Raw genomic sequence first — 57,671 nt, 5'->3', positions numbered from 1 at the left:
GCGCCGCCACGGGCGACAACGACGCCAGCGTCGTTTCGAACAATCCGGCGGCAATGGTCAACCTCGACAAGACCACCGTGCAGGCTGACGTCACCGCGATCGACATCTCCTTCCAGTTCGAAGGCGGCGGTACTTCCGGCGCGGGCACCCCGCTGACCGGCGGCGACGGCGGCAACGCCGGCAGCGTCCAGGCCGTGCCGAACCTGTCGGCCGTGTTTCCGCTCCAAGGCGCCCTCGAAGGCCTCACCGTCGGTGCCGCGATCGGCGCGCCGTTCGGCCTGAAGACCGAATACGACCGCGACTGGGTCGGCCGCTACAACGCCGTCGAGTCCGACCTCAAGCTCGTCGACCTCACCCTGTCCGCCGCCGTGCAGCTGCACGAACGCCTGTCGGTGGGCGTCGGCCTGATCTATGAACGCGGCGACGTCACCCTGTCGAACGCGATCGACTTCGGCACCTTCATGGCCGCCACGCCCACCGGCGGCGTACCGCAGGGCGCCGACGGCTTCGCCACGGTATCGGGCGATGGCACCGGCATCGGCTGGCTCGCCGGCGTCCAGTGGCAGCCGACCGACTCGCTGCGGCTCGGTTTCTCGCACCGCTCGGAAATCGACCTCGACCTCGAGGGCGACGCCCGGTTCGACGCGCCGGCCAACTTCCGCGGCGCGCAGCCGCTGTACCGCGCGCTTGCCACCAACCCCGCACTGCCACTGACGCCGGCCCAGCGCCAGCGCCTGGCCGTACTCGGCAATGGCTTCGTCGACAGCGACATCAGCGCGCCGCTGACCACGCCCAGCGTGAGCACGCTCAGCGCGACTTATTCGGTCACCGACACCGTCCGCGTGATGGCGGATGCGCAGTGGACCGACTGGAGCTCGCTGCGCAGCATCAACATCGACTACGCCAACCCCTTCCAGCCGAACACGGTGGAAGACTTCTCGTGGAACGACACCGAGATGTACGCCATCGGCGCGGAGTGGGACCTGAGCGATCGCTTCACCCTGCGTGGTGGCGTGACCCGCGACGAAACCCCGACCCACATCGAGACGCGCACGCCGCGCCTGCCTGACAACGACCGCATGCTGTACTCGATCGGCTTCACCTGGAACATCAGCGATGCTTTCAGCGTCGATGCCGCCTACCAGCGCATCGAGATCGACACTTCCGAAGTCGACATCGTTTCGTCCAGCAGCTCGCACCTGGTCGGTGAGTTCGACGGTTATGCGAACCTGGTTGGCGTTTCCGCGCAGTACAGGTTCTAAGCGAAGCCTGCTTCGCAGCGAAACGAAAAAGCCCCGCGATTGCGGGGCTTTTTCTTTGTGGAGCGGCGCGGTTTTTTTCTACGGCATCAATCGCCGAGCGTCAGCAGCGACGCATTGCCGCCGGCCGCCGTCGTGTTCACGGTGATCGTCTTCTCGGTGGTGAAGCGCGGCAGGTAGTGCGGGCCGCCGGCCTTCGGACCGGTGCCGGACATGTTCTGCCCGCCGAACGGCTGCACGCCGACCACCGCGCCGATCTGGTTGCGGTTGACGTAGCAGTTGCCGACCTTGATGCGCGAAGCGATCTTCTCGATCGTTTCGTCGATGCGCGAATGCACGCCGAGGGTGAGCCCGTAGCCGGTGCCGTTGATCGCATCGATCACTGCGTCGAGCTGGTCGGCCTTCCAGCGGATCACGTGCAACACCGGCCCGAAGATCTCCTTGTGCAGCACGTCGATCGAGGCAATTTCGTACGCGCGCGGGGCGAAGAAGCTGCCATGCGCCGCATCGGGACCGGGTTCGACTTCGGCGATCTTCTTCGCTTCGACATCCATACGCGCGGCGTGGTCGCGCAGCATCTTCAACGCGTCCTCGTCGATCACCGGGCCGACGTCGGTCGAGAGCAGGCCGGGGTTGCCGACCTTCAGCTCGGCCATCGCGCCGGCGAGCATGTGCGTGACCTTGCCGGCGATGTCGTCCTGAACGAACAGCACGCGGGCGGCCGAGCAACGCTGGCCGGCGGAAGTGAAGGCAGAGGAGATCGCATCCTTCACCACCTGCTCGGGTAGCGAGGAGGAATCGGCGATCAGCGCGTTCTGGCCGCCGGTTTCGGCGATCAGCACGCCGATCGCGGCGTCTCTTGCTGCCAACGAGCGATTGATCGCGCGCGCGGTGTCGGTCGAGCCGGTGAAGGCGACGCCGGCCACGCGCGGATCCTTTGTGAGCGCCGCGCCGACGGTGGCGCCGTCGCCCGGCAGGAACTGCAGCACGGCTTCGGGCACGCCGGCTTCGTGCAGCAGCTTCACCGCGTAGTAGCCGATCAGATTGGTCTGCTCGGCCGGCTTGGCGATCACGCTGTTGCCGGCGGCGAGCGCGGCCGACACCTGGCCGAGGAAGATCGCCAGCGGGAAATTCCATGGCGAGATGCACACGAACAAGCCGCGGCCCGAAAGCTGCAGCGTGTTGGATTCGCCGGTCGGGCCGGGCAGTGCTTCCGGCTTGAACAGGGCGCGCGCCTGCGCCGCGTAGTAGCGCAGGAAGTCGACCGCTTCGCGCACTTCGGCGACGCCATCGGGAATCGTCTTGCCGGCTTCCTTCGCGCACAACGCGATGTACTGGGGCATGCGCGCTTCGAGCAGGTTGGCAGCGTGTTCGAGGATCGCGGCGCGCGATGCGGCAGGCGTGGTGTTCCAGGCATCCTGCGCGGCCACGGCACTCTTCAGCGCGAGTTCGACGGTCGCTGCGTCGGCAGCCTGCCACTGGCCGACGGTTTCGCGGCGGTCGGCAGGATTGGTCACCGCGATGTTCGGGCCGGCGATGGTCGCGCCGGGCACCAGCGGCGCGGCGTGCCAGTTGTCCTTGGCCGCGGCATTGACCTGTTCGGCGAGCGTGCGCAGTTGGTCGTCGTTGGCGAGGTTCACGCCCATGGAGTTGCTCCTGTCTATGCCGTAGCTGCGGTACAGGTCGACCGGCTGCGGGATGCGCGAATGCGCGATGGATTCGAATGCGGAAACGGTTTCGACCGGATCGCGGATGAGGTCATCGATGGCGATGTCCTCGTCGGTGATGCGGTTGACGAAGCTGGAGTTGGCGCCGTTCTCGAGCAGGCGGCGCACCAGGTACGGCAGCAGGTCCTCGTGCGAGCCGACCGGTGCATACACGCGGCACGGCACGTTGAGGCGCGAGGCCGGGATCACCTCGGCATACAGGTCGTCGCCCATGCCATGCAGCTTCTGGAATTCGAAATTGCGTTCACGGCCCATCGCCTTCGCGCGTTGCCAGATCGTCGCGATCGTGTGGGCGTTGTGAGTGGCGAACATCGGGTAGATCGCGTCGGTCGCTTCGAGCATGCGCCGCGCGTTGGCGAGATAGCTGACGTCGGTGTTGGGCTTGCGCGTGAACACCGGGTAGCCGAGCTGGCCGTCGACCTGCGCGCGCTTGACCTCGCTGTCCCAGTACGCACCCTTCACCAGTCGCACCGGAATGCGGCGGCCGTGGCGGCGGGCGAGGTCGGCGATGAAGTCGATCACTTCCGGCGCGCGCTTCTGGTACGCCTGGATGGCGAGGCCGTAGCCCTCCCAGCCGTCGAGCGACTTGTCCGCGTATGCGGCAGCAATCACGTCGAGCGAGAGTTCGAGCCGGTCGGCTTCTTCCGCATCGATGGTGAAGCCGATGCCGTATGACTTCGCCAATTGCGCCAGTTCGAGCACGCGGGGCGTCAGTTCGGCGAATACGCGTTCGCGCTTGGCATGTTCGTAGCGAGGATGCAGCGCCGACAGCTTCACCGAGATCGATGGCACGCCGAAGACTTCGCGCGCGGTGAACTGGCCGCTCCGGCCAATCGCATGGATTGCATCGCGGTACGCCTGCAGATAGCGCAGCGCATCCTTCGTGGTGAGCGCGCCCTCGCCGAGCATGTCGAACGAATAGCGGTAGTTCGCGTTGTCGCCCTTTTGCGAACGCGCGAGCGCTTCACCGATCGTGCGGCCCATGACGAACTGGTGGCCCATGATCTTCATCGCCTGGCGCACGGCGAGGCGGATCACGGGTTCGCCGACGCGGCCGAGCAGGCGCTTGAAGGCGCCGTGCACGTCGCGCTTGGTTTCGTCATTGAGATCGACGAGGTGGCCGGTGAGCATCAGGCCCCAGGTCGAAGCGTTGACCAGTACCGAATCGGACTGGCCCATGTGCTTCTTCCAGTCCGCATCGCCGAGCTTGTCGCGGATCAGCTTGTCGGCCGTTTCCTGGTCCGGGATGCGCAGCAGCGCCTCGGCCACGCACATCAGCAGCACGCCTTCCTCGCTGCCCAGGTCGTACTGGCGCATGAAGGCTTCGATCGCGCCCTGGTCCTTGGCGCGTGCACGAACGCGGCGGACGAGGTCGGCGGCGGTAGCCTGCGCCTGCAGCCGCTCGGTTTCGGGCAGGCGCGCCAGTTCGAGCAGATGGCGCACGTGGGCGGCTTCGTCGCGCACCCAACCGGCGGTGATCGCGGCGCGAGGGCCCAGCGGCGGGGGCGGAAGTTCGGCGCTGATCAGCCCGTCGGCGACGGGCGCATCCGTGCTCGCCGGCACGGTGTTGGCGATTGGTGGGTTCATGGGTCCGCGGAAGCGGTGGGGAAGCCGCATAGTCTAGAGCTTCGGTGCCACTCCGCGCCCGGTGCGAGGGCCGTGGAGAGCACAGGATCGCGGGCGCTTTTGTGCCGGATTTGCCGCTTTTTCCGACTGAACCCATCAGTCGCTGCAGCAATTGCGGGTTGCCCGGGCGCGCCCCTGTCGCTACCATTTCACGGTTATTCCGTAGCGTCCGCGAAGCCGTTGCCCTATTCGGGCGGTCTCCGGCGTGATGGGTTCCGTCCGGTTTGATCACGTGTGCCTGGCCAGTGTGCCCGACCAGGTGATCCTCCAGCCCGAACCTGCCAGCCACCCCGTTCCACGCGGCCCCACCCGGGGCCGGGCTGCCTCGCAGTCCGAAGCAGCGCGGCCGGGCAGCCAGCGGAGCGACACAGGAATCAACTGATCCAACTGATCTTTTCGGGGCTCGAACTGATGAAAGCCGGTCGTAGCAAGCTTGGGACCGCGGGACAGTGGGCAATGGGCGTGGCCGCGATGGCCGCTCCGCTGCTCGCCTTCGCGCAGGCCAGCGACACGTGGACCAATGCACCGCACCGCTGGCAGCTCAACATGGGCGAAGGCGTCACTGCGCAATCGATGAACGCCTACTCGGCCCACATGCTGGCGCTGTGGATCTGCGTCGCCATCGGCATCCTGGTGTTTGGCGCCATGGCCGTGGCCATGTTCAAGTTCCGCCACTCCAAGGGTGCGGTGCCGGACAAGGACTTCACCCACAGCACCAAGCTGGAAGTGGTCTGGACCGTGGTCCCGATCGTGCTGCTGGTGCTGATGGCGTTCCCCGCCACCAGCAAGCTGATCAAGATGTACGACACCCGCGAGTCGCAGATGACCGTCAAGGTCACCGGCTACCAGTGGATGTGGAAGTACGAGTACCTGGGCGAAGGCGTGAGCCTCACCAGCCGCCTCGACCGCAAGAGCGACGAGATCCGCCAGAGCGGCGTCGACGCGCGCACCGCCAACAAGGCGAACTACCTGCTCGACGTGGACAACGCATTGGTGCTGCCGGTGGACACCAAGGTCCGCTTCGTCATCACCGCCGATGACGTGATCCACGCCTGGTGGGTGCCGGCGCTGGGCTGGAAGCAGGACGCGATCCCGGGCATCGTCAACGAGGCCTGGACCAGCGTGAACAAGCCGGGCGTGTACCGCGGCCAGTGCGCCGAGCTGTGCGGCAAGGACCACGGCTTCATGCCGATCGTCGTGCGCGTGCTGCCCAAGGCCGAATACACCGCGTGGCTGAACGAGCAGAAGGCGAAGAACGCTCCGGCCACGCCGGCTGCGCCCGCCGCTCCCGCTGAAACGACGCCGGTCGAACCGGCCCCCGCCGAAGCCGCGCCCGCCGCCGCTTCTGCCGCCACCGGCGCCGCTGCAGCGGTCGCCGGCTGATCCGAACGAGTTACCGGGACACGACCATGTCGACGCATTACGAAGCCACGCACGCGCCCGTGCACCACGACGATCACGCCCACGATCACAAGCAGGGCTTCATCGAGCGCTGGTTCTTCTCGACCAACCACAAGGACATCGGAACGCTGTACCTGGTGTTCTCGTTCGTGATGTTCATCATCGGCGCGGCGATGTCCGTCGTGATCCGTGCCGAACTGATGAAGCCGGGCCTGCAGTTCGTCGAGCCGATGTTCTTCAACCAGATGACCACGGTGCATGCGCTGGTCATGATCTTCGGCGGAATCATGCCGGCCTTCGTCGGCCTGGCCAACTGGATGATTCCGCTGCAGATCGGCGCGCCCGATATGGCGCTGCCGCGCATGAACAACTGGTCCTTCTGGATCATGCCCTTCGCCTTCACCCTGCTGCTGATGACGCTGTTCATGCCGGGCGGCGCGCCTGCCGGCGGCTGGACGCTGTATCCGCCGCTGTCGCTGCAGGGCGGCAATAACGTTGCCTTCGCGATCTTCGCCATCCACATGATGGGCATCAGCTCGATCATGGGCGCGATCAACATCATCGCCACCATCCTCAACATGCGCGCCCCGGGCGTCGACCTGCTGAAGATGCCAATCTTCGCCTGGACCTGGCTGATCACCGCGTTCCTGCTGATCGCGGTGATGCCGGTGCTCGCCGGCGCGGTGACGATGCTGCTGACCGACAAGTACGCCGGCACCTCGTTCTTCAACGCGGCCGGCGGCGGCGACCCGGTGATGTTCCAGCACATCTTCTGGTTCTTCGGGCACCCCGAGGTCTACATCATGATCCTGCCGGCCTTCGGCGTGGTCTCGGAAATCATCCCGACCTTCAGCCGCAAGCCGCTGTTCGGTTACCAGGCGATGGTGTACGCGACCGCCTCGATCGCCTTCCTCTCGTTCATCGTGTGGGCGCACCACATGTTCACCGTCGGCATGCCGCTCGGTGGCGAGATCTACTTCATGTTCGCGACGATGCTGATCGCGGTGCCGACCGGCGTGAAGGTGTTCAACTGGGTGACCACGATGTGGCGCGGCTCGATCTCGTTCGAAGCGCCGATGCTGTGGGCGATCTCGTTCGTGATCCTGTTCACCATCGGCGGCTTCTCGGGCCTGATGCTCGCGATCGTGCCGGCGGATTTCCAGTACCACGACACCTACTTCGTCGTCGCGCACTTCCACTACGTGCTCGTCACCGGCGCGCTGTTCGGCATCATCGGCGCGGTGTACTACTGGTGGCCGAAGTGGTCGGGCCGCATGTACAACATGGCCATGGCCAAGTTCCACTTCTGGTGGACGATGGTGTTCGTCAACCTGCTGTTCTTCCCGCAGCACTTCCTGGGCCTGGCCGGTATGCCGCGCCGTATCCCGGACTACAACGTGGTGTTCGCGGACTGGAACCTGGTGAGCTCGATCGGCGCGTTCGGCATGTTCGTGACGCCCTTCATGATGGCCTTCATCCTGTGGCGTTCGCTGAAGAGCGGCGTCAAGGCCGAAGCGCGCGCGTGGCCGTCGGCCCGTGGCCTGGAGTGGACCGTGCCGAGCCCGGCGCCGCACCACACCTTCACCGTGCCGCCGGTGATCCGCGACGGCGACCTCGCCCACGGCGATATCACGCACTGAGTGACGCGACGTGCCGGGCAAGCCCGGCACCTACGGATCCCATGAACCCGAACAATCCGCTACCGCCGAATGAAGTCGATGCGCGCCGCAAGCGCGCGCGTCGCATGGCGTTGTGGATCGCGGTGATCGCGGTCGTCGTCTATGCGGGTTTCATCGCGATGGTGGGGCTGTCGAAGTGAACGCCGATCGCGACAACACGCCTGTCAACGGCAGCACACCGGCCAATAACGGCGCTTCACGCAGTGCGACGCGCGGGCTCACCAAGATGGTGCTGGTCGCGATCGCCGCGTTCGGTTTCAGCTTCAGCCTGATTCCGCTGTACCGCATAGCCTGCGAAAAGGTGCTGGGCATCCGTCTGGAACGCACCGCGGCTGAGGGCGTAACGAATGCGAAGCCGTCCAGCGAACGCGTGGTCACCGTGCAGTTCGACGGCGGCGTCAATTCCAAACTGCCGTGGCAGTTCGCGCCGAACCAGCTGACCATGACGGTGCGCCCGGGCGAGCAGTACGAAGCGACCTACAAGGCGACCAACACCAGCACGCGCCCGATCGTGGGCAGCGCGGTGCCGTCGGTGGCGCCGGCGCGCGCGTCGGGCTACTTCAGCAAGACCGAATGCTTCTGCTTCACCGCACAGACGCTGCAGGCGGGCGAGACGCGCGACATGCCCGTGCGCTTCATCGTCGATCCGAACCTGCCGTCCGACGTGCAGACGATCACGCTCTCCTACACGTTCTTCAAGAACGACGTGCTGACGTCGAAGCTTGCCGGCAGCACCGGCGCTTCGCACGCGGCGCCCTGAGTTCTCAACCAGCTTTCCTCGCATAGCACCTGACTGGAACACCTGCCATGGCACAAGCACACGCAGACGCCCACCATTACTTCGTGCCGCACAGCAGCCGCTGGCCGTTCCTCGGCTCGATCGCGCTGTTCACCACCATGGTCGGCCTCGCCAGCTGGTTCAATGAAGTCAGCTGGGGCAAGCCGGTGTTCTTCTTCGGCATCGCCCTGATGTGCGGCGTGCTGTTCGGCTGGTTCGGCGACGTGATCCGCGAGTCGATCAAGGGCAACTACAACAAGCAGGTCGACACCTCGTTCCGCATGGGCATGGTGTGGTTCATCTTCTCCGAAGTGATGTTCTTCGCGGCGTTCTTCGGCGCGCTGTTCTACGCCCGCCAGTACGCGTTGCCGTGGCTCTCGGGCGAAGGCGATGGCGTGATGACCAACGCGCTGCTGTGGAACGGCTACACCGCGGGCTGGCCGACCAACGGCCCGGCCGGCGTCGGCGGTCACTTCCAGACCGTGCCGGCCTGGGGCCTGCCGCTGCTCAACACGCTGATCCTGCTGTCTTCGGGCGTGACCGTCACCATCGCGCACCACGCGCTGAAAGCGGGCGCGCGCAAGACGCTGCTGTTGTTCCTCGGCCTGACCGTGCTGCTCGGCGCGCTGTTCCTGTACTTCCAGGGCACCGAGTACATCGAGGCCTACAAGCACTTCAACCTGACCCTGGGTTCGGGCATCTACGGTTCGACGTTCTTCATGCTCACCGGCTTCCACGGCGCGCACGTGACGCTCGGCACGATCATGCTGGCGATCATCTGATTCCGCTGCGCCAAGGGCCACTTCAACAAGGAACACCACTTCGCGTTCGAAGCGGTGGCCTGGTACTGGCACTTCGTCGACGTGGTGTGGCTGGGCCTGTTCCTGTTCGTCTACGTGCTGTAAGCCGACACGCGAAGGCCCGGGCTGAGGCTGGAAAGCCGCGGTCCCGGGCCTTTTGTTTTTCTGCGGGAATGTTTGCTACAGGCGTCGACGCGACGATGGCGCGCGAGGCGTCATGAAGCTCGAAGCGGCTTACGGATTGCGGCCGACGCCGTGGAATTCGATCCAGCCCATCTTGGCGGCGATGACGACGCCGATGATCAGCGCGATGGACAGCGCGACGCGGCGGGTCAGCGCATTCACCGTGCGCTTGCTCTCGCCCTTGTCGACCATCATGTAGTACAGGCCGGCACCGAGGTTCCAGAGAATGAGGATCAGGACGGCGATGATCAGCAGGGTCTTCACGGCGATGCTCCGGAGCGGACGATGCGCGCCCGTGGCGGCATTATCGCAGCCTGCGCGAGGCCGGGCGTGAGCCGCCGGCGCAACCTGATAGTCGGCTGGGCGCTGGCCGTGCTGGCGATCGCGTTGTTCGTGCGGCTGGGGCTGTGGCAATCGCAGCGCGCGGTCGAGAAGCAGGCGATGCTCGATGCGTCCGCGCAGGTGCTGGCGCGGCGCACGCCGGTGTCGCTTGCGCAGGCGGCGAACCGCGAACGCATCCACAACTACGACTGGGGAGTGGGTGCAGGCCGTTTCGCAGACAAGGGACCGCTATGGCTCGATAACCAGCAACGTGACGGCCGCGCGGGCGTGCATGCGTATCGCGTATTCCTGCCCGAAGGCGCGATCCAGCCCATCCTGATCGATCTGGGATGGCTGCCGCTGCCGCCCACGCGCGTGATGCCGGCCATCGCCTTGCCAAAGGGCCGCATCGAAGTGCGTGGCCTGCTGGTGCCGCCGCCGTCGTCCGGCCTCGCGCTCGGCACCGGCATCGCGCGCCAGCGCGACGGCTGGGTGCTGACGCGCATCGACATGGATGTCGTGTCGCGCACGCTCGATCTGCAACCGCCGCTCGCGCCGCGCGTGCTGCGCCTGGATCCGGCGCTTCCGCTCGGTTACGAACGCGACCTGCAGCTGCTCGCCAACACGCTTCAGCCCGAGCGCCATCGCGGCTACGCGCTGCAATGGTTCGCACTGGCCATCGCCGTGCTTGTCACGGCGCTCATCCTGACGTTCCGCAAGGCCCGCCATGAACCACGCTGATCCTTCCGCCGCTCCGAACCGCAAGCGCAATCGCATGATGTTGCTGGCGATCTTCGCTCTGTTCTTCGGCAGCCTTTTTTTCGCAGGTGTGCTGCGGTTTTCCGGCTGGCGCCCGGCCGGCATGAAGAACAAGGGCGAACTGCTGCAGCCACCCGCCGACCTGCGCGCCGTCACTCCGAAGCTGCTCGACGGCACCGCCTATGCATGGGCACCGATCAACCGCGTATGGCGCGTCACCATCGCGCCGCCGGCCGACTGTGGCGCCGAATGCACGAAGGCGGTCGAAGACATCTACAAGGTATGGGAACTGCTGGGCCGCGAAGCCACCCGCGTCGACGTGCTCTGGTTGTGTCCGTCCATGGCCGCGTGCGAGCTGCCAACCAATGCGCCGAAGCTCGCGACCCTGCGCCTGCTTCAAGCCGACGCGGGCCTGCGCGCGAAGCTGCCGCGCGTCGACCTCGTCACCTTCGATGGCCACCGCGGCGTGCCGGTGTACGTGATCGATCCGAACGGCTTCGTGATTCTGCGCTACGCTGCCGGCTCCGATCCGGGCGACCTGCGCTCCGACCTGGCCAAGCTGCTGAAGCTGAAGTAGGGCAAGACCGCGCATGAGTGCACAGACCAAACCCGCCGGTTCTCTCCGGCCTGCGGTACACAGACATTTCCATCGCCTCGCCTGGCTCGCCGTTGCCCTCGCGCTCGGCGTGATCGTGTTCGGCGCGTTCGTGCGCCTGTCGAACGCGGGCCTGAGCTGCCCCGACTGGCCGACGTGCTACGGCCGCGCCACGTGGCCGGGTGCCGCGCAGGAAGTCAGCGAACACGCCGCGAGCGCGATCCGTCCCTTCGAAACCCACAAGGCCTGGCGCGAGCAGGTGCACCGCATGATCGCCGGCGTGCTTGGCGTGCTCGTGCTGACGCTCGCGCTGGTGGCCGCGCGCCGTCGCGCGCGTGGCGTGTGGCAGGTAATCGGTGCTGCGCTATTGGTGGCGATCGCGATTCCGCTGTACATGAAGGGCGAACACACTGCAGCTTCCGCTTTGGCGATTGCGGGCGAAGCCGTGTTGCTGGTCGCGGCGTGGCGCTGGAGCAACAGCGACCTGAGCCGCGTGGCCGTGCTGACGCTCGCGGTGATCATCTTCCAGGCGCTGCTCGGCATGTGGACGGTGACGTGGCTGCTGAAGCCGATCGTGGTGATGGGCCATCTGCTTGGCGGGCTGACCACGTTTTCGCTGCTGGTCTGGATGGCATGGCGCGCGACCGACATTCCGATCCGCCTCGCCGATGCGGTGGTAATGCGCCGCTGGTTGATCATCGGCATCGTCGTGCTCGGCTTGCAGATCGCGCTCGGTGGCTGGACCAGTGCGAACTACGCCGCGCTCGCCTGCGGCAACGACTTTCCGCAATGCGTCGGGCAGTGGTGGCCGCCGCACGACTTCCGTGAGGGCTTCGTGCTCTGGCGCGGTGTAGGCGTCGATTACGAAGGCGGCATCCTCGACGGCCAGTCGCGCATCGCGATCCAGATGGCGCACCGGATGATGGCGGCCGTGGTCTTCGTCTACATGCTCTGGCTGGCGCTGAAGCTGCTGCGCACGCCGGGCATGCGCGGGTGGGGCGGGCTGCTTGCGGCCTTGGTGGTGACGCAGGTCGCACTCGGCATCGCCAACGTCAAGCTTGGCCTGCCGCTGACGGTCGCGGTGCTGCACAACGCCGGCGCGGCGCTGCTGCTGTTCCTGCTGGTGTCGCTGCTTGCGCGCCTGCGCGCGCCGGAGCATTGAACCGATGAGCAATACGTCGGCGCCGGCGGTCCTCCGCCAATACTTCGACCTGACCAAGCCGCGCGTCGTCGCGCTGATCGTGTTCACCGCGCTGGTCGGCATGCTGCTCGCCATCGATGGGTGGCCCACGCTGGAGGAAGCGCGCCGTGGCCTGCTTGGCTTCCTCGGCATCTGGCTGGCGGCCTCCAGCGCGGCGGCGATCAACCAGCTGCTGGATGCGCGTATCGACGCGAAGATGGCACGCACCTCATGGCGTCCGATCGTCATGGGCCAGATCACACCGCGCCGCGCGCTGGTGTTCGCGCTGATCCTCGCCGCGCTCTCGATGGCGATCCTGTGGTGTTTCGTCAACGCGATCACCGCGCTGCTTACCTTCGCGTCGCTGATCGGCTACGCGGTGGTCTACACCGTGTTCCTCAAACGCGCTACGCCGCAGAACATCGTGATCGGCGGCATTGCCGGCGCGGCGCCGCCGCTGCTGGGCTGGGCCTCGATCACCGGCATGCAGGGCGAATGGGACTGGCCGCACGCGCTGCTGCTGGTGCTGATCATCTTCGTGTGGACGCCGCCGCATTTCTGGGCGCTGGCGATCTTCCGCCGCGAGGATTACCGCAAGGCGATGGTACCGATGCTGCCGGTCACGCACGGTGTCGAATACACGCGCTGGCAGATCCTGTTCTACACCGTGCTGCTGGTCGTGGTGACGGTGCTGCCGTTCGCGGCCGGCATGAGCGGCTGGTTCTACCTGGGCGGCGCGCTGGTACTCGGCGTCGCCTTCATCTGGCATGCGTGGAAGCTGATGGATCCGCCGGATGAACTGTATGCGATGAAGGTCTTCAGCTATTCCATCGTCTACCTGATGGCGCTGTTCGCATTCCTGCTCGTCGACCACTGGTTGCTGCCGTGGCTGCAGCCGGTGGCGCCGATTGAATTCCAGCAGGTCGGCTGACGCCGGCCGATCAAAGAGGTCCACGCATGCCCGCCCTGCGCGCTCTGACGCTGTCGTTGCTGTGCCTGCTTCCGTTCGGTGCCGCGCATGCGCTCGATCACGGCAATGCGGTCGTGACCGCCGCGCGCATGCTCGACGTGCGCAGCGGGCGCATGCTGCACGACGTCACCGTGCAGATCGAAGACGGGCGCATCAAGCAGGTCGTGCAGGGCGCCGGCAACAGCGCCGTGATGACCGATCGCCCGCATTACGACCTCGGGGACATGACACTGCTGCCGGGCCTGATCGACATGCACGTGCACCTCGACAGCGATCCCAGCTACGGCGGCTACACCGGCCTGCAGTTCGGCGACCGCTTCTGGTCGGTACTCGCAGTGCCGCACGCGCTGAAGACGCTGCAGGCGGGTTTCACCACCGTGCGCAATGTCGGCGCGGATGCCTGGAACGACGTCGGCCTGCGCCAGGCGATCGACGCCGGCAAGATCGAGGGCCCACGCGTGATCACCGCGGCGTATTCCTTCGGCGCGACTGGCGGCCATTGCGATTCCACGTTCTTCCCGCCGTCGATGGACGAAAAAAGTCCGTTCAACGCGGACAGTCCGGAAGAAGCCCGCAAGGCCGTGCGCACGTTGCGCAAGTACGGCGCGCAGGTGATCAAGATCTGTGCGACCGGCGGCGTGTTTTCGCACGGTGATGAGCCCGGCGCGCAGCAGATGACGCTTGATGAAATGAAGGCGGTGGTCGAGGAAGCGCACATGGCTGACCTGCGCGTCGCCGCGCATGCCCATGGCGCGGCAGGCATCAAGGACGCGATCCGCGCCGGCGTCGACACCATCGAACACGCGAGCCTGATCGACGACGAAGGCATCAAGCTGGCGAAGCAGCGCGGCGCATGGCTGTCGATGGACATCTACAACACCGAGTACACGCAGGCCGAAGGCAAGAAGAACGGCGTGCTCGAGGACAACCTGCGCAAGGACCGCGAGATCGGTGACGTGCAGCGCGAGAACTTCCGCAAGGCGCACGCGGCCGGGGTGAAGATGCTCTTCGGCACCGATGCCGGCATCTACCCGCACGGCGACAATGCGAAGCAGTTCCGCTGGATGGTCCAGTACGGCATGACGCCGGTCGAAGCGATCCAGTCGGCGACGGTGAGCGCCGCCGAAGCGCTGGGCCGCACGGACGTGGGTACGCTGGAAGTGGGTCGCCTCGCCGACCTTATTGCGGTACCCGGGGATCCAACCGCGGATATCACGGTGCTCGAAGCGGTGCCGTTCGTGATGAAGGGCGGCGATGTGGTGAAGGACGCGCGCGGGAAGTAGTTTCTCTCGCTCTCGCTCTCGCTCTCGCTCTTTCGCTTGTCATTCCTGCGAAGGCAGGAATCCAGCGACTTTTCTCTGCTTCTGGCTCGTCATTCCCGCGAAGGCGGGAATCCAGCGCCTTTTGTTCTTTGCGGCTAGGCAGACTGAAAGCCAGTCACTGGATTCTCGCCTTCGCGGGAATGACGAGCAAAAGCGAACGTCGAAAACGAACGTCACTGGACTCCCGCTTCAACAGCCTTCGGCTGTGGTGAAATCCGTCGAGGGAATGACGAGCAACGGCAAAAACAACGATGCCACACGCCAAGCCGACCCGACGCGTCAAGTAACCCACCCGCCACTACCGCCCAAACATCAACGTCGTCGTAGTCCCCCGTCCCTCATCCGATGCGATGCTCAACTGCCAGCCCAGGTGCTCGCACAGCCGCGAGATCAGGTCCAGGCCGATGCCATCGCTGCCGCCATCGCCGCGACTGCTGCCGCCACCCCGGGCCATGCGCGCATAAATCGCGCTGATCTCTTCCGGGGACATGCCATGGCCCGGATCGACAATCACCACGGTCGCGGGCTTCTCGAGCCGTACGGTGATCTCACCGCGATCGCTGTGTTCGATCGCATTGCGCAGCAGGTTGCCGATCGCCGCTTGCACGATCGGCAGCGGTGCGACGATCTCCACCGGCTCCGACGATGCCAGGGTGATCGCGAGCGCCTTGTCGCGGGTGAGATGGCGGTGGTCCTCGATGATGTCGGGCAGCAACGCGTCGAGGGCCACGCGTTCCCCGGACTGCGACAGGCGCGCGGGATCCTTGGCCAGCACCAGCAGCAGTGAAATGAGTCCCTCGACATCGCGTGACGTGCGGCGGATGCGCGTCAGGTGATGCCGCGCCGGCGTGGGCAGGTCGGGTTGCTGCAGGGCGAGTTCGGTCGAGCCGGCAATCACCGCAATCGGCGTGCGCAACTCATGGCTGGCGGCGTCGATGAACACGCGTTCGCGTTCGACGAAGCGGTCGTTGCGTTGCAGGTAGTCGTTGAGCGCATCGGCGATCACGTGCAGTTCGGAACTGGCCGCGCCGTGCACGTCGACATGCTGTGCGGGAAGATCCGGACGCAGGCCGCTGATCTGCTGCGCCATGCGGCTGAGCGGACGCACCATCCGGTTAGTGGCCCACGCGACAAGCAGGCCGAGCAGCACGATCAACGCGAGGGCAACGCCGACCACGCGCACCGCGGTGTGCACCTCGCGCTGTTCGAAGTCGGTGACGTCGAGGGCGAGCATCAGCGGCCGGCCGTCGGTTTCACGCACCATCACGACATAGATGCGGTCGCCGATGACGATATCGTCATGCAGGCCGGGGCCAACACCCTGCAGCGCGGGGGGGATCGTGCCGAGTCCGTCGTACAGCGACATGTTGTTGGTGTTGACCCAACGGTAACCGGGGTCGCCGTGCATGCGCTCGACGGTGTGGTCGAGTTCCGACGACAGCATCGTGCGCCACACCAGCCGCTCGGCGCGTTCGTGCACGAGAAAGCCCTGCGCGATCACCACCACGGACAGCAGCGCAACGTAACCGAGCAGCGCCAGCAGGATGCGGTTGCGCAGACTGCCGCGTCGCCGCGACTTCGATGCGGAGCCGGTCTCAGGTTTCATCGGACGCTTCCGCGGCCTCGTTGCCTTCGGGCAGTGCAAGCCGGTAACCGACGCGCGGCAGCGTGTGGATCAGCTTGGTGGCGAACGGGCCATCGACGCTGCGCCGCAGTTCGTACACGTGCGAACGCAGCATGTCGCCATCGGGCGGACTGTCGCCCCACAGGCCGCGCTCCAGGCGTTCGCGCGACACCGCGGCGGGGCTGGCCTGCATCAGCATTTCCAGCAGCTTGCGGCAGGCCGGATAGAGGTGCAGCGAGCGCCCGCCGCGCGTGACCTCGAGTGTGGCCAGGTCCAGGCGCAGGTCGCCCACTTCCAGCACGCGGCGGCCGCGGCCATGCGCGCGTGCCGCGAGTGCTTCGAGCCGCACTTCGAGTTCCGGCAGGTCGAAGGGCTTGGTGAGGTAGTCGTCGGCGCCACTGCGGAACGTGCCGACCTTGTCGTCGAGTTCGGCGCGCGCGGTGAGCATCAGCACCGGCACGTGCCGTCCCGCGGCGCGCAGGCGCGTGAGCACTTCGCGACCATCCATTCGCGGCAGCATCCAGTCGAGCACGATCGCGTCGTAGTCCTGGTTCAGTGCGAGGTGCAGGCCGGTCGGGCCGTCGGGCGCGGCGTCGAGCGCATGGCCGCGCGCTTCGAAGTATTCGAACAGGTTCGCGACGAGGTTCCGGTTGTCCTCCACCACCAGCACGCGCATGCGTTCGCTTCCGTCTTGGGCGGCGCGTTCGCGCCGGCCGGCCAGCTTGCGACCGATGACGTCGGAACGCCGTCGGAGCGCGAATGACGATAGCACCGGTGCGCGATACGCCGGCTCCCGGGTGAACGGCGTCGAACGGTTAACGCTTAACGAATGCCGCTCCGACCGTTCTCCGACAGCAGCGCACGGACCATGCGACAGCCGGAAACCCGGCATTCCAGAAGCGCTGCATGATTCCTCCCGCCATCGATCATTCCGCCGACGGTTTCGCGCCGCCGCGGCCCGCCGTACGGCCTGTTGCGGTAGTCGAGACCCATCCGCACTTCCTTCGAAGCCACTTGCAGTGGCCGTTGTTCGTACTGGCGTGCCTGTTCTTCGTCGCCACCGTCCTGCACGGTGACCTGTGGCTGGCCGATCGCCTCTACGCGCTCGAAGGCGGACGCTGGGCGCTGCGCCATGCATGGGCCACCCAGCACCTGATCCATCTGCTCGGTCGCGACGTGAGCACCGCTGCCTGGCTGGCGGTACTGGCGGCGTGGCTGGTCGCCTGCACCCGCAGCGGATGGACATCGCTGCGCCGCCCGTTGCTCTATCTGCTGGCAGCGACCGCGCTGTCGACGCTGCTGGTGTCATGGTTGAAGACCTGGTCGAACGTCGACTGCCCGTGGGATCTCGCGCGCTATGGCGGCATGCGTGCCTACATCGGCCTGTTCGAATGGCGTCCGGCCGGCATGGGTGCGGCGCGGTGCTTTCCCGCCGGCCACGCCAGCGGCGGCTATGCATGGCTGGCAACGTACTTCTTCCTGCTTGCAGTGAAGCCGCAATGGCGCCGTTGGGGTCTTGCCGTCGGCATCGGTGCCGGCCTGTTGTTCGGCATCTCGCAGCAGCTGCGCGGCGCGCACTTTCTTTCGCACGACCTGGCCGCCATCGCCATCTGCTGGACCTGCGCCGTCGCATTGCATTGCGTGTTCTGGCCGCCTGGCGCTACCCGTTCACAGCGCAACCTTCCGGACATCGCGCCGTGAGCGCCGTCGTGCCGGGACGCCAGAGGGTGTTCGCGCGCTTGCGCTCGATTGCGCGTGCACGACCTGCTGTCAGCATCGAAACGCTTGCCGTAGCCGCGTCGATCTACTTCGCGGTCGCGAGCAACCAGACGTTCTTCCGCGCAGTGGCGGCGACGGGCGCGCTGCACGGCACGCAAGGTGCGCTGACCTTCGCCAGCCTGGCCGTGGCGATCATCGCGCTGCACACGATGCTGCTGTGCGTGCTGCTCAATCGCTGGACTGCAAAGCCGCTGCTGATCGTGTTGCTGCTGACCAGCGCCGCGGCGGCCTATTTCATGTCGGCGTACACCGTGTACTTCGACGCCGACATGCTGCGCAACATCCTGCACACCGATGGCAAGGAGTCGCACGAGCTGGTTTCGCTGCACGCGCTGCCGTCAATCCTCGCGTACGGCGTGGCTCCTTCGCTGCTGGTGTGGCGGTTACGCCTGAAGTCGCGCCCATTGCTGCGCGGCGTGCTGGTGCGCCTGGCCACCATCGTGCTGGCGATTGTCGTGGCGGCCGCGGCACTGCTGGCATCGTTCCAGGGTATTTCCGCGCTGATGCGCAACCATCGCGAGCTGCGCTATCTCGTCACGCCAGGCAATTACCTGGTGTCGCTGGTGCAGGTCGCGCGCGACGCCGGGGTCGATCACAACCGCCCTCGTGCGCCGATCGGCCTGCAGGCGAAGGTGGTGGGCCGGCTCGCCGGCGACCGTCCGCGGCTGCTGGTGCTCGTCGTCGGTGAAACGGTACGCGCGCAGGACTGGGGCCTGGACGGATACGCGCGACAGACCACGCCGCAGCTGGCCGCACTGGCGCAGGCGCCGGCGGGGCCGATCAACTTCGCCCACGTCGTGGCCTGCGGTTCCAGCACCGAGATCTCGCTGCCATGTATGTTCTCGCCCTGGGGTCGTGCGCATTACGACAAGGACCGCATCGACCATTCGCAGTCGCTGCTGCACGTGCTCGAACACGCCGGCATCCGCACGTTGTGGCGCGACAACCAGACCGGCTGCAAAGGGGTGTGCGAAGGCCTCGCGTTCGAGTCCTTCGAACACGGCAGCGTGGCCGAAGCCTGCAACGCCGAAGGCTGCCTCGACGAAGCGATGCTGCACGGCCTCGCCGATCGCATCGCCGCGAATCCCGGCGACCAGGTCGTGATCCTGCACCAGCTCGGCAACCACGGCCCGGCGTATTACACGCGCTATCCGGCCGCGTTCCGCCGCTTCACGCCAACCTGCGAGACCTCCGACCTCGACCGCTGCAGCCGCGACGAAATCGTCAACGCCTACGACAACGCCGTGCTTTACACCGACGACTTCCTCGCCCGCACGATCCACTTCCTCGGCGAGCAGAACGGGCGCGACACGGCGCTCATCTATCTGAGCGACCACGGCGAATCACTCGGCGAAGATGGCCTCTACCTGCACGGCGTGCCGTACGCGATCGCGCCCGACACGCAGACCCATGTGCCGATGCTGATGTGGCTGTCGCCAGGCTTCAGCGCCGCGCGCGGCATCGACACGGCATGCCTGAAGGCCCGCAGCAACGACGAAGTCAGCCAGGACAACCTGTTCCACTCCGTGCTGGGGCTCATGCAGGTGCGCACGCCCGAATACGACGCTGCACGCGATCTGTTCGCGGGTTGCGAGCGCGGACCTGCCTGACGGGAAGACCTACGCGGGCGCAGCGCGACTGCCACCACGCGGCCATGATCAATGTGGGGCTGCGGACTGTGCCCGGCGCTGCACACTTCCTCAGTCCGCTTCGTAGCGTAGGTGCAACCGCACGCTGACCAGCGGATCGTTTTCGCTGGACCGGTCCTCGCCGCGGCGTACCTGCAGCGGTACGTAAAGTATTTCTGCGCCCCAGTACCAGTGCTGGCCGAGCGTGCGCGTTGTGCCGACCGTGATCGCCGTCAGCACGTCTTTCGCGACCAGGCGCGAACGATCGTGGACGCCGTAGGTATAGGCGTCAACTCGCACTTCGGTTTCGGTGCGGACCGCCGCGATACCGGCGTGCCACTGCCATGCGCCGCGCTGGCGGGCGAGCATCAGTTCGAGTCCGTAGTAGTTCAATTGCAGGCGATCGTCGGACGGGCGCCGGCAGCCGTACGGATTGCGTTCCACGTCTTCGATGCCGGCCAGTTCGGCGGGGCAGGTGATGTCCCCGCCGACCTGGCCGTGCTGGCCGAACACACGCGCCGACAGGGAGACCTCCCCGCGTTCGTACAAACGTCGGCCGATCGCGGCGGCGAGCAGGTCATGCGCGCGCGTGTTGTCGATTTCCAGCGGCGGCGTGTAGCCCAATTCGGCTACCCAGCCGCCGGGCAGGCCGATCGTGCCGCGCAAACGGCCGATCACCGGCGACTTGTTGAGGTCTTCCTGCTTGAAGCCGCTAAACCCGACTTGCCGCTGCTCCTCGCTCAGGCGGGGGATGTGGCCCAGTTCGACGGCTGCCATCCATTGTCCAGGCTGCAACGGTCGGGTCTCGCCGAATCCGGTCATGAAGCTGCTGGCGGTGAAGTAGTTCATCGCCCAGGCCTCGGGCCGGTCGGGACTCAATCGTTCGACGGCGCCCGTCACCGGCTGCGCCTTCGCTCCCACACTGATACAGAGGGTGCAGGCGGCCAGTAGCGCTTTCAGCACGCGGGAAGGTCCGGGCATGTCCGCGGTCTCGCCGGAGGGGCGTGGCGATGATGCTCCTGCTCCCCGAGCGATGCGAGAGCGCCGCATACGCCGGCTGACCGTTCATCGCCTGAACTGTCGTAGCGAGCGGGTTTTCGCAGAAGGTGTACCAATCGGCGCGCAAAATTACTCCGATTGTGAGGGCGGCTACGGCCTACGAAGCTCAGGACATAGGCCGACCGACCGGGAGTGGGTCATGCGAGCGAACGAGACTATGCGGGCGCGTCTGGTTGACGCCGACAGCGTTCCTTGCTGCACCGGTAGCAAGGCGTCGAAGCGCGCGGGGCATCCATTCATGGGTATTGGCTGGATGTTTGCCGTGGCCGGCCTGTCGTTTCCGGCGACGGCTTCAGCCGCAAACTTCGTGGTGGAGGCGCGTTCCACCCTTACGTTCTCGCCAAGCACCCTCACGATCGTAGCGGGCGACACGGTGACCTTCCGGAATGCCGGTGGCTTCCACAACGTGGTTTCCGACCCGGGCTCGGTGACGTCGTTCCGCTGCGCGAACGGCTGCGATGCAACGGGTGGAAACGGGAATCTCAGTTCGACTGCCTGGTCGGCGACCGTGGTGTTTCCCACAGCCGGCACCATCGGCTATTTCTGCGAAGCGCACGGTGCGGCTGGCGGAGTCGGCATGTCCGGGAGGATCACCGTCAACCCGGCGCCGGTCACCAGGCGGGTCCGGCATGACTTCAACGGCGATGGCAAGTCGGACATCCTCTGGCGGAACGGCAGCACCGGCGCGAACGTGATCTGGCGTTCGGCCAACTCGGCGACGCGGCAGACCTTGTCCTCCCTGTCCACGGCGTGGCGTGTGGTCGGTTCCGGCGACTACAACGGCGATGGCCGTGCCGACATCCTGTGGCGCAATTTCAGCACCGGCGCAAACGTGATCTGGCGTTCGGCCAACTCCACGACGCCGCAAGCCGTATCCACCCTGGCGACCGCCTGGACGGTAGCCGGCTCGGGCGACTACAACGGTGACGGGCGCGCGGACATCCTCTGGAGGAACGCCGGCACCGGCGTGAACGTGGTTTGGCGGTCGGCCAGTTCGGCGACGAGGCAGACCCTGGCCTCCCTTTCGTCAGCATGGCGAGTAGTCGGTTCCGGCGACTACAACGGCGATGGCCGCGCGGACATCCTGTGGCGCAATGCCAGCACCGGCAGCAATGTGATCTGGCGTTCGGCGAGCTCCAGCACGCCGCAGGCCGTCACGCCCCTGTCGAGCGCGTGGACCGTGGCCGGTTCCGGCGACTACAACGGCGACGGGCGTGCGGACGTCCTGTGGCGGAATGCCAGCACCGGCGTGAACGTGGTCTGGCGTTCGGCCAGCTCGGGGTCGCGGCAGACCCTGGCTTCGCTTTCATCGGCATGGCAGGTGGCGGGCTCGGGTGACTACAACGGCGACGGCCGCGCCGACATCCTGTGGCGCAATGCCAGCACCGGCGGCAACGTGATCTGGCGTTCGGCGAGCTCCACGACGCCGCAGACCGTAAGCGCGCTAAACCTGGCCTGGGCGGTGGCTGGAGCCACCGACTAGGCAGGCTGCAGTCTCAGCGCAACGGCTAGCGCCGGCTCTGCGCGTGCAGCATCAACAGTTCGCGCAACTCCTGCCGCTCGGCTTCCACCAGCGAAGACAGGCGCTTCTGCAGGCCGTCGATGCGCTGCTGGACCGCTTGCGCCTCCAGCCGTGACACCGCGTCGAGGAAGGTCTGCCGCTGCAGGTCCGCATCGTCGAGGATGCGCGAATCGGCCATCGTCACCGCGGTGGATTCGACGCCGCGCAGCATCGCCAGACGGGTGAGCGCGGCGGCTTCGTCGCGATCGGCGAAGTATTCGAGCACGGCTCCGGTGGAGATATCAGGACGTTGCTGCACAAGCTCGATCATTTCCACCAGCAGATCGACGCCGGGCTGCTCGAGCGAGGCGAAGTGCAGCGCCGAAGGCAGCGCGAGCGCGACCGAAGGTTGCTGCAGCAGCAAGGTAATCGCCGTGCGCACCAGCGACGGTTTGTTGCCCTGCGCGCCGTGCAGGCGTGCAGTCGCGCGCTGCACGGGCACGTGCGTTTCCGGCGTGCTTGCGCGCGCGCCCACTCCGGTAAGTTCGGTGAGGCGCTGCTTCATCAGGTCGCCGAAGGCGCCATCGGGAATCTGCGCGAGGAAAGGCTTGGCGCGTTCGGCCAGCCGTCCCTTGCCTTCCAGCGTCGCCAGGTTCACGTCGGTGCCCAGCGAATCGAAGAAGAACTGCGACAGCGGCGTCGCGTCATGCAGGCGCGCTTCGAAACCATCGCGGCCTTCCTTGCGCACCAGCGAATCGGGATCCTCGCCTTCGGGCAGGAACAGGAAGAACGCCTGCCGGCCATCCTTCATGCGCGGCAGCACCGATTCCACCGCCTTCCACGCGGCGCCGCGGCCGGCGCGATCGCCGTCGAAGCAGAAATAGACGTCAGGGGCGTTGCGGAACAGCAGTTCGGCGTGGTCCGGCGTCGTCGCGGTGCCAAGCGTGGCGACGGCCTGCGTCACGCCGTGCTGGAACAGCGCGACCACGTCCATGTAGCCCTCGACGACGATCAGCCGCTCGATCTTGTTGTGCGCCTGGCGCACCTGCCACAGGCCGTAGAGTTCGCGGCCCTTGTGGAACAGCGGTGTTTCGGGCGAATTGAGGTACTTCGGCCCATCATCCTTGTCGAGCACGCGCCCGCCGAATGCGATCACGCGGCCGCGCCGGTCGAAGATCGGGAACATCACCCGGTCGCGGAACTTGTCGTAGACGTGGCCGCGTTCGTTCTTCGAAAACAGGCCGGCGCGTTCGAGCAGCTTCATCCGGCGCTCGTCGGTGCCCAGCGCATCCTTCAGCGCGTTGAAGCCGTCGGGTGCGTAGCCGACCATGAACTGTTCGCGGATCGCTTCGCTGACGTCGCGGCCATCGAGGTAGGCCTGCGCCTTCGCACTCGCGCCGAGCTGCTTGCGGAAGAACTTCGCCGCGGCTTCGACCGCGCTGTAGAGATCGTTGGTTTCCGGATTGACGTTGCGCTGCAGCGTGTCGCGCGGGATCTCCATGCCGACGCGCTTGGCGAGTTCCTCGACGGCATCGACGAATTCGAGCCGGTCGTAATTCATCAGGAACGAGATCGCGGTGCCGTGCGCGCCGCAGCCGAAGCAGTGGTAGAACTGCTTGGTCGGCGATACGGTGAACGACGGCGAACGCTCGTCGTGGAACGGGCAGCGCGCGGAATACTCCTTGCCCTGCCGCTTCAGCGGCACGCGCGCACCGATGATCTCCACGATGTCGGATCGTGCGAGGAGATCGTCGATGAAGGCGTCAGGGATGCGTGCCATGCCGCTCAATATCTCATTGACGCCAACCGGGTGCCGGCTGGGCCGGCGCGCGGTGGCGCGGGGAACACATCGTAAGCCAGTGCCTTCGCGGCGCAGTCCCGCGGAAACGAATCCAGGAACTCACCTTGTGCAGCGCTGCGCCTGCACGCTGTGCTTATCGTGCTGCAAGGCACGTCGTGCTGACGCGGCGCCGGATCACTCACGAAGAGGCGTCGAAGGCGGAGGCGAGCTTCCGCAACGCATCGCCAGTGAGTCGCTGCACGGTCCATTCCTCCAGGCCGATCGCACCGAGCGAGCGATAGAAATCGATCGCCGGCGTATTCCAGTCCAGCACCGACCACTCGAAGCGGCCGCAACCGCGTTCGACGGCAAGCCTTGCCAGGTACGTCATCAGCACCAGGCCGACGCCGCGGCTGCGGAACTCCGGACGCACGAACAGATCCTCGAGATACAGGCCGCGCCGGCCCAGCCATGTCGAGAAGTTATGGAAGAACAGGGCGAAGCCGGCAGGCCGGCCGTCGGCTTCGGCGATTACCACTTCCGCACCGGGACGTTCGCCGAAGAGCTCGGTCTCCAGCATCGATTCGGTCGCGAGCACCGCGTCGGGTTCGCGCTCGTACTCGGCGAGCGCGCGGATGAAGTCGAGGATCAGCGGCACGTCGTCGCGGGTCGCGAGGCGCAAGGTCACGCCGGGGCGGGAAGTCGGGATCATGGTTCGGCGGCTCTCCGGAATGATGAAGCCGGGCAGGGCCCGGCTTCGTCATGGTGCCATCGCCGCCGGAAAGGCGGCGCAGGGCCTACTTCGAAAGACGCTGCTTCACCAGCGCCGACACCTGGCCCATGTCGGCCTGGCCGGCCAGCTTGGGCTTGAGCACGCCCATCAGCTTGCCCATGTCGGCGGGACCCGTGGCGCCCGTCTCGGCGATGGCCGCGTCGATCGCAGCCAGGACCTCGGCTTCGCCCATCTTTTCCGGCAGGTAGCGCTCGATCACGACCATCTCGGAGCGCTCGATCGCGGCCAGGTCCTCGCGGTTGGCGGCTTCGTACTGGCTGATCGAGTCCTTGCGCTGCTTGACCGCCTTCTCCAGCACGGCGATGACGCCGGCGTCGTCCAGCTCGATGCGCTCGTCGACTTCGCGCTGCTTGATCGCGGCGTTGATCAGGCGGATCACGCCCAGGCTGTCCTTGTCGCCGCTCTTCATGGCGGCCTTCATGTCGTCGGTGAGGCGTTGCTTGAGGGACATGGAATGCTCCTGAATCAAGGAAGGGCGGGGAAAGCGGACCGGAAACCGGTGCCCATTCCCGAATGCCAGAAATGCAAAAAGCCGGCGGCGCTGGTGCGCGGCCGGCTTCTGCCATGAACGTCAGCGGGCTTGGCCCGCCGGACGATCAGTACAGGCGCTGACGCTTGGTGACGTCGCGCGAGCTGCGGCGCGCTTGACGCTTCACCGCAGCGGCAGCCTTGCGCTTGCGTTCCTGCGTCGGCTTCTCGTAGAACTCGCGCTTGCGGGTCTCGGCCAGGACGCCGGCCTTTTCGCAGGTGCGCTTGAAGCGGCGGAGCGCAAACTCGAAGGGCTCGTTTTCGCGGACTTTGACGCTGGGCATACGTAATCTCGTTGGTGGACCGGCCCGGTAGGACCGGGAGAGCCGCGTATGATAGCGGCCCTGTCCCGCTACGTGCAACCACCTGTCGCGCGGGCTGCAATTGTCCCGCATCCGCCCCATATCCAGGCCCATGAACGTCCTCGGCATCGAAACCAGTTGCGACGAAACCGGTGTCGCCGTCTTCGGCACCGGCGAAGGCCTGCTTGCCCACGCGATCTATAGCCAGATCGCCCTGCACGCCGAATACGGCGGAGTGGTGCCGGAACTGGCCAGCCGCGACCACGTCCGCAAGCTGCTCCCGCTGATCCGGCAGACCCTGGACGAAGCCGGCCTGGCCATCGCGGACATCGACGGCGTGGCCTACACCGCGGGTCCGGGGCTGGTCGGCGCGCTGCTGGTGGGTGCGGGCGTGGCGCGTTCGCTGGCCTGGGCCCTCGATGTCCCGGCGATCGGCGTCCACCACATGGAAGGCCACTTGCTCGCCCCGCTGATGGAGGACGCGAGCACGCAGCCACCCTTCGTCGCCCTGCTCGTGTCGGGCGGCCACACCCAGCTGGTCGCGGTCGAGGCCATCGGCCGTTACCGCCTGCTGGGCGAGACGCTGGACGACGCCGCGGGCGAGGCCTTCGACAAGACCGCCAAGATGATGGACCTGCCGTATCCGGGCGGCCCGCAGCTGGCGGCGCTCGCCGAACAGGGGCGCCCCGGCATCTTCAGGTTCGCGCGGCCGATGACCGACCGGCCCGGGCTCGATTTCAGCTTCAGCGGACTGAAGACGCAGGTGCTGCTGGCCTGGCGCGACAGCGATCGCTCGGCGCAGACCCGAGCCGACATCGCCCGCGCCTTCGAGGATGCCGTCGTCGACACGCTGGCGATCAAGTGCGAGCGCGCGCTGGACGCGACCGGCTTCGAGACGCTGGTGATCGCCGGCGGCGTGGGCGCCAACAAGCGCCTGCGCGCGAAGCTGCAGGCGATGGCGGAGAAGCGCGGCGGCCGCGTGAGCTTCCCGCGGCCGATGTTCTGCACCGACAACGGCGCGATGATCGCCTATGCCGGCGCGCTGCGGCTGCAGGCCGGGCAGCACAGCGATGCTTCGGTACGGGTGACGCCACGCTGGGACATGGCGACGTTGCCGGAAGTCGCGTAGCTTCTGCGCCGCTTCAACCACAGGTACCGCGGACGCATGGACAAGGTCTTCATCGAAGCGCTCGAGATCGAAGCGCTGATCGGCATCTACGACTGGGAACGGCGCATCCGCCAGCCGTTGCTGTTCGACATCGAGATGAGCTTCGACAATCGCATTCCGGCGGCGAGCGATGCGATCGGCGACACGCTGAACTACAAGGCGGTGAGCAAGCGCGTGATCGAATACGTGTCGCAATCCGGGTTCGGCCTGGTGGAGACGCTGGCCGAACGCGTGGCCGCGATCATCCTCGACGAATTCGGCGTGCAACACGTGCGGTTGAAGCTCAGCAAGCCCGGCGCGGTGCGCGGTGCGCGGGCAGTCGGCGTAATCATCGAGCGCAGCAAGGCCTGACTGCTCGTACCAACGGCTATTTCGCGCCGGTGGCATCAACACCACAATGACGGCATGAGCAAGGCCTACCTCAGTCTCGGCAGCAACCGCGAACCCGAACGGCACCTGCGCGCCGCGATCGCCGCGCTGCGCAAGCACTTCGGCGAAGTCGTGCTGTCGCCGGTGTATCGCACGCGGGCGGTCGGCTTCGACGGCGGCGATTTCCTCAATGCCGCAGCGATCATCGATACCACCCTCGATCCGTTTGCATTGAACGACTGGCTGCATGCGCTCGAAGACGCGCACGGTCGCGATCGCAGCGGCCCGCGTTACGGCGACCGTACGCTCGACATCGACATCGTGTTGTTCGACGACCTGGTGCTCGAAGGCGAATGCCACCTGCAGATCCCGCGCGCGGAGCTGAAGCATGCGTTCGTGCTGAAGCCATTGGCGGACATCGCGCCGGAAGTGGTCGTGCCGGGAACCACGCACACGCTCGCCGGATTGTGGTCGGTGCATCCGGATCGCGATGCACCGATGCCCGTGGTTACGCTTTAGAGCCAGCGGACCTCGCGCGCGCTTCGTTCACGCGTCGAGCAACCGCCCGCCATCCAGGTGCAGCACCTGCCCGGTGCAGTAGCGCGCATCCTGCAGCAGCCAGCGCACCGCTTCGGCGACATCTTCAGGCGTGCCCATGCGTCCCAGCGGCGTGCGCGCGAGCAGCGCCTTCTGCCGGGATTCGTCTGCATCGCCATCGGGCCACAGGATGGCGCCGGGCGACACCGCGTTGACGCGCACGTCGGGGCCGAGTTCGAGCGCCAGCGACTTCGTCATCATGATCAGCGCGGCCTTGGCCATGCAGTAGATCGTGTGAGCGCGCAGCGGTCGCTCGCCGTAGATATCGGTGAGGTTGACGATGGAGCCGCGCGCAGCCGCCAGGTGCGGCGCCGCGGCCTGCGCGAGGAAAAACGGCGCACGCGCATTGCTCGCGAACAGCGCATCCCACTGCGCCGGCGTCGCCGTGCCGATCGGCGTCGGTGCGAAACCGGATGCGTTGTTGACCAGCGCGTCCAGGCGGCCGAAGCGACCAATCGTGCGCGCGACGAGTTCCGGCAGCCGGTCGAAGTCGGCAAGGTCGGCCTGCTGCACGAAGGTGCTGCCCGCGCACGCGGATTCCAATTCGGCCGCGAGTGCATCGGCTTCCGCGCGTGACTGGCGGCAGTGCAGCGCGAGGTCGTAACCGGCCGCATGCAGCGTGCGCGCGATCGCCGCGCCGATGCGGCGGGCACTGCCGGTGACCAGGGCGACGGGGCGGGCGTTGTCCATGCGGCTCCTTCTTCGCGGCATTGTGCCTGCCGCACAGGGATAATGCGGCATGACTTCGAGCCGCACGACTTCACTTCCCCTCCCCGATGCCGACGCGCTCGCCCACAGCGAACGCCTCGCCGGCCTGATCCGCAACGAGATCGCGACCAACGAAGGCGCGATTCCGTTTTCGCGCTTCATGGAACTCGCGCTGTATGCGCCCGGGCTGGGTTATTACAGCGCCGGTGCGCGCAAGTTCGGCCACGAAGGCGATTTCGTCACCGCGCCCGAGCTCGGTCCGATCTTCGCGGCGTGCATCGCCGAGAGCGTCGCGCCGGTGCTGCAGCAGATCGGACCGAGTGCGGTGTTCTTCGAGCTGGGTGGCGGTAGCGGCGCGTTCGCCGAAGTCGCGCTCAAGCGCCTGCTCGAACTCGACGCGCTGCCCGATCGTTACCTGGTCCTCGAACCCAGCGCCGACCTGCGCGAGCGCCAGCGCGAGCGCCTGCAACAGAACCTGTCGCCGATGCTGTTCGAACTGGTCGAATGGCCCGACGGCCCATTGCCGGGCGAATGGAGCGGCGTGCTGTTCGCGAACGAAGTGATCGATGCATTGCCGACGCCACGCTTCGCGATCCGCGATGGCGAGGTGTACGAGGAATACGTCGTGGTCGAGGGCGATGGTTTCGCGCGCACGCTGCGGCCCGCCGATGCCTTCCTGGGCAACGCGGTGCGCCATGTCGAGCACCGCCTCGAACGCGCCTTCGCGGACGGGTACCGATCCGAAGTGCTGCCGCAGCTGCCGTACTGGATCCAGGCGGTGTCCGGCGGCATGCAGCGCGGTGCGATGCTGTTCGTCGACTACGGCCATCCGCGCGGCGAGTTCTACGAACCCGAACGCAGCGACGGCACCTTGCGCGCGTATTACCGCCATCGCACGCATGCCGACCCGCTGCTGTGGCCGGGATTGCAGGACCTCACCGCATCGGTCGACTTCACCGCGCTGGCCGAAGCCGGCGTGGCTGCCGGGTTCGACTTCGCCGGCTACTGCTCGCAGGCGAGTTTCCTGCTCGGCAACGGCATGGCGGGCGTCCTCGAACGCATCGAGCGCATGAAGGATCCCGCCGAGCAGCAGCATCGCCGCAACGAAGTGAAGAAGCTCACCCTGCCCAGCGAAATGGGCGAACGCTTCCAGGTGATGGGCTTCGAGAAGGACGTGGAGTTCGGCATCGCCTTCATGGCGGGCGACCTGAGCTTCCGCCTGTGAGTGCGCTGCGCGCGTTCCATTGGCCGCGGCTGTGGGTGGGGTTGTGGGTGCTGATGATCGCCGCGGTCGTCACCGGCTCGCTCGTGCCCTCGGATGAGTTGCCGAGGATGCTGTTTCCCGGCGCCGACAAGCTGCAGCACATGGCGGGCTACGCCACGTTGTCGGGTTACGCGGTAATGCTGTTCGCCGACCGCCGCGGGCGTGGAATGGCGGCCGTCGGGCTGGTGCTGCTCGGGGTGCTCATCGAGGGCGCGCAATCGGCGCTGACCACCTCGCGGCAGGCCGATCCGATGGACATGCTGGCCAACCTGTTGGGCGTCGGGCTGGGCCAGGCGCTCGCAGCAACCGGTATCGCGGGTTGGCTGCTGCGCATCGATTCGCGACTGGCGGCAGGGCGTCGCTAAAGTCCCGGCAGGCGCCTGTTAGCGCTACTCCCGGCTCTGTTCTGTCGGTCACGGCACTGCTTCGTCGCACGCTTCTGTGCGACAAACGACCGATCGCGCAAATTATCCCGGCACTTTTTGCAAAGTTGATTCGCAATCAGTTAAGAATGCGTTCAACCGATTGCAGCGTGGCCACTCGGTAGCTCCTGAAACGCCCGGTTCGTGGGTGTTTACGACAAAAGCCACGCACACCGCCTAGGGAGAGCTGACAGATGAAAACGGGTTCGCGTCACGTTGCCAGCAGAAATTCGATGTCGATCGCCATTCGCCGGGCCCTGTGGGGCGGCGCCGTAATCGCACTGGTCGGTTCCGCCAGCGCCTATGCGCAGGACGCCGCACCCACCCAGGACACCACCACGACCGCCCAGGCCCAGGAGCCTGCCGCGGCGCCCGCGGCACAGGCCACGGGCGAGAAGACCACCACGCTGGAGACCGTATCGGTCCTCGGCAGCCGCACCAAGCCGCGCACGGCGGCCGAATCGGCGGTGCCGATCGACATCCTCGGCGGCGAGGAATTCCACAACCAGCCGTCCGTCGACCTGATGGACAAGATGCGCACCCTGGTTCCGGCGTTCAACGTCAGCACCATCCCGATCGACGACGCCGCTTCGCTGGTACGACCGGCGAACCTGCGCGGCCTGCCGCCGGACAACACCCTGATCCTGGTGAACGGCAAGCGCCGCCACCGCGCTGCCGTCATCACCTTCCTCGGCCACGGCGTGTCCGATGGCGCGCAGGGCCCGGATATTTCGGTGTTCCCATCCATGGCGATCGAGCAGGTGGAAGTCCTGCGTGATGGCGCCGCCGCGCAGTACGGTTCCGATGCCATCGCCGGCGTGATCAACTTCGGCCTGAAGCGGCTCGACCATGGCGGCTCCGTCGAAGCGTTCGCCGGCGAGTACTACGAAGGCGATGGTGCCACCCAGCAATACGGTGCCCAGCTCGGCATGCCGCTGACCTCCAACGGTTTCGCCACGCTCACCGCCGAATGGCGTTCCGCCGATCCGACCTCGCGCAGCATCCAGCGCGACGACGCGGCTGCCGACGCGGCGGCCGGCTATCCGGGCGTGCGCAACCCGGCACAGGTCTGGGGTTCGCCGCAGGTCCACGAGGACATGAAGTTCGTCGCCAATTTCGGCATCTCCGGTGAGAGCTTCGACTTCTACGGTTTCGGCAACTACGCCAAGCGCGACGTCGAAGGCGGCTTCTACTACCGGGATCCCACCGCGCGTGCCGGCGTGTTTTCGAACGACGGCGGCAACACGCTGCTGATCGGCGACCTCAACACCGCCAACGCGGTGACCTGCCCGACCATCGCTTTGCGCGACGGCAGCGGCAACCTGATTCCGTACAGCGTCGTGGGCGCCGCAGTCGCCGCATTGCCGGCGGAATGCTTCACCTTCCTGTCGCAGTTCCCAGGCGGCTTCACCCCACAGTTCGGCGGGCGGATGGAAGACAGCTCGCTGGTGCTGGGCGTAAAGGGTGTGTGGGGCGACGGCTGGCACTGGGATATCAGCGGCAGCCGCGGCGAGAACAAAATCAACTTCTACATGCTCAACACGATCAACGCGTCGTTGGGGCCGGACCAGCCGGGCGACAACGAGTTCGCTCCCGGCGGCAACACGCAGACCGAGACCAACTTCAACTTCGACATCGCCAGGGATTTCGATACCGGCTTCACCAGCGGACCGCTGGGCGTGGCGATGGGCGTGGAATGGCGCCGCGAAGAGTTCGAGATTCGCGCGGGCGATTACGCTTCGTATGCGATCGGGCCGTTGGTGTCGCAGGGTTTCTCCCTCGGCTCGAACGGCTTCAACGGCTTCAATCCGCGCACGGCCGGTAGCCACAGCCGCGACAACTGGGCTGCGTATATCGACGTCGAGGCACCGTTCACCGACCAGTTCACGCTGGCGGCGGCGGTCCGGCACGAGGACTTCGAGGATTTCGGCGGCACCACCAACTGGAAGCTGACCGGGCGCTACGACTTCACCGACGCCTTCGCCCTGCGCGGCGCTCTGAGCACCGGTTTCCGCGCCCCGACGCCCGGCCAGGCCAACGCCGAGCAGGTGACCACGTCCTTCATCAACGGCGCGTTGCGTGACACGGCGGTGCTGTCGCCGAACAACGCGATCGCCCAGTTCTACGGCGCCGAACCGCTGACGCCGGAAGAATCGAAGAACGCGTCGCTCGGCCTGGTGTGGAACAGCGGCGGCTGGCTGGTCACGGCCGACGCGTACCAGATCAAGACGGAAGACCGCATCGCACTCAGCGCCTTCTTCACGGTGAGCGATGCGGATCGCGCGGCGCTGGTCGCCGCCGGGCATCCTGAAGCGGCGTCGATCAGCGAGGTGCAGTTCTTCGTCAACGACTTCGACACCACCACGTCCGGCCTGGACCTGGTCACCAGCTACGACAGCGATCATTTCGGCGGCAAGACCACCTATTCGGTGGCGGCCAACTGGAACCGGACCGAGGTCGACGACTTCACACCAGGCATCATTACCCCGGTGCGCATCAAGAAGCTGGAAGAATCGCTGCCGCGCACCAAGGGCTACTTCAGCGTCAACCACCAGCGCGAGGTGTTCCATGCCAATGCGCGGGTGAACTACTACGGCTCGTTCTTCGAGGACCACCTCGACGACGGCAGCCTGCCGATCTACGAAGACAGCGCGGTGACCGTGGATGCGGAGATCGGCTGGAAGTTCGCGTCGGGCCTGTACGTCGATGTCGGCGCGCAGAACCTGTTCGACAAGGTTCCGAACGAGAGTCCGTATGCCGGCATCGCCGGTGCGCAGTATCCGTCGCATACGCCATATGGCTTCAACGGTGGCTTCTACTACGCGCGGGTGGGTTACAAGTTCTGAGTGCGCAGGCACTGCTGAGCGAAGCGTCATCGCAACGGACATCGGGCGGCTTCGGCCGCCCGGTGTGTTTCAGGGGCCCGGTCGTGCGATCTGGTTGGTTTCAGGGTGAGGCGGAAGCACCGGCCAAGCCCGGCACCCTACGGAAGTAAAAAAACAGCGAGCTTCGCTCTACAGCTCGCGAATCCCTCAGGGTTTCTTGCCGGTAGCCGCCGCAATCGCGGCGATGCGCGCCTTGCGCATAGCTTCGCCAAGTTCCGGGCCCTGCAGTTCGCCCGGCACGTCGCTGGCACGAATGGCCATCGCCGCGGCATGCGCGTCGCGCAGCAGCCGGCCCGACGGGTAATCGACATCGGACAGGCCGGCACGGCCGCGCTTGTCGGCTTCGCACGCCAATGCGATGCGCGGAATCCGTTCCGGGCGGCGGAAGCCATCGCAGCGCGAAATCAATTCGAACACCGTCGACGCGCGCAGTTCGGGAAGCCGGTGCACGTTGAGGTGATCGCGGCAGACGCATTCGGCGAGCTGGCGGTGTTCGAGCGGCACCTTCATGCGTTCGCACAGAGCGCGCAATGGCGCGAGTCCCGCGCTTTCGTGGCCGATGTGCCTGGGCAGCACGTGCTCGGGCGTCAGCGCCTTGCCCAGATCGTGGGTGAGCGCGCAGAAGCCAACGAGCTCATCGCCTGGGGCGAGTTGCGCCGCCATGTCGCAGACGAGTTCGACATGCACGCCGGTATCGACTTCCGGGTGATATTCCGCGCGCTGTGGCACGCCATACAATGCTTCGACCTCCGGCAGCACGACCGCGAGCGCGCCGCAGTCGTGCAGCGTGCGCAGGAAGGCGGACGGTTTTTCGCTGGTGATCGCGCGGCGCAGCTCCTGCCAAACGCGTTCGGCGGTGAGTTCGGCGAGTTCGCCACTGGCGACCATCTCGCGCATCAGCGCCATGGTTTCCGGCGCGATGGTGAAACCGAGGCCAGCGAAGCGCGCCATGAAACGCGCTGCGCGCAGCACGCGGAGCGGGTCTTCGCCGAAAGCGGGGCTGACGTGGCGCAGCACGCGTGCTTCGATATCGCGAACGCCGCCATACGGGTCGATGAGGTGGCCTTCCTCGTCTTCGGCGATCGCATTGATGGTGAAGTCGCGCCGCTGGAGGTCTTCTTCGAGCGTCACCGCCGGGTCGGCATCGACGACGAAACCGCGGTAACCGCGCCCGGATTTGCGCTCGGTGCGCGCGAGTGCGTGTTCCTCGCCGGTTTCCGGATGCAGGAACACGGGAAAGTCGCGGCCCACCGCCTTGAAGCCCGCGGCTTCCATCGTTGCCTGCGTTTCGCCGACGACCACGAAGTCGCGATCGCCGTGGCCGAGGCCCAGCAGGCGATCACGAACGGCGCCGCCGACGAGATAGGTCTTCATGCGGCGAGTTTAAGGGACCCAGCTGGACCTGAGCGTTTGCTCCGCATTTCCCGCGCCCCGCCTGCTGGGAGAGAGCAACAACAAAAAGCGCCACTCATCCGCCCGTTCCTCATCCGTTTCGACCTTCTCCCACCATGCGGGGAGAAGGGGACACATTCGCCTGCTTCGCATTGGTCTTGCATCTCCCTCGCCCCGCTTGCGGGGAGAGGGACCGCGCCGCGGAGCGGCGCAGGGTGAGGGGAGGCGGCGCTTGCCACAGGAGCAACAGTAAAGCGCTCCTCATCCGTCCATTCCTCAACGGGCTATGGCCCGTTTCAACTTCTTCCCGCCATGTGGAGAAGGAAACACGCATGCGGGAGAGAGAAGCGATCAGCGCGGCGCATGCTGCGCAAGCAGCGCAACGATCTCCTGCGCACCCGCGTTCCGCCCGAGGCTCCGCGTGATCGGCGCAGGCTGCCCCGACAACCAGATACGCAGTTCGGCTTCCATGTCGAAGTGTCCCGCGGTTTCGATCGAGAACATCACGATGCTGCGGTAGGGCACGCTCAGGTACTCGACCTTGCTGCCGGTGACGCCCTGTTTGTTGACGAAGATGAGGCGGCGATCGGTGAACACCATCAGGTCGCGGATCAGGCCAAACGCGCGTTGCAGCTGTTCGCCGGGAGCGAGCAGCGGAGTGAATTCCTCGGCCAGCTTGTCGAGGTTCTTTTCGCTGGCGTGGCCCAGCAACGTATCGATCAATCCCATGGGATCACCTTTGCAGCGAAGCGCTCAGCGGCGCTTCTCCGGTTTCACCGGCGCGGAGGGCGGCGTCGCAGGAATAGAAGGCGCCGGCGCAACCGCGAGCGGACAGACGAACTTCTTGCGTGGCCCATTGAGTCGCCCACGCATGCGTTCGGTAAGACTCAGCGTGTTGCCGTTGAGACGCCAGTCGTAGAGCACGCTGAAGGCGAGCACGCGCGCCACGTAGTCACGCGTCTCCTTGTAGCTGATGGTTTCGATCCAGAAGTCCGGATCCATGCCGGGACGTTGCGACTGCCAGCGCGCGAGCGGCGCGGGACCGGCGTTGTAACCGGCAATCGCCTGGTACGGCTGGCCGCCGTACTTGTCGAGTAGTTGCCGCAGGTAAGCAGTGCCGAGGACGATGTTGGTGTCCGGGTCGTAGAGCGAATCCGCGCCACCCCATTGCAACCCGAGCGTGCGCGCAACCGCGGCGCCGGTGCCCGGCAGCACCTGCATGAGGCCCATTGCATTCGCACCGGAGCGCGCGCGTGGATCGAACACGCTTTCGGCGCGGATCTCGCCGGCGACCCACGCCGGATCGAGGCGGTTGTTCACGGCTTCGCGGCGGATCGTGGCGTCGTGGTGCAGCGGAAAGCGCAGCGTGTAGAGGCGAAGCTCATCCGGCCGAGGCTCGCCCGCCGGCGTCTTGCCAAGCGCGAACACCGCGCGGTCGAACCAGCCGTGCGATTGCGCGACTTCCACCGCGAGCCGGCGCTGGGTGTCGTCGAAACGGGCGAGCGCGTCATCCCATTCGCGCGTGGCCCAGCCGCGGCGATCGATGCGGTACAGGCCGACCGCGCGCACCAGCGCCGGATCGCGCGCCACGGCATCGCGCTGCGCATCAGCGTCGTTCGGCATCCAGGGGCACAGGGTGTAGGACGCATTGATGCGATCGGCGGCGAGGAAGCCGTGGAATTCGGCCTTGTTCGCCGCTTCGCGATACAGGCGCTGCGCGGTCGTCCTGTCGCCAGCGAGTTCGGCAAGCCGTGCCTCGAAATACTGCCAACGCGAGTCGCTGCGTTGCTTGTCGCCCATCTTGCGGATCGCCGCGAGTGCGGCCGGCCAGTCCGAGCGCGACATCGCTTCGCGCGCGCGCCATTCGTGCAGGCGTTCGTCGTAGGCGGACTCGGGCACATTGGCGAGGCGCTGCGCCGACTCGGGCTCGTACGAAGCCACCGTCCACAGCGCCGCCTGGTACAGCACGCGGCCGCGGTCCTCGTCGGTGAAACCAAAGGCCTGCGCGTACTGCGGCAACTGCGCTTCTCCGGCCATCGGCACGGACTTGGCGAGGCGCGCGAGTCCGTACGATGCCATGCGACGGCTACGGTCGGTCTTCGGCCACTCGAGTGCGCGCGTGTGGATCGCATCGATGAAGGCCGCGTAGTCGTTGGCGAGCGCGGCGTCCTGCGTGGAGAGTCCGCCTGCCGCGCTGCGCATGACGCCGGTCTGCCATTCGGCTGCGGCCTTGTCGATGCGTTCCCAGCGCAGTTCCGGGGCCAGCCCCCCCTTGGCAGCGAGCGCTTCGAACACCGGATCGCAGTTGGACGGCAACGGTTTGGCGGCGCCGCGCCACAGCGACTGCACGTCACCAATCCACTGCGCGTCATCGCGGTTGAGCGCTTGGCGTGCCTGCAACTCGGCGCAACGCAGTTCCGTGTTCTTCGCGATCGACGGCTTCCACGCAGCGAGCAGCGCGGACCAGTCCTTGCGGCGCGAACTTTCCGCGACCCAGATTTCGCGGAACGTTTCGGCCGCGGCCTGGCCCGCATAGCGCGTCAGGAACGACTGCGCCTGGGTGCCGGTGACCGAGTCGATATTGCGGCGCAGGTTGGCGTATTCGATCCACGCGTACAGCGGATGGCGGGCAAGGTCACCGTATTGCGCGGCGTCGAACTCGCCGCGTTCGGCGGCTTCGATCGCGGCTTCGACACGCAACAGTTGCGGATCGGCCGTGACGATCGCGGCGGCCACGGCATGCAGCGGTGCCTGGCTGTTCCATCGCAGCGACGACGTGCCGGAGGACGAGGGCAGGGCTCCGGCAACGAGCGCTGCAAGCATAGTGAACAGGATGCGGGGGAGCATGTGCCCGACTATAGCCGAGGCAGGTGAATGGGCGGTTGGTGCGCGAAATGCGCCGTTTTGCTGCGGGCAGGCTTCAGCGCGCCGATGTCTCCGCGGGCATTGGCGCCGCTTCGCATGGATGCATGCCTTCGTCCTTGTCGCGCACGCTACGATCGCCGCTTCGCCACGCTTGATCGAGAACGGAGTGACCGTGTTCGTATCGTTGCTGTTGTTCCTTGCACTGGGCGCGATCGCCGGCGTGCTTGCGGGATTGCTGGGTGTCGGCGGTGGCCTGGTCCTCGTGGCTGCGCTCGCATGGATGCTGCCGGGTGTCGGTGTGCCGAAGGAAGCCGCGATGCATGCCGCGCTGGCCAGTTCACTCGCAAGCATCGTGCTCACCGCCGCGGCGTCGGCGCGCGCGCACCACGGTCGCGGCAGCGTGCTGTGGCCGACGGTGCGCTGGATGATTCCCGGATTGCTGCTCGGCGGCTGGTTGGGCAGCGGCGTGGCGGTGCGCATCGACGGCGACGCATTGCGCTGGATCGTCGCCGGCTACTGCCTGATCGCTGCGGCGCAGTTGACCTTCGGCGGCACGCGGGCAGTCGCGGGCGGAGCTGAAGTCGCGGCCCCGCACGGCGCGCCGATGACGCTGGCGGGCGTCTTCATCGGCGCCGTGTCGGCCGTGGTCGGTATCGGAGGCGGCAGCATGACCGTGCCGTTGCTGGTCTGGCGCGGGGTCAAGCCGGTGCGTGCGGTCGGGACTTCGTCCGCCTGTGGTGTGGCAATCGGCCTGGCCAGTGCAGTGGGCTATGCCCTGCATGCGCCGCATGGTGCACTGCCGCAATACGCCGTTGGCTACGTCTATCTCCCTGCCGCGATTGGCGTGGCAGCGGCATCGGTGCTGGCTGCGCCGTATGGAATGCGGCTGGCGCATCGGCTCGATGGAACGAGCCTGAAGCGCGTGTTTGCGGGGTTCCTGATCGCTGTCGCAATGAGCCTGGCGCTGGCGGCCTAGAACTTGTCGAAACGTGCCTGTGCGATTTACGGGCACCGGCTATGCACTTTGCCGCTTGTGTCGGTTTTACTAATTGTTTACAAGTTCAGAGCGCAACGACCGAGCTTCCGGCCGTGCGCCGCACTGCCCTGCCAGAAACCGCTTCCAGCTGTTCATAAGAATCCAGGAGAGAGTCAAATGAAAGCGCTGCGCTACCAACCTCTTGCGAAAGCCATCCAGCTTTCGCTGCTGATCAGTGTCCCCGGCTTGGCCGCCGCGCAGGACCCTGCCCCGGCACAAACGCCGTCCACTTCCGCTCCTACCACTCTTGACGCCATCACGGTCACCGGCTCGCGCATCAAGCGAACCGACATCGAAACGGCCAGCCCGGTATTCCAGATCGATCGCCAGGCGATCGACGCGACCGGTGCCCAGACCATCGGTGCCTTTATCCAGTCGGTACCGTCGATGGCGGGCGCCGCGACCAATCCGTCGGTCAACAATGGCGGCAGCGGTCCCGGCGGCCCGAACCCCAGCGGCACCGGCGCAGCGACCATCTCGCTGCGCGGCCTGACTGAAGTGCGGACACTGATCCTGATCAACGGCCGCCGCATCGTCACCAACGATGTCAACTCGATCCCGATGTCGATGGTCGAGCGCGTGGAAATCCTCAAGGACGGCGCATCGGCGATCTATGGCTCCGACGCCGTCGGCGGCGTAGTCAACTTCATCCTGCGCAAGAACTTCGAAGGTTCGCAGGTGAGCGTCGACTACGGCATCAGCGACCAGAACGACGGCGAGCGCTACGGCGTCAGCGGTACGTTGGGCCTGAGCGGTGATCGCGGCAGCTTCATTCTTGGTGTCAACTATCACAACCAGAAGGAAGTCAGCGCGGCCGATCGCGACTTCTCCAAGAATGCGCTGACGCTGTACGCAGGCGCGGTCGTGGTCGGGGGTTCCTCGCGCACGACGACGGGCCGCTACGCGGTGCCGGAAAGCATCGCTGGACTGGACTGCAACGGCGACGGTGACCTGGGCGACACGGCCGGCCTGACCCACATCGCGGGTACGCCGGGCACGAGCGTTGGCGATTTCCGCTGCTTCACCAACGCCGACCTCTTCAACTACCAGGCCGTCGGCAATGTCGAGCTGACCCCGCAGGAACGCGCGGGCGTATTCGTCACCGGCAACTACGACGTCACCGAGGGCGTGAGCGCGTACCTCGACGCGTTCGTCAATCGCACCTCATCGGCCAGCCAGATCGCACCGCTGCCGTTCGATGGCCGGCCGGGCAACGACAGCGTCGTCATTTCCGCCGACAACATCTACAACCCGTTCGGCGTCGACATCATCGACAGCCGTCTGCGCGTGTCCGACCTGGGCAATCGCCGCTTCTCGTTCGAGACGGAGACCAGCCAGTTCAACGGCGGCCTCAAGGGTAATTTTGGCGACAGCTCCTGGTCGTGGGACATCGGTGCCAGCTATGGCCGTATCACCCAGGACCTCACCACCAGCGGCTACATGCAGTCGTCCAAGTTGCAGGACGGCCTGGGCCCATCGTTCATCGATGCCGGCGGTGTGGCACGTTGTGGCACGCCAACCGAAATTATCCCGAACTGCGTACCGCTGAACTTCTTCGGCGTCCCGTATGACCTGAGCACGCCGGAAGGTCAGGCGGCCAAGGATGCCCTGGCGGCCATCACGGTCAATTCGAATACACACAAGGTGCAGGTGCTGCGTGGCTTCCAGGCCAACTTCGCCGGCGACCTGTTCGAGCTGCCCGCCGGCATGGTGCAGGCGGCGGTGGGCCTGGAGTACCGTAAGGTGAGCCTCAACTTCACCCCGGACTCGCTCTCGACGCTGAACCCCGATGCGGATTTCACCTGCGAGATTTCCAGTGAGGCGTGCGCGTCGCGTACCTCCGGCTTCACCGAGACCAAGGAGTTCTACGGCGAACTGCTGATCCCGGTGCTAGCCGACGTGCCGTTTGCCAAGTCGCTCAACCTGACCCTTGGCACCCGGTACTCCCGCTACAACAGCTTCGGCAATACCACCAACAGCAAGCTGGGCGTGGAATGGCGCCCGATCGACGGGCTGCTGTTGCGCAGCACCTACGCGCAGGTATTCCGCGCCCCGACCGTCACCGACCTCTATGGCGGCCTGTTTGCCTTCTCGGCGGGCTACACCGATCCGTGCGTGGGCTATACAGGTCCGCTGAACGGAAACCCGGCTTGCCTGGGCGTGCCCAACGATGGGAGCTACCACGCTCCGGACACGCAGCTGTCGGCCTTCGTCGGCGGCAATCCAGATCTGAAGCCGGAAGAAGGCAGCGTCTTCACCATCGGTGCGGTGTACGAGCCGGAATGGTTGCCGGGCTTCTCGACCACGATCGATGCGTGGAAGGTGCACCTGGACGACACGATCGGCAGCTTCGGCACCTTCACGATCCTCAACCAGTGCTTCAACAGCACCCTGGCGAATCCGTCGCCGTTCTGCGCCCTGTTCGCGCGTGATCCCGACTCGGGCGATCCGGTTCGCCTGTTCGACCGGGTGGATAACGTGGGCGAGACCGACACCAAGGGCATCGACATCGGCTTCCGCTACCGCACCGAGACCCCGTGGGGCCGCATTCGCGCCAGCCTGGACACCACGTATGTGGCCCAGTACGACGTGAAGACGATCTTCAACGGCGTAGTCACCGCGCAGCAGCACAACGCCGGCACCTATCTGGGTTCGGCCAATGGCGGCCTGGGCAACTACAGCCGCTGGCGTGGTATCGGCGTGCTGGGCTGGAGCGTGGGCAACTGGGATGCGCAGTGGACGAGCCGTTACGTCCATGGCTTCAAGGTCGGCTCCAAGCCGGGTGTGGACACTGTGCCCTGCGCCGACCGCGTGCTGCCGCCGGGTAGCGAGGGCTGCCTGCTCACCTTCGGTGCGCAGACGTACCACAACATCGAGGTGGGTTATAAGTTGCCCTGGAACATGCAAGTCCGTGTCGGCATCGACAATGCCTTCGACAAGCAGCCGCCGATCATGTACCAGAACAACACAGCGGACGGTAATACCGACCCGCAGACGTTCGACACGATAGGCCGTTACTACTGGGCAAACGTGACCGTCAACTTCAAGTAATCGTTACCGGAAGCAGCAAGGCCGCGCAGCGCACGCTGCGCGGCCTTTTGCTTGATGGGCATCGCTGGGAGTGTTCCCTTACACGTCGGGATAGCCGAAGTGTTCAACCCACGGACGCAGCAACCCCAGCGTGTGCTCGCTGAAGTGATGGCGGAACCCCGCCCAGCGCCCGATCGCCCCCGGGTTCACGGGTTCGATCACCTGCGCATAGCTCGGCGTGCCGATGACACGGTCGCGGGCACGTTCGGTGAAGCGCATCAGCGCATCGTCCCAGGGCAGTTCAAGGAAGGAAAACAGGCGACGCGTTTCCGATTCGGTCGCGTTCACCAGCTTTTCGTAGCGCAGCACGTGCACGGGCAATGCCAATGATTCGCGAAGGCGCAGCCAGTGCGTGAAGGTGCGGTCGTACATCTCGGCACACGACTCGAGCGTGCGGAACGTGACCGCAAACGCAGGGGCGCCGAAGTGCTGCATGTAGCAGCTCAGCACCACATCGCAGGGATGGCGCACGGTGAGGATGACCCGTGCATCGGGGAACACATGCGGCAGCAGCGGCAGCCGCAGGAGGTTGAGCGGATTCTTGTCGACCGGCCGGACTGCATCAGTTGCCGGTCCCGGGAGTACCGCATCGACGGCGGCAAAGTAACTGTCGCGAAGACGTTGGCGGGCGTTCGTGTCCAGCGTTCGCAGCGCCGCCTGGATGGTGTCTCCGCGCGCGTACAACTGCTTGGCCAGTCGCTGCACGAAGGGTTGCTCATCGAACGAAGCGAGGTCCGGATGGGCATCGAGAAGCTGCTCCAGCAAGGTCGTGCCCGAACGCGGAAAGCCGACAACGAACACGGGATCGCGGCGCTGGTCCCGGAACTGCAGCGACGCGGGCGCGGGATCCGGCAGCGGTTCTTCGATCACGTCGTAGAGGCCGTCGCCTATCGCCAACGCGGGATGCACCGCCGTCACCTGTTCGTAGCGCAGCGCATGCGCCTGCGAAAACGCCGTCATGGCCGCATCGACCTGTCCGCATTTCAGGCGTGCAGCGCCCAGGTCGAACGCGAAGCTGATTCGTGTCGTCGGATCGAGCACGGGAATCGCGAGCAGTGCTTCAAGCCGGCTGCACGCCGCTGCGTGATCGCCGTTCCGGGCGGCCATCCGCGCATCCAGTTGCAGCAGCTTGTCGTGCAGGCGCTCCCGCGTTGCGGCGTCGAGTTGCTCTTCCAATGCCGCTCGCGCCGAAGACGCGGCCTGCAGGCGATTGAGGCGTTCCAGCGTGAGCACCGAGCCGATCAGTGCATCCGGTTGCCGGGAGTCACCGGCAAGGATGGCTTCGAACACGCGCTGCGCCTCGGCAAGGCCGCCACCACGCAGGAGCAGGTAACCGATTTCGATGCGTTGCCCGACGTCGACGCCCTGTTGCAGCAGCGCGGCGGCTTCGGACTTCGCGCCGTCCCATTCGTCGATGTCGCCCAACAGCTCCGCGCGGAGCAGGCGAAACTCGGGTTCAGCCGGCTCGAAACCCAGCGCCCGCTCGATGTGTGCGAGCGCGAGCTTCGGATTGCCTGTCGCCCGGCGTGCGCGCGCCATTGCGAAGTGCGTGGCCGCATCGTCGGCGCCCAGTTCCAGCGCGCGCTGCAGGGGCTCGAGTGCTTCGGGCTCGCGATCGAGTTCGCACAGGCAATTGCCGAGGTTGGACCAGTGCGTGCGTTCCCCTGGCTGGAGTTCGACCAGGCGCTGGTACAAGGGCAATGCCTCGCTCGCGCGGCCGGCGCCGCTCAGCGAAAGCGCGCGAATCGCCAGCCAGCCCGCGTCATTCGGACGAACGCGGAGCGCGCGGAGCGCGTACTCCTCCGCCGCTACGTGCTCGCCGCGGCGCAGAAGCGTCAGAGCGTCGGCGAGCGAAGGCATGGCGGAGCTGTCGTGGCTCGTGGACATGCGGATTATGATGCATGACGAACGTGGCCTTTGGGCCCGACCTGGCCCGCCCTGTCTTTCCGCCGGAGTTGCCGTGCCGACTGCCGACACGACCCTTAACCGCTTCGTGCAGGTATACGACGATGCACTGGCCGCGCCGTTGTGTCAGCGCATGGTCGAATCGTTCAATGCGTTGTCGAGGTTTCATCGTCAGAACGGGGAAGGTGTCCGCGGCGGCCTGGACGACAGCCGCTGGACCGAGCTCGACATCAGCGCACTGTCCGACGCGACCTTCCGTGCGATGCTCCTCGCGAACATGCATGCGCACCTGGCGCGTTACGTGGAGGCGATTGGCCTGACGCTTCCCGTCCCCGCCACGCAGCGGACGAGCGAGCTGATCATCAAGCGCTACCACCCCGGCGGCGCGGAACGCTTCCAGCCGCACTTCGACTCGGTGGGTGAAGTCAGCAATCGTTACCTGGTGTTCCTCTGGTATCTCAACGACGTAGCGGAAGGTGGAGAGACCGCGTTCGTCGACCTGGGGATCGAAGTGAAGCCAAAGGCAGGGAGGCTGCTGATGTTTCCGCCTTACTGGATGTTCCAGCATGCCGGGCGCGCGCCCGTGGGCAACGACAAATACATCCTTTCCACCTATTTCCTGTTCTGACCGTGGACTCCGTGCTCTCCGGCGACGTGCGCCTGGTGTTTTCTCCCGAAGCGGTGCTGCGCTTCCACGATGGGCGCATGCTGATCCACACCGCGTCTTCGACGCCGCCATTCGTGACGGACCGGCCTGCACTGATCGGCTGGCTTGCGCAGTTCGCGCAACCCACGACGATGGACACGGCGCTGGCTTCACTTCCGGAAGGGTCGCGTGACTTTGCCGCACGCGCCGCAACCTACCTTCGCCAGACGGGCGCATTGCGGGAAGTGACGACTATCGATCGCACGGACGACGTCGACGCTGCGCATCGCCACTGTCGCGAACATCTCTCCGCCCTCGCGCAAACGGTGTACGCACTGGGCTGCGACATAGCCGGTTTCGGACCCTATGCCGAAGTCGCTCTGCGACAGAACGGTGGAGCGGGACTGGAGCCGCGGTTGAGGGCGCTGCAGACGGCAGCGGCGTCATTGCGGGCCGAGCTCGCGGCACAGCGGCGCCCCTACCTGCAGGGCCAGCTTCAACGACTGGGTGTATCCGAACTCGCGCACGGGCTGAAACTGCATGTTGGTTGCGGTCCATGCCTGCTCGAAGGCTGGATCAACCTCGACGTGCATCCGGCGCCACTGGCCACCAACGTGCTGTGGGGACTGCCATTCCCCGGAGGCAGCGTGCGGCTGGTGTTCCTGTCGCACCTGCTGGAGCACCTGTTCTATCCCAACGACGTGATGCCCTTCCTCGGCGAGATCTTCCGCGTGCTGGAGCCAGGTGGCGTGGTTCGCATCATCGTTCCCGACATCGCGCAGTACATCGAGGCCTACGAGAACGATGATGCGCAGTTTTTTGCCGAGCGACGGCAGCACTGGGGTGCAGGCGACGGGCGGACGACCCGGCTCGAGAATTTCCTGGCCTACGCGGGTGCCGGCCCGGATCCGGCCTGGCTGTTCCAGGCGCACAAGTTCGGTTACGACTTCGAGACCTTGTCGCGGGCGATGGAGCGCGCCGGTTTCGTTGACATCCAGCGCTCCGCGTTCAATGCCAGCGAACATCCGGAACTGCGCGTGGACGAAAACAGTGAGGTGGCCGCTGCTCATCATGGCGGGCGCCACTACTCGCTGTTCGTCGAAGCGCGCAAACCGGCCGGCGGCGGCGCATGAGCATGCCCACGTTGCTGCAGGCGCGCGCATGGGCGCAGGCGGGTGATCCGCGTGCAACGGTTGCCTACCGGCAGCTATTAGGCGGCGGAGAAGTAGTCGAGGCGAGGATATTCCTTGCCCGCGAAGCACTGCTGCAGGGACGCGCAGCGGAAGGGGTCGCCCACCTCCAGCAGGCCTGCCGGGCCGAGCCGGACAATGCGTCGTTGTTGCGCCAGCTCGCGGTGGCCGCGGAAGCGGCGGGATACCCGGACGAAGCGCGACAGGCCCTCGAGTTCGCCGTCAGCCTGGCGCCCGGGATGTATCTCGCGCACCTGCAGCTGGGGCGCTTGCTGGAGCAGGCGCGCGACCGCAAAGGCGCGATGCGATCGTACTTTCGCGCACTGACGCGGGCGCAGCTCGAGGAAAAGTGGCTGGACGAAGCCAGCACGCCGCCAAGGCTTCGAGCGCAGGTGGCGCACGCCGCGGAATTTGTCCGTGCCGCACGGCCGGAGTTGATGGCGAACCTGATGGAACCGCTGGTTGCGCGCCACGGGCGCGAGGAAATGAAGCGCGTGGAGCGCTCCTTGCGCGGCTACTTCTCGCTTGAGGAGGTCGTGCCGGAAAACGCGTCGCAGCGGCCCAGGTTTCTTTTCTTTCCGGACATACCGTCGGCGCCCTACTTCAAGCGCGCCGACTTCGAATGGATCGAAGCACTGGAGTCCGAATGGCGCGCCATCCGCGACGAGGCGTTCGCGGTGCTTGCCGAGCCGGGCGTACTGACGCCGTTCCTCGATGCGCCGGAACAGGGCGACCTGAGCGAGTACCTGCAAAGCGCCGGTGATGCCGCGCCGCATTGGGATGCGTTCTTCTTCTATCGCCACGGGCGTGCGTATGCGGAAAACCAGCAGCGCTGCCCGGTTGCCGCGCGCGTCCTGGAATCATTGCCGCTGTTGCGCATTGCCGGACATGCGCCGGAAGTCTGCTTCTCGGTGCTGTCGCCGGGCACGCATATCCTTCCGCACCATGGCGTGACCAACATCCGCTCGGTCGTGCATCTGCCTTTGCTGGTTCCCGAGGATTGCGCGCTGCGTGTCGGCGACATGGTCCATGCCTGGCGCGAAGGCGAGTGTGTCGCCTTCGACGACACCTGGTTGCACGAGGCATGGAATCGCAGCGGCGAGACGCGCGTCATCCTGCTGATGGATGCCTGGAATCCGCATCTGACGCTGGCCGAACGCGATGCCATGGCAGCGCTGGTCGAGGGCATCGGTGAATTGAAGCGCGGTTAGCGCTCAACTCCGAATCGCGCTCGCCGGCACATCCAGTTCCAGCGACAACGCCAGGTGATCCGAAAACGCCGCGGGCAGGGCGCGCGCGCGTTCGCAGGCGAGGGCGAGGCCGTCGCCGAGCAGGATGTGGTCGATCGCGCGCTGGGGGCGCCAGCTCGGGAACGTGGGTACCGCGTGCGCGGGCGGCTGCAGGCGCGTGCGCCGGAACAGCGTCGCCATTTCCGGACGGTCGATGTCGCAGTTGAAGTCGCCCATCAGCACCGCGTAGGGATGGTCGTGCAGCAGCTCGGCGATGAAGGAGAGCTGCGAGGCGCGCGACTGCGCGCCCAGCGAAAGATGCGCGACCGCGATCGTGAGCGAATCCTCGTCGTCACCGAAACGGGCCATCAGCACGCCGCGGCCGGCGATGCGCCCGGGCAGCGAGTGATCCATGACTTCGACCGGTTCGAGCTTGCTCAGCAAGCCGTTTGCGCTCGACGCCACGCCGCCGACGCGGCGGTTCGGCTGGTGGCTCCAGTAATGGAAGCCGGCGCGCTGCGCGAGGTAGTGCGTCTGGTTGGTGAAGCCCGAGCGCAGGCTGCCGGGGTCGCTTTCGTTGAGGCCGACGATGTCGTGCTCGCCGGCGAGTTGCGCGATCGCATCCAGGCTCGGCCGCTTGCCCAACGGCAGCACGTGCGACCAGCTGCGGGTCGCGTAATCGCTGTAGCGCCGCGTGCTGGAGCCGGCCTGGATGTTCGCGCTCAGCAGTTTCAGCCGGCGGTGGCCTGTCGCTTTATCCATGACCACCGCCGCGCAGACCGGCTCAGCCGCCGCGCGCCGCGCGTTCCTTCGCCACCAGGTGCGTGGTGATGCGCAGCATGTCTTCGAGCGTCTTGCCGGTGACGCGATACTTGCCGTCGACGACGATGCCCGGGCTGCCTTCGACGCCGGACTTTGCGATGAACTGGTTGGCGCGCTTCACCTTGGCATCGGTGGCGAAGCTCGACATCGCGCTGGCGAACTGCTTCGGCTCGGCGCCGAACTTGCCGTAGAACGCCGCGATGTCTTCCGGCGTCGCCTTCATCGCGTCGAGCGAGCGGTCGATGTGGATCGCGCGGAACATCGCTTCGTGCGTTTTCGCGCGCAGGCCAAGGGCTTCGGCGGCATAGAAGGCCTTCGCGAAGGGTTCCGGATTGCCGCCGAAGAAGCCCGCGACCGGGGTGAACTTCACGTCAGCCGGCTGGCGTGCGCGCCAGGCGAGGACGAGCGGCTCGAACTGCGCGCAGTGCGGGCAGGTGTAGCTGAAGACTTCCGCGACTTCGATGCGGCCGGCGGTGGGTTCGAAGGGCTGGCCGCCCGGGATCTCGACATAGTCGATGCCGGCGACGGGCGCGGGACCGACCGGCGTGTCCGGGGTCGCGGCGGGCGTGGGTTCGGGCGCGACTTCAGGCGCCGCGGTTTCGGTAGCGGCAGCCGGTGCGGTTGCTGCGTCTGTGGGGGAAGCAGCGGCGGCCGGTGTTTCGGAAGGAGCGGCAGGCGCTTCGCCCTGCCGGTTGCAGGCGGCTAGCGAAAGCAGGGCGAACAGCAGCAGGGCCGGGCGCAGGTTCATGTATTTCTCCACGTAGCGGATCGGCGGCATGAAGCCGCGCGTGTCGGAAAAGGGTGCCGGCGGCAAGGATAACGAGCGCCGCCTCAGCCGGGCGTGTGCGTCTCGCGTGCGCGCCTAGCGGCGGCCCCTCGCGGCGCGCTCGCGCGCGACCAGCTGGCTGGCGACGCGCAGGGCATCGGCCTGCGGCGCGATGACGCGGTACTTGCCGGCGACGATCAGCGTCGGCGTGCCTTCCACGCCACTGCGTTCCAGGAAGGCCCGCGCGCGCTCCAGCGCCGCATCGACGCCAGGACTGTTGAGAGTGGCCACGAAGCGTTCCGGCGGCACGCCGAACTGCGCGTAGAAGCCAGCCAGCTCGCCATCGGTGGGATTGCGCGGCAGCGTGCCGTCCTCATGCAGCGCGCGGAAGACGGCTTCATGCGAACGATCGGCGATGCCCAGCGCCTTCGCCGCGAAGAAGCCGCGCGCGTACGGCATCCAGTAACCGCCGAAGGGCGCCGCGACCGGCGTGAACGTCACGTCCTTGGGCAGCTTCGCCTTCCACGCCTGCACCGCCGGTTCGAAGTGCGCGCAGTGCGGGCAGGTGTAGCCGAAGACCTCGGCGACTTCGATGCGTCCCGCGATGGGTTCGTATGGGGCGCCGTTCTCGATGACTTCGTAGTCAGTGCCTTCGACTGGAGCGGCCGGCGTCGCGGCAAAGGCACTGAAGGGCAGGAGCAGGGCGAGCAGGAAACTCAGGCGAAGGGTCATGGTCTGGGTTCGCTAAAGAGGCGAAGAGTGGCGAAGCAAATCGGTGCGCCGGCCGGAAACAAGAACGCCGACCGTGACAGCACGGTCGGCGTATTGAACAACGCAGCGGCAGTCTGTGACCGCCGACCGGTGCGCAGGTTCAGTGCTCAGTGGGCCGGGGCTGCTTCCACCGCGACCTCGTCGGCGCGCGGGTGCAGGCCCTGCACGTAGTTGGCAAGCGCGCCGATCTCTTCGTCGGTCAGCTTGCCGGCGATGGCGGCCATCATGTTGAACAGGTGCGGGTCCTGCTGCGTGGTAGTGCCGGCGCGGTATTCCTCGAGGCGGCGCTGCACGTAGGCGGCCTGCTGGCCGGCCACGGCCGGATAGGCCGGGCCCGGATTGCCGGCGCCGACGGGGCCGTGGCACGCCATGCACGCCGGGATGCCGCGGGCCTTGTCGCCGCTGTGGAACAGCTGCTGGCCGACTTCGAAGAACTTCTTGTCCTTGTTCGGGCCAGTGGCGATCACGCTGTCGTCGGCGACGCCGGCGCCCGCCTTCTGGGTGGCGAAATAGGCGCCCAGGTCGCGCGCGTCCTGCGCGGTCAGCGCATCGGCGTACGGCTTCATCACCGCGGCCATGCCGGTGTTGCGCTCGCCGCTCTTGAACAGGGCGATCTGGTGGGCGACGTACCGCTCCGGCATGCCGGCCAGGCGCGGGTACTGCGGATCGGTCGGGTTGCCATCGAGGCCGTGGCAGGCGGCGCAGGTGCCGGCCTTGGCGGCGCCCGCCTTGGCATCGCCCCACGTGGCCGGCTTTTCGACCAGCGGCGCGGCCTGCACGGGTGCGTTGTCCGGCACCGGGGTGACCGTGGCTTGGGCGAAGGCGACGGCGGCAGCTGCGAAAGCAGCGATACCGACGAGGCCGAGGACTCGGGCGTGGCGCATGAGCTGGGCTCCGGGGTGCTCTGAGGGGCGCCCGGAAGCGGGCGCCGAAACCGCGAAATTATCGTTGCGGAGTGCGGGACGGTCAACGCGAAGCCAGTCCGGCGCGCATTTTCCCGCCTGCTGGTTGAAGCCGACCGCCAGAAAATGCCGGCGTTCCAGCTCTCCATTCACACGCGCGGGAGCGCTGTTGCCGCGGTTCGGGGCTGATCGCGGGCGGCATGCGATCCTTTACCCATGGCCACCACCCCAAACCCGTTCGTCCGCGCCCGATATCTGCTCTCGGCGCACAACCCCCGCCAGCTCCCATCCGACGGCGGGTTCGAAGTCGCCTTCGCCGGCCGCTCCAATGCCGGCAAGTCGAGTGCCCTCAATGCGATCTGCCAGCAGAACGCGCTGGCTCGCGTCTCCAAGACGCCCGGCCGCACCCAGCAGCTGGTGTTCTTCGACTTCACCCCCACCGGCACCAATCCGCCCGGGGACAAATACCTGGTCGACCTGCCGGGATACGGTTACGCCAAGGTCCCACAGGACCTGCAGGCGCACTGGCAGGCCTTCCTCGAAAGCTACTTCGCCACCCGGCAGGCGCTGCGCGGCCTGGTGGTGGTCATGGACATCCGCCATCCGCTCAAGGACTACGACCGGCAGATGCTCGGCTACGCGGTACGCCGCGAGCTTCCCGCGCACGTGCTGCTGACCAAGGCCGACAAGCTCAGCCGCGGCGCGGCGGCGAACACCCTGCAGGCCGTGCGCATGGAACTGTCGCGCGCCTATGGCGATACCGTCAGCGTGCAGACATTCTCGGGCGAGTCGAAGCAGGGCGTGGAAGAAGCGCGCGCGGTGATCGGGCGCTGGCTGGAATTCTGATCCGAAGCAACCCTGCTGACGCTTTTTTGCAGAGCGGAGCCTGCTCCGCTGCTCCTGGCAACCGCACCGCGCAGCGCGGCGCTACGCTCCCGGCGGTCACTTGATCTCGAGCAGCGTCGCCGACTTCCCCGGCAGTGTCAGTCTCTCGCCCAGCGTCACCAGCTTGCCAGTCAGTGCATCACGCGCCTGCGTGCCCGTGCCGATGAAATCCGCGAAGCGATCCAGCTGCAACGATGTCGTCTCCGCATTCTTGTTCAACGCCACCATCACCATCTTCCCGCTCTTGTCCGGCGTGCCGTCGTAACGGAAGTACACATACACGCCATCTTGCGGCGCGAAGTGCTGCAGCTTCCCGCCATGCAGCACCGGCGTGCGCTTGCGCCAGTTGAACAGCGCGCGCACGAAGTCCTGCGCGTCGCGCTGCTCCGGCGTGAGTCCGCGTGCAGTGAATGCGTCGGCCGCATCGCCGGCCCAGCCGCCGGGCATGTCCGCGCGCAGCAGGCCGTCATTGCGTTCCTTCGGGCCACGAAGCAGCACTTCGGAGCCGTAGTAGAACTGTGGCGTGCCGCGAACCGTTGCGATGTACGCCATCGCCATCTTCCACAATCTGATGTCGCCATCGAAATGCGCCAGCGCACGCGGCGTGTCGTGGTTCTCGGCGAAGACGACGAGTCGGCCCGCATCCGGATACAGGAAGTCGTTGGCCAGCATTTCGTACAAGCCTACGAAGCCGTAGTCCCAGCCTTCGGGCTGCGTCAACGCCGTGCGCAGCGCGATGTGCAGCGGGAAATCCATCATGCTCGGCATATACGGCACGTGCCCGTCGGGATTCGTCTTGCCGCGCTGCCAGTGCGCGACGATCGCCGGGTTCGGGCTCCATTCCTCGCCGACCATCGCGAAGTCCGGGTATTCGTCGAGCACTGCCTTGGCCCATGCGCTGAGGAAGTCGGTGTCCGCATAGCCGAACGTGTCCTCGCGGATGCCCGACAGGCCTGCGTATTCGATCCACCACAGCGTGTTCTGGATCAGGTAGCGCGCGAGGTGCGGGTTGCGCTGGTTGAGGTCGGGCATCGCCGTCACGAACCAGCCATCGGTGAACAGCGCGCGGTCCGCCGGCGCGGCATGCGGATCCTGCACGGTGGTGCGGCGGTGGTTGGTTTCGACGTAGTTGCCGGGATGGTTGAACCAGTCGGGGGCGGGCGGATCGGTCATCCACCAGTGCTTCGAACCGATGTGGTTGAGCACCACGTCCATGATCAGGCCGATGTCGCGCGCGCGCGCTTCCTTCGATAGCGCGCGATAGTCCTCGTTGCTGCCCATGCGCGGATCGGTGCGGTACAGATCGGTGATCGCGTAACCGTGGTACGAGTAGCCGGGCTGGTTGTTTTCCAGCAGCGGCGTCGGCCAAAGCTGGGTGAAACCCAGGCCCGCGATGTAATCCAGGTGCCGGCGGATGCCGGCGATGTCGCCGCCATGGCGGCCGTTGGAACTCGCGCGATAGGCGGCCTCGCTCATGTCCGGTGCACTGTCGTTGCGCGGATCGGCATTGGCGAAGCGGTCGGGCGTGACCAGGTAGATCGCATCGGAGGCATCGAAGCCGCGACGCTGCGCCGAGCCAGCTTCGCGCGCATCCACGCGCCAGGGATGGCGGAGCACGCGCTTCGTGCCGTCGTAGAACTCGATGTCGAATGCGGCCGGCTTCGCATCGGGCGCGATGGCGAGCGTGACGAACAGATAGTTCGGGTTCTCGCCCTTCTCCACGCCGGCAATCGACACGCCCGGATGCGACAGGCGCGGCGTCAGTTCACTGATACCGCGCCCGTGCACCATCAGTTCGACGCGATCGTGCTTCATCCCGACCCACCAGCTCGCGGGTTCGAGATGGTCTATGGCGAAGTCGCGGGCATGGGCGGGACTGCACAGCAGGGCGAGGCATAGCACGATCAGCAGTCTCATCGCAGTCTCCGTAGCGCCGGTGGGCGCATGGCGATTCTAGGGAGCGGCGCGCAATGCAACGAAGCGGCGCGCGGTGAAAACGTAGTCATCGTCATTGCTGCCCGATCCGGCCAGGACCGCGGACACGGAAAAGCGCCAGCGCACTCCACGCGACCATCGCAGGCCACGCCCCATCGTTCGCGGCGGCCGGCCGCCGCAACACTGGAACACAGCTGGCGCGGCGGGGCAGGCAATCGCGTCATGGCGAAGGGCTATGCTGCCCCGCTGCTTTCGGTGTTGCGGTAGGTGGGCGCCGGCCCCATATCGCGTCCGGATTCCCGAATCGCTTCAGAACCGCCGCTCCACCCGCAGCACAAGCGGGATTCAACGAGACCACTGCATGTCGAGCCCGAGCAACGTCGCCGAATCCCCGATCACCGACCAGCGCGAGCTGATCGAATACCTTGCCTCGGGCAGCAAGCCGCGCGCGGAATGGCGCATCGGCACCGAGCACGAGAAGTTCGGTTTCCGCCTCGACGACCTGCGTCCACCCACCTTCGACGGCGATCGCGGCATCGAGGCGCTGCTCACGGGACTCACCCGTTTCGGCTGGACGCCAGTGCAGGAGCATGGCCGCACGATCGCACTGCTCAAGGACGGCGCATCGGTCACGCTGGAACCGGCCGGGCAGCTCGAACTGTCCGGCGCGCCGCTGGAAACCATCCACGACACCTGCCGGGAAACCAACACGCATCTCGCCGAAGTAAAGACCGTGGCGGAGGAACTGCAGCTCGGTTTTCTCGGCATGGGCTTCCAGCCCAAGTGGAAGCGCGAGGACATGCCATGGATGCCGAAAGGCCGCTACAAGATCATGCGCGACTACATGCCCAGGCGCGGCGACCTCGGCCTCGACATGATGACGCGCACCTGCACGGTGCAGGTCAACCTCGACTTCAGCAGCGAAGCCGACATGGTGAAGAAGTTCCGCGTTTCGCTGGCGCTGCAGCCGATCGCGACCGCGCTCTTCGCCGATTCGCCATTCACCGAAGGCAAGCCCAACGGCTATCTCTCGTACCGCTCACATATCTGGACCGATACCGATCCCGATCGCACCGGGATGCTCGATTTCGTGTTCGAAGACGGCTTCGGCTTTGAACGCTACGTCGACTACCTGCTCGACGTGCCGATGTATTTCTCGTACCGCGATGGTGAATACGTGGATGCGAGCGGAAAATCGTTCCGCAAGTTCCTCAAGGGCGAACTCGACGTGCTGCCCGGTGCGTTGCCGACGCTGCGCGACTGGTCGGATCACATGACCACCGCGTTCCCGGAAGTGCGCCTGAAGAAGTACCTGGAAATGCGCGGCGCCGATGGCGGTCCATGGAACCGGTTATGCGCGCTGCCCGCATTCTGGGTCGGCCTGCTCTACGACGATGCATCGCTGGATGCCGCGTGGGACCTAGTCCGCGACTTCACCATGGCCGAACGCAATGCCTTGCGCGATGGCGTGCCGAAACATGCATTGAAGCTGCCGTTCCGCGCCGGCAGCGTGCGCGACCTCGCGCTCGAAGCCTTGCGCATCGCGGCCGCCGGCCTGCAGCGCCGCGCGCGCCTCAACAGCAGCGGTACCGACGAAAGCCGCTTCCTCGAGCCACTGATCGAGTTCGCCGAAGCCAACGAGACGCCGGCGGAACGCAAGCTCGCGCTGTTCCATGACGAGTGGGGCGGCGACATCGACCGGGTGTTCCGCGAATTCGCGTACTGATATCGGTACGCGGTACGACGCCGGATATCGACACTCCGGAAAAACCGGGCCCCATGCTTTTGAAATCACGCGCAGAGGCTGGCCCTGGCCGGAATGGTGCTCCTGCAGGGCACCGCCAGGTCCACGGTTCCTGCCATGAGCTCATGACGCTCCGTCATCAGGCCATTTTCGTTACAAGCGAAATCATGCTGCCGCGCAACACGATCCCGTCCTAGACTCGCGGGATGAACCTGCCCGTGCCCGCGACGACGTCCGAACCCCTGCGCACCATCGAGTTCGCGCCCACCGACACGCTGCTGCGCGAAGACGTGAACATGCTGGGCGCGCTGGTCGGCGACATCCTCGCCGAGCAGCGTTCGCCCGAATTCCTGGCCGAAGTCGAGCGGCTGCGCCGCGCCGCGATCCGCCGCCGCGAAAGCGGAGCGCCGGTGGCGGAAATCGCGGAATTGCTCGAAGGCATCGAGCTTGAACACGCCAGCGACCTGGTGCGTGCGTTCGCCACGTATTTCCAGGCGGTCAACCTCGCCGAACGCGTGCACCGCATCCGCCGCCGCCGCGACTACGAGCGCCGCGGCAGCGCGCCGCAACCCGGCGGCCTGCACGACGTGCTCGCCGGTCTCGCGCGTGAACGCGTGAGCCGCGACGAACTGCTCGCGCTGCTGCCGCGCCTGCATGTCGAACCCGTCTTCACCGCGCATCCCACCGAGGCCGTGCGCCGCGCGCTGCTGAAGAAGGAGCGCGAAATCGTCACCTGCCTGGTCGCCGACATCGACCGCGGCCGCACGCCCGCCGAACGCCGTGCCGATCGCGAGCGCATCCGCCTCGCGCTCACCACCAGCTGGCAGACCGCGGAAGCACCTTCCGCCAAGCCGAGCGTCGCCGACGAATTCCAGCACGTCGGCTTCTATCTGTCGGAAGTGCTGTACCGCGTGCTGCCGGTGTTCTACGAAGTATTCGAAGACGCCCTGCGCGAAACCTACGGCGAAGCGCCGGTGCCGCACATGCTCGGTTTCGGCAGCTGGGTCGGTGGCGACATGGATGGCAATCCGAATGTCGGCGCCGACACCATCACCGCCACGCTTGCAGGCCAGCGCGCGCTGGTGCTGCAGGCGTATCGCCGCGACCTGCTGTCCCTGGGCGAAGCACTGAGCCAGTCGATCACGCGCGTCGGCGTGTCCGACGCGCTGCTCGCGCGCATCGGGTTCTATCGCCAGCACATGCCGGAGGCCGCGGCCAAGCTCAAGCCGCGCCACGCGGACATGCCGTATCGCAAGCTGCTCACCTTCATCTACGAGCGGTTGTTCGCGACGATGCACGAGCAGCCCGAGGGCTATGTCGATGCCGCGGAGTTCAAGGCCGACATTGCGCTGATCGAACAGAGTTTGCGCGAGCATCGCGGCGAACACGCGGGCGGTTTCGCAGTGCGGCGACTGCAGCGGCGCGCGGAGTGTTTCGGCTTCCATCTCGCCAGCCTCGACCTGCGCCAGGACTCGGCGACGCACGATGCCGCGCTTGCGGCGCTGCTCGAAGATCCGGTGTGGGCGGAGCGCAGCATCGCGGAACGCACGCAGCGGCTGCACCGGCTGCTTCAGGGCGATGAAGCCGTTGCGTCCGAAGGCAATGAAACCTCACGTTCGACGCTCGATGTGTTCCGCGCCGTCGCCACGTTGCGCCCGCGTTACGGCGAACACGCGTTCGGGCCGTACATCATCAGCATGAGCCGCAGTGCCGCCGACGCGCTGTCGGTGCTCGCCCTGGCGCGCATTGCCGGTTGCGTTGAACAGTCGGGTGGAAGCCAGATTGTTCCCATCGATATCGCGCCGCTGTTCGAAACCGTCGACGATCTCGATGCCGCTGCCGACACGTTGCGCGCGCTGTTCGCCGACCCGCTGTACCGCGAGCATCTCGCCGCACGCGGCAATCGCCAGGTGGTGATGCTCGGTTATTCCGACAGCGCGAAGGATGGCGGCCTGCTCGCTTCGCGCTGGGCGTTGCAGCAGACCCAGGTCGCGCTGACGAAGCTGGCACGCGACAGTGGCGTGCAGATCGCGTTCTTCCACGGCCGTGGCGGTTCGATCAGTCGCGGCGGCGGCAAGACCGAACGCGCGGTGATCGCGATGCCGCGCGGCTCGGTCGACGGCTACCTGCGCGTGACCGAGCAGGGCGAGGTGATCCACCGCAAGTTCGGCATTCGCGCGATTGCGCTGCGCAACCTTGAGCAGACCACGGGCGCCGTGCTGCGCGCCACCCTGCGTCCGCGCGTCGCCGAGCCGCGCGAGGAGCGCTGGCGCGCAATCGCGTCGGAGCTCGCCCGCGATTCGCGCGTGCACTACCGCGCGCTGGTGCATGCCAACGCGGATTTCCCCGCCTATTTCCGCGCGGCCACGCCGATCGACGTGATCGAGCGTTTGCGCATCGGTTCGCGCCCGAGCAAGCGCGCGGGCGGCGAAGGCGTTACGCGGCCACCGGGCATCGCTTCATTGCGCGCGATCCCGTGGGTCTTTGCATGGGCGCAGAATCGCTCCGGCCTCACCGGCTGGTACGGGGTCGGCAGCGCACTGCAGCGCGCGCTGCAGCAGCACAGCCACGATGCGATGGCGGAGATGGCGCGCGACTGGCCGTTCTTCCACACGCTGGTCGACGATGTCGAGATGGTGCTGGCGAAGTCGGATCTCGGCATCTTCGAACGCTACTCGCTGCTTGCCGGCGACCTTCATGCGCGCTTCCACGCGGACATCACCGCCGAATTCGAACGCACGCGCGACGCGGTCTTCGCGATCAAGCGCCGCCACGAACTGCTTGCCGAGGATCCGCGGCTGCGCCAGTCGATCCGCCTGCGCAATCCTTACGTCGATCCGATCAGCATGTTGCAGGTCGACCTGCTCGCACGCTGGCGCGCCAGCGGCAGCCAGGACGACGAGTTGCTGCAATCCTTGATCGCGACGGTGAACGGGATCGCCGCGGGTATCCAGAACACCGGTTAGCGGCGATCAGCCGGTCAGTTGCGCCTTGGCCAGTTGCGTCGAGAGCTGTTTCAACCGGTCGAGTTCCGGCTTGTTGAGGCGGCGCGCATAACCCGGCATGCGCTTGGCGCGCGAGAGCACCTGTTCGCACAGGCCGCGCGCCTTGTCGGTTTCGCCCCAGCCCTGCAGTGTTTCGGCGTAATGCACGTGTGCCTCGAAGCCGCTGGCGTAGCCGATCAGCGTTTCGAATTCCTCGCGCGCCCTGGCGCGGTTGCCTTCGGCCGCCACCGCGCGTGCATAGGTGACGTGGCCGTCCTGCGAGCGGAAGTCCGGGCGCTTGCGAATGACAGTGTCGAGGAGCTCGCGTGCCGCTGTCGCGTGGCCGGACTGCAACAGCGCGCGTGCCAGGCGAACCTGGATGTCGGGATCGCCGCTGTGGATGCCCTGCAACGCCGCCTGGTACTGCGGTACCGCCTCGGAGGCGCGATTGGACCCCAGCAATGCATCGGCAAGACGAAGCCGGTTGTCGGTCGTCGCCGCC

Annotated in this window: 47 protein-coding genes and 1 pseudogene (2 of these 48 only partly in view); 28 read left to right on the top strand and 20 right to left on the bottom strand. The window is 66.4% G+C overall.

Going from position 1 to position 57,671, the window contains the following annotated elements; translation table 11 throughout:
* Window positions 1–1,262, top strand: partial view of an outer membrane protein transport protein gene (locus ASD14_RS12810; protein ID WP_056134392.1) — the 3' portion only. It extends 136 nt beyond the left edge of the window; only the last 1,262 of its 1,398 coding nucleotides appear in the window; its start codon lies off the left edge, out of view; it ends in the stop codon at window positions 1,260–1,262.
* A gap of 86 nt (window positions 1,263–1,348) precedes the next feature.
* On the opposite strand, the gene putA is transcribed toward ASD14_RS12810, so the two are convergent.
* Complete coding sequence (gene putA, locus ASD14_RS12805) at window positions 1,349–4,573, bottom strand: bifunctional proline dehydrogenase/L-glutamate gamma-semialdehyde dehydrogenase PutA (RefSeq protein ID WP_056134391.1); 3,225 nt, start codon at window positions 4,571–4,573, stop codon at window positions 1,349–1,351.
* Window positions 4,574–5,068: 495 nt separating this feature from the next.
* Between putA and coxB the strand changes: the two genes are divergently transcribed.
* The 5 genes and pseudogenes from coxB to ASD14_RS12785 all read left to right on the top strand — a co-directional run bounded on the left by coxB (window position 5,069) and on the right by ASD14_RS12785 (window position 9,375).
* A complete protein-coding gene (coxB, locus tag ASD14_RS12800; RefSeq protein WP_056134388.1) occupies window positions 5,069–5,995 on the top strand; it encodes a cytochrome c oxidase subunit II in 927 nt (308 codons plus the stop codon).
* Between the two features lie 26 nt (window positions 5,996–6,021).
* Window positions 6,022–7,653 carry a cytochrome c oxidase subunit I gene (ctaD, locus tag ASD14_RS12795; RefSeq protein ID WP_056134385.1) on the top strand — a complete coding sequence of 544 codons (1,632 nt, stop codon included), beginning with the start codon at window positions 6,022–6,024 and terminating at the stop codon, window positions 7,651–7,653.
* Window positions 7,654–7,694: 41 nt separating this feature from the next.
* Window positions 7,695–7,832 (top strand): hypothetical protein, encoded by a 138-nt coding sequence (locus ASD14_RS16140; RefSeq protein WP_157475368.1) that lies wholly within the window; start codon window positions 7,695–7,697, stop codon window positions 7,830–7,832.
* Window positions 7,829–8,452, top strand: a complete 624-nt coding sequence (locus ASD14_RS12790) for a cytochrome c oxidase assembly protein (protein WP_255355034.1) — start codon at window positions 7,829–7,831, stop codon at window positions 8,450–8,452. The genes ASD14_RS16140 and ASD14_RS12790 overlap by 4 nt, the downstream gene beginning before the upstream one ends.
* Window positions 8,453–8,499: 47 nt before the next feature.
* Window positions 8,500–9,375 (top strand): annotated as a pseudogene (locus ASD14_RS12785) (cytochrome c oxidase subunit 3).
* Window positions 9,376–9,504: 129 nt separating this feature from the next.
* Here the strand turns inward: ASD14_RS12785 and ASD14_RS16540 are convergent.
* The gene (locus ASD14_RS16540) at window positions 9,505–9,723 is read right to left on the bottom strand and encodes a twin transmembrane helix small protein (RefSeq protein ID WP_056134509.1); all 219 of its coding nucleotides are present in this window, start codon (window positions 9,721–9,723) and stop codon (window positions 9,505–9,507) included.
* Window positions 9,724–9,738: 15 nt separating this feature from the next.
* Between ASD14_RS16540 and ASD14_RS12775 the strand changes: the two genes are divergently transcribed.
* From ASD14_RS12775 to ASD14_RS12755, 5 genes are read left to right on the top strand one after another with little or no spacing between them, the layout of a single operon-like run.
* Complete coding sequence (locus ASD14_RS12775; RefSeq protein ID WP_162247711.1) at window positions 9,739–10,515, top strand: SURF1 family protein; 777 nt, start codon at window positions 9,739–9,741, stop codon at window positions 10,513–10,515.
* Window positions 10,502–11,110 (top strand): hypothetical protein, encoded by a 609-nt coding sequence (locus tag ASD14_RS12770; RefSeq protein ID WP_056134381.1) that lies wholly within the window; start codon window positions 10,502–10,504, stop codon window positions 11,108–11,110. Before ASD14_RS12775 ends, ASD14_RS12770 begins: the two co-directional genes overlap by 14 nt.
* A gap of 13 nt (window positions 11,111–11,123) precedes the next feature.
* Entirely contained in the window at window positions 11,124–12,290 is a 1,167-nt protein-coding gene (locus tag ASD14_RS12765; protein ID WP_056134377.1) for a COX15/CtaA family protein, read from the top strand.
* A gap of 4 nt (window positions 12,291–12,294) precedes the next feature.
* Complete coding sequence (locus ASD14_RS12760; protein WP_056134372.1) at window positions 12,295–13,239, top strand: heme o synthase; 945 nt, start codon at window positions 12,295–12,297, stop codon at window positions 13,237–13,239.
* 26 nt (window positions 13,240–13,265) lie between these two features.
* On the top strand, window positions 13,266–14,561 hold the full coding sequence (locus tag ASD14_RS12755; protein ID WP_056134369.1) for an amidohydrolase family protein: 1,296 nt from the start codon (window positions 13,266–13,268) through the stop codon (window positions 14,559–14,561).
* Between the two features lie 337 nt (window positions 14,562–14,898).
* Here the strand turns inward: ASD14_RS12755 and ASD14_RS12750 are convergent, their stop codons facing one another.
* Window positions 14,899–16,206 (bottom strand): HAMP domain-containing sensor histidine kinase, encoded by a 1,308-nt coding sequence (locus tag ASD14_RS12750; protein WP_056134367.1) that lies wholly within the window; start codon window positions 16,204–16,206, stop codon window positions 14,899–14,901.
* A complete protein-coding gene (locus ASD14_RS12745) occupies window positions 16,196–16,900 on the bottom strand; it encodes a response regulator transcription factor (RefSeq protein WP_056134504.1) in 705 nt (234 codons plus the stop codon). The genes ASD14_RS12750 and ASD14_RS12745 overlap by 11 nt, the downstream gene beginning before the upstream one ends.
* Before the next feature lie 230 nt (window positions 16,901–17,130).
* On the opposite strand from ASD14_RS12745, the gene ASD14_RS12740 reads away from it, so the two are divergent.
* Window positions 17,131–17,925, top strand: a complete 795-nt coding sequence (locus ASD14_RS12740; protein ID WP_082538974.1) for a phosphatase PAP2 family protein — start codon at window positions 17,131–17,133, stop codon at window positions 17,923–17,925.
* A complete protein-coding gene (locus ASD14_RS12735; RefSeq protein WP_056134364.1) occupies window positions 17,922–19,613 on the top strand; it encodes a phosphoethanolamine--lipid A transferase in 1,692 nt (563 codons plus the stop codon). The genes ASD14_RS12740 and ASD14_RS12735 overlap by 4 nt, the downstream gene beginning before the upstream one ends.
* A gap of 90 nt (window positions 19,614–19,703) precedes the next feature.
* Here the strand turns inward: ASD14_RS12735 and ASD14_RS12730 are convergent, their stop codons facing one another.
* A complete protein-coding gene (locus ASD14_RS12730; protein ID WP_082538973.1) occupies window positions 19,704–20,612 on the bottom strand; it encodes a hypothetical protein in 909 nt (302 codons plus the stop codon).
* A 316-nt stretch (window positions 20,613–20,928) separates the two neighbouring features.
* Here ASD14_RS12730 and ASD14_RS12725 point away from each other — a divergent pair, with 316 nt between their 5' ends.
* Window positions 20,929–22,173, top strand: coding sequence for an FG-GAP-like repeat-containing protein (locus ASD14_RS12725; RefSeq protein ID WP_056134356.1), 1,245 nt, complete (start codon window positions 20,929–20,931; stop codon window positions 22,171–22,173).
* Window positions 22,174–22,198: 25 nt separating this feature from the next.
* Here the strand turns inward: ASD14_RS12725 and dnaG are convergent, their stop codons facing one another.
* The 4 genes from dnaG to rpsU form a co-directional block, all read right to left on the bottom strand.
* The gene (gene dnaG, locus ASD14_RS12720; protein WP_056134354.1) at window positions 22,199–23,971 is read right to left on the bottom strand and encodes a DNA primase; all 1,773 of its coding nucleotides are present in this window, start codon (window positions 23,969–23,971) and stop codon (window positions 22,199–22,201) included.
* 199 nt (window positions 23,972–24,170) lie between these two features.
* Window positions 24,171–24,683 (bottom strand): GNAT family N-acetyltransferase, encoded by a 513-nt coding sequence (locus ASD14_RS12715; RefSeq protein ID WP_056134351.1) that lies wholly within the window; start codon window positions 24,681–24,683, stop codon window positions 24,171–24,173.
* 85 nt (window positions 24,684–24,768) lie between these two features.
* Entirely contained in the window at window positions 24,769–25,215 is a 447-nt protein-coding gene (locus ASD14_RS12710) for a GatB/YqeY domain-containing protein (RefSeq protein ID WP_056134348.1), read from the bottom strand.
* A gap of 145 nt (window positions 25,216–25,360) precedes the next feature.
* The gene (rpsU, locus tag ASD14_RS12705) at window positions 25,361–25,576 is read right to left on the bottom strand and encodes a 30S ribosomal protein S21 (protein WP_056134345.1); all 216 of its coding nucleotides are present in this window, start codon (window positions 25,574–25,576) and stop codon (window positions 25,361–25,363) included.
* A gap of 130 nt (window positions 25,577–25,706) precedes the next feature.
* Here rpsU and tsaD point away from each other — a divergent pair, with 130 nt between their 5' ends.
* Genes tsaD through folK form a run of 3 tightly spaced genes read left to right on the top strand, consistent with a single transcriptional unit; the run spans window position 25,707 to window position 27,650 of the window.
* A complete protein-coding gene (gene tsaD, locus ASD14_RS12700; RefSeq protein WP_056134342.1) occupies window positions 25,707–26,723 on the top strand; it encodes a tRNA (adenosine(37)-N6)-threonylcarbamoyltransferase complex transferase subunit TsaD in 1,017 nt (338 codons plus the stop codon).
* A 36-nt stretch (window positions 26,724–26,759) separates the two neighbouring features.
* Window positions 26,760–27,113, top strand: a complete 354-nt coding sequence (gene folB, locus ASD14_RS12695) for a dihydroneopterin aldolase (protein ID WP_056134339.1) — start codon at window positions 26,760–26,762, stop codon at window positions 27,111–27,113.
* A 54-nt stretch (window positions 27,114–27,167) separates the two neighbouring features.
* Window positions 27,168–27,650, top strand: coding sequence for a 2-amino-4-hydroxy-6-hydroxymethyldihydropteridine diphosphokinase (gene folK, locus ASD14_RS12690; protein WP_056134336.1), 483 nt, complete (start codon window positions 27,168–27,170; stop codon window positions 27,648–27,650).
* A gap of 27 nt (window positions 27,651–27,677) precedes the next feature.
* Here the strand turns inward: folK and ASD14_RS12685 are convergent, their stop codons facing one another.
* The gene (locus tag ASD14_RS12685) at window positions 27,678–28,418 is read right to left on the bottom strand and encodes a pteridine reductase (protein ID WP_056134333.1); all 741 of its coding nucleotides are present in this window, start codon (window positions 28,416–28,418) and stop codon (window positions 27,678–27,680) included.
* Between the two features lie 49 nt (window positions 28,419–28,467).
* On the opposite strand from ASD14_RS12685, the gene ASD14_RS12680 reads away from it, so the two are divergent.
* The 3 genes from ASD14_RS12680 (at window position 28,468) to ASD14_RS12670 (ending at window position 32,968) form a co-directional block, all read left to right on the top strand.
* A complete protein-coding gene (locus ASD14_RS12680; RefSeq protein WP_056134330.1) occupies window positions 28,468–29,661 on the top strand; it encodes an SAM-dependent methyltransferase in 1,194 nt (397 codons plus the stop codon).
* Complete coding sequence (locus tag ASD14_RS12675; RefSeq protein WP_056134327.1) at window positions 29,658–30,065, top strand: hypothetical protein; 408 nt, start codon at window positions 29,658–29,660, stop codon at window positions 30,063–30,065. Before ASD14_RS12680 ends, ASD14_RS12675 begins: the two co-directional genes overlap by 4 nt.
* Window positions 30,066–30,355: 290 nt before the next feature.
* Window positions 30,356–32,968 (top strand): TonB-dependent receptor, encoded by a 2,613-nt coding sequence (locus ASD14_RS12670; protein ID WP_082538971.1) that lies wholly within the window; start codon window positions 30,356–30,358, stop codon window positions 32,966–32,968.
* 186 nt (window positions 32,969–33,154) lie between these two features.
* On the opposite strand, the gene ASD14_RS12665 is transcribed toward ASD14_RS12670, so the two are convergent.
* From ASD14_RS12665 to ASD14_RS12655, 3 genes are all read right to left on the bottom strand, one after another.
* Window positions 33,155–34,381 carry a multifunctional CCA addition/repair protein gene (locus ASD14_RS12665; protein ID WP_056134324.1) on the bottom strand — a complete coding sequence of 409 codons (1,227 nt, stop codon included), beginning with the start codon at window positions 34,379–34,381 and terminating at the stop codon, window positions 33,155–33,157.
* A gap of 369 nt (window positions 34,382–34,750) precedes the next feature.
* On the bottom strand, window positions 34,751–35,128 hold the full coding sequence (locus ASD14_RS12660) for a PH domain-containing protein (protein WP_056134321.1): 378 nt from the start codon (window positions 35,126–35,128) through the stop codon (window positions 34,751–34,753).
* Window positions 35,129–35,152: 24 nt separating this feature from the next.
* On the bottom strand, window positions 35,153–37,246 hold the full coding sequence (locus tag ASD14_RS12655) for a lytic transglycosylase domain-containing protein (RefSeq protein ID WP_235565406.1): 2,094 nt from the start codon (window positions 37,244–37,246) through the stop codon (window positions 35,153–35,155).
* Window positions 37,247–37,436: 190 nt separating this feature from the next.
* Between ASD14_RS12655 and ASD14_RS12650 the strand changes: the two genes are divergently transcribed.
* Complete coding sequence (locus tag ASD14_RS12650; RefSeq protein ID WP_235565405.1) at window positions 37,437–38,240, top strand: sulfite exporter TauE/SafE family protein; 804 nt, start codon at window positions 37,437–37,439, stop codon at window positions 38,238–38,240.
* A 177-nt stretch (window positions 38,241–38,417) separates the two neighbouring features.
* Window positions 38,418–41,351, top strand: a complete 2,934-nt coding sequence (locus ASD14_RS12645) for a TonB-dependent receptor (RefSeq protein ID WP_056134318.1) — start codon at window positions 38,418–38,420, stop codon at window positions 41,349–41,351.
* 78 nt (window positions 41,352–41,429) lie between these two features.
* On the opposite strand, the gene ASD14_RS12640 is transcribed toward ASD14_RS12645, so the two are convergent.
* Window positions 41,430–43,277: a sulfotransferase gene (locus ASD14_RS12640; protein WP_056134315.1), complete on the bottom strand. Its 1,848-nt coding sequence runs from the start codon at window positions 43,275–43,277 to the stop codon at window positions 41,430–41,432.
* A 73-nt stretch (window positions 43,278–43,350) separates the two neighbouring features.
* Here ASD14_RS12640 and ASD14_RS12635 point away from each other — a divergent pair, with 73 nt between their 5' ends.
* From ASD14_RS12635 to ASD14_RS12625, 3 genes are read left to right on the top strand one after another with little or no spacing between them, the layout of a single operon-like run.
* Window positions 43,351–43,923, top strand: coding sequence for a 2OG-Fe(II) oxygenase (locus ASD14_RS12635; RefSeq protein WP_056134311.1), 573 nt, complete (start codon window positions 43,351–43,353; stop codon window positions 43,921–43,923).
* Window positions 43,924–43,925: 2 nt separating this feature from the next.
* A complete protein-coding gene (locus tag ASD14_RS12630) occupies window positions 43,926–45,074 on the top strand; it encodes a methyltransferase domain-containing protein (protein ID WP_056134307.1) in 1,149 nt (382 codons plus the stop codon).
* Window positions 45,071–46,342 (top strand): aspartyl/asparaginyl beta-hydroxylase domain-containing protein, encoded by a 1,272-nt coding sequence (locus tag ASD14_RS12625; RefSeq protein ID WP_056134304.1) that lies wholly within the window; start codon window positions 45,071–45,073, stop codon window positions 46,340–46,342. The genes ASD14_RS12630 and ASD14_RS12625 overlap by 4 nt, the downstream gene beginning before the upstream one ends.
* Window positions 46,343–46,345: 3 nt before the next feature.
* Here the strand turns inward: ASD14_RS12625 and ASD14_RS12620 are convergent, their stop codons facing one another.
* The 4 genes from ASD14_RS12620 to ASD14_RS12605 all read right to left on the bottom strand — a co-directional run bounded on the left by ASD14_RS12620 (window position 46,346) and on the right by ASD14_RS12605 (window position 49,603).
* On the bottom strand, window positions 46,346–47,089 hold the full coding sequence (locus ASD14_RS12620) for an endonuclease/exonuclease/phosphatase family protein (RefSeq protein ID WP_200947068.1): 744 nt from the start codon (window positions 47,087–47,089) through the stop codon (window positions 46,346–46,348).
* 55 nt (window positions 47,090–47,144) lie between these two features.
* The gene (locus ASD14_RS12615; protein ID WP_056134491.1) at window positions 47,145–47,930 is read right to left on the bottom strand and encodes a thiol:disulfide interchange protein DsbA/DsbL; all 786 of its coding nucleotides are present in this window, start codon (window positions 47,928–47,930) and stop codon (window positions 47,145–47,147) included.
* Between the two features lie 114 nt (window positions 47,931–48,044).
* Window positions 48,045–48,680: a thiol:disulfide interchange protein DsbA/DsbL gene (locus ASD14_RS12610; protein ID WP_056134299.1), complete on the bottom strand. Its 636-nt coding sequence runs from the start codon at window positions 48,678–48,680 to the stop codon at window positions 48,045–48,047.
* Window positions 48,681–48,826: 146 nt separating this feature from the next.
* Complete coding sequence (locus tag ASD14_RS12605) at window positions 48,827–49,603, bottom strand: c-type cytochrome (RefSeq protein WP_056134295.1); 777 nt, start codon at window positions 49,601–49,603, stop codon at window positions 48,827–48,829.
* Between the two features lie 234 nt (window positions 49,604–49,837).
* On the opposite strand from ASD14_RS12605, the gene yihA reads away from it, so the two are divergent.
* Entirely contained in the window at window positions 49,838–50,467 is a 630-nt protein-coding gene (yihA, locus tag ASD14_RS12600) for a ribosome biogenesis GTP-binding protein YihA/YsxC (RefSeq protein WP_056134292.1), read from the top strand.
* A 96-nt stretch (window positions 50,468–50,563) separates the two neighbouring features.
* On the opposite strand, the gene ASD14_RS12595 is transcribed toward yihA, so the two are convergent.
* A complete protein-coding gene (locus ASD14_RS12595) occupies window positions 50,564–52,423 on the bottom strand; it encodes a glycoside hydrolase family 13 protein (RefSeq protein WP_056134289.1) in 1,860 nt (619 codons plus the stop codon).
* A gap of 379 nt (window positions 52,424–52,802) precedes the next feature.
* Between ASD14_RS12595 and ASD14_RS12590 the strand changes: the two genes are divergently transcribed.
* The gene (locus ASD14_RS12590) at window positions 52,803–54,167 is read left to right on the top strand and encodes a glutamate--cysteine ligase (protein WP_056134285.1); all 1,365 of its coding nucleotides are present in this window, start codon (window positions 52,803–52,805) and stop codon (window positions 54,165–54,167) included.
* Window positions 54,168–54,391: 224 nt separating this feature from the next.
* Window positions 54,392–57,151, top strand: a complete 2,760-nt coding sequence (ppc, locus tag ASD14_RS12585) for a phosphoenolpyruvate carboxylase (protein ID WP_056134282.1) — start codon at window positions 54,392–54,394, stop codon at window positions 57,149–57,151.
* 6 nt (window positions 57,152–57,157) lie between these two features.
* Here ppc and ASD14_RS12580 read toward each other — a convergent pair whose 3' ends face one another.
* A protein-coding gene (locus ASD14_RS12580) for a tetratricopeptide repeat protein (protein WP_056134279.1) crosses the window boundary here: on the bottom strand, window positions 57,158–57,671 show its 3' portion. The gene runs 254 nt beyond the window's last position; 514 of the gene's 768 nt are visible here — the last part of the coding sequence; its start codon lies off the right edge, out of view — the gene reads right to left on this strand; its stop codon occupies window positions 57,158–57,160.

Origin of the sequence: Lysobacter sp. Root494 (assembly GCF_001427225.1) — a bacterium.
Classification (GTDB): Bacteria; Pseudomonadota; Gammaproteobacteria; order Xanthomonadales; family Xanthomonadaceae; genus Agrilutibacter.
This window is presented reverse-complemented; position numbering and strand designations above follow the sequence as displayed.

What these genes read in the sequence shown, in the direction of transcription:
- ASD14_RS12670 (WP_082538971.1), top strand. Translation starts at nt 30,356, where the DNA reads ATGTCGATCGCCATTCGCCGGGCCCTGTGGGGCGGCGCCGTAATCGCA.
- coxB (WP_056134388.1), top strand. Translation starts at nt 5,069, where the DNA reads ATGGGCGTGGCCGCGATGGCCGCTCCGCTGCTCGCCTTCGCGCAGGCC.
- ASD14_RS12755 (WP_056134369.1), top strand. Translation starts at nt 13,266, where the DNA reads ATGCCCGCCCTGCGCGCTCTGACGCTGTCGTTGCTGTGCCTGCTTCCG.
- ASD14_RS12730 (WP_082538973.1), bottom strand. Translation starts at nt 20,612, where the DNA reads ATGCCCGGACCTTCCCGCGTGCTGAAAGCGCTACTGGCCGCCTGCACC.
- ASD14_RS12660 (WP_056134321.1), bottom strand. Translation starts at nt 35,128, where the DNA reads ATGGGATTGATCGATACGTTGCTGGGCCACGCCAGCGAAAAGAACCTC.
- ASD14_RS12715 (WP_056134351.1), bottom strand. Translation starts at nt 24,683, where the DNA reads ATGATCCCGACTTCCCGCCCCGGCGTGACCTTGCGCCTCGCGACCCGC.
- ASD14_RS12770 (WP_056134381.1), top strand. Translation starts at nt 10,502, where the DNA reads ATGAACCACGCTGATCCTTCCGCCGCTCCGAACCGCAAGCGCAATCGC.
- ctaD (WP_056134385.1), top strand. Translation starts at nt 6,022, where the DNA reads ATGTCGACGCATTACGAAGCCACGCACGCGCCCGTGCACCACGACGAT.
- ASD14_RS12745 (WP_056134504.1), bottom strand. Translation starts at nt 16,900, where the DNA reads ATGCGCGTGCTGGTGGTGGAGGACAACCGGAACCTCGTCGCGAACCTG.
- ASD14_RS12595 (WP_056134289.1), bottom strand. Translation starts at nt 52,423, where the DNA reads ATGAGACTGCTGATCGTGCTATGCCTCGCCCTGCTGTGCAGTCCCGCC.
- yihA (WP_056134292.1), top strand. Translation starts at nt 49,838, where the DNA reads ATGGCCACCACCCCAAACCCGTTCGTCCGCGCCCGATATCTGCTCTCG.
- ASD14_RS16140 (WP_157475368.1), top strand. Translation starts at nt 7,695, where the DNA reads ATGAACCCGAACAATCCGCTACCGCCGAATGAAGTCGATGCGCGCCGC.
- ppc (WP_056134282.1), top strand. Translation starts at nt 54,392, where the DNA reads ATGAACCTGCCCGTGCCCGCGACGACGTCCGAACCCCTGCGCACCATC.
- ASD14_RS12605 (WP_056134295.1), bottom strand. Translation starts at nt 49,603, where the DNA reads ATGCGCCACGCCCGAGTCCTCGGCCTCGTCGGTATCGCTGCTTTCGCA.
- tsaD (WP_056134342.1), top strand. Translation starts at nt 25,707, where the DNA reads ATGAACGTCCTCGGCATCGAAACCAGTTGCGACGAAACCGGTGTCGCC.
- ASD14_RS12765 (WP_056134377.1), top strand. Translation starts at nt 11,124, where the DNA reads ATGAGTGCACAGACCAAACCCGCCGGTTCTCTCCGGCCTGCGGTACAC.
- putA (WP_056134391.1), bottom strand. Translation starts at nt 4,573, where the DNA reads ATGAACCCACCAATCGCCAACACCGTGCCGGCGAGCACGGATGCGCCC.
- ASD14_RS12590 (WP_056134285.1), top strand. Translation starts at nt 52,803, where the DNA reads ATGTCGAGCCCGAGCAACGTCGCCGAATCCCCGATCACCGACCAGCGC.
- ASD14_RS12645 (WP_056134318.1), top strand. Translation starts at nt 38,418, where the DNA reads ATGAAAGCGCTGCGCTACCAACCTCTTGCGAAAGCCATCCAGCTTTCG.
- ASD14_RS12625 (WP_056134304.1), top strand. Translation starts at nt 45,071, where the DNA reads ATGAGCATGCCCACGTTGCTGCAGGCGCGCGCATGGGCGCAGGCGGGT.
- rpsU (WP_056134345.1), bottom strand. Translation starts at nt 25,576, where the DNA reads ATGCCCAGCGTCAAAGTCCGCGAAAACGAGCCCTTCGAGTTTGCGCTC.
- ASD14_RS12725 (WP_056134356.1), top strand. Translation starts at nt 20,929, where the DNA reads ATGGGTATTGGCTGGATGTTTGCCGTGGCCGGCCTGTCGTTTCCGGCG.
- ASD14_RS12655 (WP_235565406.1), bottom strand. Translation starts at nt 37,246, where the DNA reads ATGCTCCCCCGCATCCTGTTCACTATGCTTGCAGCGCTCGTTGCCGGA.
- ASD14_RS12680 (WP_056134330.1), top strand. Translation starts at nt 28,468, where the DNA reads ATGACTTCGAGCCGCACGACTTCACTTCCCCTCCCCGATGCCGACGCG.
- ASD14_RS12615 (WP_056134491.1), bottom strand. Translation starts at nt 47,930, where the DNA reads ATGAACCTGCGCCCGGCCCTGCTGCTGTTCGCCCTGCTTTCGCTAGCC.
- ASD14_RS12640 (WP_056134315.1), bottom strand. Translation starts at nt 43,277, where the DNA reads ATGTCCACGAGCCACGACAGCTCCGCCATGCCTTCGCTCGCCGACGCT.
- ASD14_RS12610 (WP_056134299.1), bottom strand. Translation starts at nt 48,680, where the DNA reads ATGACCCTTCGCCTGAGTTTCCTGCTCGCCCTGCTCCTGCCCTTCAGT.
- ASD14_RS12750 (WP_056134367.1), bottom strand. Translation starts at nt 16,206, where the DNA reads ATGAAACCTGAGACCGGCTCCGCATCGAAGTCGCGGCGACGCGGCAGT.
- ASD14_RS12685 (WP_056134333.1), bottom strand. Translation starts at nt 28,418, where the DNA reads ATGGACAACGCCCGCCCCGTCGCCCTGGTCACCGGCAGTGCCCGCCGC.
- ASD14_RS12775 (WP_162247711.1), top strand. Translation starts at nt 9,739, where the DNA reads ATGCGCGCCCGTGGCGGCATTATCGCAGCCTGCGCGAGGCCGGGCGTG.
- folB (WP_056134339.1), top strand. Translation starts at nt 26,760, where the DNA reads ATGGACAAGGTCTTCATCGAAGCGCTCGAGATCGAAGCGCTGATCGGC.
- ASD14_RS12710 (WP_056134348.1), bottom strand. Translation starts at nt 25,215, where the DNA reads ATGTCCCTCAAGCAACGCCTCACCGACGACATGAAGGCCGCCATGAAG.
- ASD14_RS12740 (WP_082538974.1), top strand. Translation starts at nt 17,131, where the DNA reads ATGATTCCTCCCGCCATCGATCATTCCGCCGACGGTTTCGCGCCGCCG.
- ASD14_RS12760 (WP_056134372.1), top strand. Translation starts at nt 12,295, where the DNA reads ATGAGCAATACGTCGGCGCCGGCGGTCCTCCGCCAATACTTCGACCTG.
- dnaG (WP_056134354.1), bottom strand. Translation starts at nt 23,971, where the DNA reads ATGGCACGCATCCCTGACGCCTTCATCGACGATCTCCTCGCACGATCC.
- ASD14_RS12665 (WP_056134324.1), bottom strand. Translation starts at nt 34,381, where the DNA reads ATGAAGACCTATCTCGTCGGCGGCGCCGTTCGTGATCGCCTGCTGGGC.
- folK (WP_056134336.1), top strand. Translation starts at nt 27,168, where the DNA reads ATGAGCAAGGCCTACCTCAGTCTCGGCAGCAACCGCGAACCCGAACGG.